The organism is Pseudomonas sp., from assembly GCF_051660785.1.
Classification (GTDB): Bacteria; Pseudomonadota; Gammaproteobacteria; order Pseudomonadales; family Pseudomonadaceae; genus Aquipseudomonas.
This window is the reverse complement of sequence record NZ_JBOFQE010000107.1, coordinates 1-43,349: the sequence shown is the minus strand read 5'-3', so window position 1 is coordinate 43,349 and position 43,349 is coordinate 1. Positions and strand designations below refer to the sequence as shown.

Here is a 43,349-nt window from a genome sequence, read left to right as displayed (position 1 = left end):
CGCTGCTGCTGGCGACGTTGCTGAGCTTCTGGACCCTCGGCATCGCTCAGGGCTTCAGCCGCGAATCGATTCTGAAATTCACCAACGAATGCCTGGCGCCGACTGCCAGCATCACCTTGCTGGTCGGCGCCGGCGGTGGTTTGAACCGGATTCTGGTGGACGCCGGCGTGACCACCCAGATCGTCAGCCTGGCCGACGAATTCCACCTGTCACCGCTGATCATGGGCTGGCTGTTTGCGGCGTTGATGCGCATCGCCACCGGCTCCGCCACCGTAGCCATGACCACCGCCTCGGGGATCGTGGCGCCGGTGGCCATCGGTCTGGGTTATCCGCATCCGGAGTTGCTGGTGCTGGCGACGGGCGCGGGGTCGGTTATCTTTTCTCACGTCAACGACGGCGGCTTCTGGTTGATCAAGGAATACTTCAACATGACCGTTGCCCAGACCTTCAAGACCTGGACCGTGCTCGAGACCATCATTTCGGTGGTGGCTTTCGCGCTGACCGTGGGTCTTTCTTACCTGATTTAACCGGAACATCCCGACCGATTTCCTCAAGGCTCATGGTCTCCATCGAGCGCGTCATCGTGCGCGCCGCTGTTGGGGGCCAGCGGCGGAGAGCAGTCGCGCCAAGCACTCAAAAAAAACAAAAAATCACCCTGGAGCACCGTATGTTCAAGCGAGCAATTCCCACCGCATTTCTGTTGGCCACAGGTTCGATGTGCGCACAGGCCGCCGACGCTACCGGTCACGGTTTTCTCGAAGACAGCAAAGCCAGCCTGTCGATGCGCACCCTGTATTTCAACAGTGACAACCGCGACGGCGCCGCAGAGCCCTCGAAGACGGAAGAGGCGGCGCAGGGTTTTGTATTGCGCTACGAGTCCGGGTTTACCCAAGGCACGGTCGGGTTCGGGATCGATGCCCAGGCGTTGCTCGGCGTTACGCTGGACAGCGGCACCGGCCGCCACAACGGCAGCGGCATGATCCCGACTGATGGCGATGGCGCGGCGGATGCGTGGAGCAGCTTCGGCCCGACCGCGAAGATGCGCGTTTCAAAAACCGAATTTCGCTACGGCACGCTGCTGCCGAAATTGCCGATCCTGATCTCGAACGATGCTCGCGTATTACCGCAATCGTTCACCGGTGCGCAGGTCACTTCGAACGACATCGATGGCCTGATGTTGACCAGCGGTGTGCTCGAACACGCAGTCGGCCGGGCCTCGACTGACCGCACCGGTTTGTCGGTGGCAGGCAGCACCCGGGACAGCAACAAGTTTTATTTCGCTGGCGGTGACTACAACGTCACCAAGGATTTGAAGGCGCAGTATTACTTCGCGCAGATGGAAGATTTCTACAACCAGAACTTCTTCGGCCTGACGCACGTCCTGCCCATCGACGGCAAAAGCTCCTTCACCACTGACCTGCGGTACTTCCGCACCACATCCACCGGTGCCAACAGCTCCGCCGCGGGCAGGGCGCAAGGGTATCGAGTGTCGGGTTACACCGAGGACAACAACGGTGAAATCGACAACAACACGTGGGTGGCGATGGTCACCTATGCCAACAGCGGTCACTCGGTGTCGCTGGGTCATCAGCGTGTGGGCGACGGCAGCAATTTCGTCCAGCCCAACCAGGGCAGCCTGATCGATAAAGGCGCGGGTGGCGGCAGTGTTTACCTGCCGACGGACCGCATGATCCAGAGCTTTGCCCGCGCGGGTGAGGAAACCAATTTCGGCCAGTACAGCTATGACTTCGCGCCCTTGGGCGTGCCGGGTTTAAAGGCTACGATCGTGTATTTGAAGGGCACAGGAATCAAGGCGCAGAACGCTGGGGATCAGTCCGAGTGGGAACGTGATATGACCCTCGATTACGTGCTGCAATCGGGATCGCTCAAAGGGCTTGGTTTCAGCGTGCGTAACGGCAAGTCGAACACCGACGCCGGGCGTAATGTGGACCAGAATCGCTTCATCATTAACTACACGCTCTCGCTGTTGTAATCACCGGAGCCCCAACAACTTCAGTGACCCAGCCAATATCGATGTTGAATGTACCGCCGCCATCGTCGGAACGCCGCCCGGAGCAGGCTCGCTCCCACAGTGGAGGTTTGTCGTTTACAAAATCTGAATCCCATGGAGGATCAAATGTGGGAGCGAGCCTGCTCGCGATGGCGGTAGGTCAGCCAAAAAAAACCGCGACCCTCCCCAGGGCCGCGGTTTTTTTATGCCTTGCGATTATTGCTGCAACACAGTTGCCCGGTTGTCAGCCCCCAACTGCTGAACAGTCGCCATCTGGGTCACGCCGCTCTGATCGACACTGGCAATGTTCCCGGTACCGCCCTGGGTCACATAAGCCACGTTCATGGTGTCCGCCTGTTTGACGGTGATCATGTTGTCGCTGCCATACAGCTGCGTGGTGAACGCCTGGTTGCCGGTGCCCGACTGGTCGAACTCGGTGGTGTTGCCGGTGCCGTTGGTGGTGCCCTGGGCCAGGTTGGTGGTGCCGCGCTGGTCGGCGATCAGGATGTTGTCGCTGCCGTTCTGGTCGAAGTACAGCTCGTTGTAGTTTTCAGCCTGGCTGACCGTGGTTTTGTTGCCGCTGCCGGTCTGGTTGGTGGTCATGATGTGGCCGACGCCATCCTGTTTGAAGCTGGCGATGTTGCCGTTGCCGGCCTGGGTGACGGTCGCGCGCTGGTTGCTGCCGAACTGGCCGCCCAGTTGCGGGCCTTTCCAGTTGCTGGCGTAGACCTTGTTTTCAGTGCCTACGGAGGTGGCGGTCAGCACATGGCTGTCGCCGCTCTGATAGGTGAAGTGCACGTTGCCGGTGCCTTGCTGGTACAACGCGAGCACCGAGCCGACGGAGTCGAACTGGTCGGCGTAGATGGCGTTGACGTCGCCGACTTGCAGGACCTGGGCGTTGTTGTTTTCGCCGAAGCTCTGGTCGACCACCGCTTCGTTGGTTTGCCCATACTGGTTGACGGTGGCCTCGCTCGCGGTTTGTGCGCCTTGCCAGACCTCACTGCCGTTGAAATCACCGAACTGGTTGATGGTGATGACGCCGCCGTTGCCGTCGCGCTGGTCGCCATAGGCGTAGTTGCCTTCGCCGGCCTGGTTGATGCCGATCTCGCCGCCCATGTGGGCGATCTGTTCGGCGGTGCCGTAGTTGGCGGTGCCGTACTGGATGATCGTCGCGTTGTTGGCGATGCCCAGTTGAATCTGTTCGATATTGGCCTCGTTGTTGTCACCGAACTGGAAGGTCTGGCCTTTGGTGGCTTCCTGGGTGTCCTGATAAACGAACGAAAAGTTGCCGCTGCCCGCCTGTTGTTGCAGCGCCTGGTTTTCGCCCATGCCGATCGACTGGCTGGCATGGCTGGTGTTGAGGCTGCCGACTTGTTGCTGGGTGATGAGGCCGCCGTTCTCGAACAATTGCTCGGCGTAACCGGCGTTGTAGTCGCCGACCTGATCCTGGGTGATGGTGCCGGTGGCGGTGTCTTGCACCGCCGCGGCATCGTTGCCCTGGCCGAGTTGCTGTTGGGTCGCGGTACTGAACGGCGCCGCGGTCTGTTTCACATCGGCAATGTTGGCGGTGCCGACCTGGGCCTGGGTGGAAACGCTGTCGTCGGCCATCGCCTGGGCACTGACAATGACCAGTATGGCGGCGGTGAGGGGCGTCAGTTTGAACATGATGAAACCTCCAAGTGGTGCAGTGCTTTAGCGATATTGTTTGACCGAAACGCTCATGCCGTTGCCCGACTGGGTCACGGCGCTTGAAAGCCCCGTACCGGCCTGGTCGATGCTGGCGTCGTTGTTGTTGCCGTTCTGGGAAATCTGCGCACGGTTATGGCTGCCGTTCTGGGTAATAGAGGCGGCGTTGCCGGAACCTTGCTGGGTGATCATTGCCATGAGGTCGCTGCCTTGTTGCAGGATGTACGCTTCCTGGTTGCTGCCCGACTGGACGATGGTGCCGAGCAACGACTGGCCGTTCTGTTGCAGCAGCGCCACGTTGGCCTGGCCGTTCTGGTCGATCAGCGCGTGCTGGCCAACCGGTGGAGGCAACTCGCCGAGGTCGGCGGCAGGTGCCAGGTCGTCGTTCTCCATCAAATCGTCGGCGCGCACGCCTGCACTGCTGCAAAGCAGAAGCAGGCAGAGCAGGGCGGCGGTCGGCGTTTTCATGGCGTTGTCCTGGGGAAGAGGCCGGCCCCACCCACCGGATCGGCGGGTGGGGCGAGGGCTCAGTTGGCGATGATGTTGACCGTACGCACGGTGCCTTGGGAGGAGCGGATGGTCGCTGTCGGGTTGGCCGAAGGGATCACCGTGGTGCTGTTGCTCACCGTCAACCTCCAGCGACCGGTTACTGGAACCGTGGTGGTGCCAAGGGTTACCAGCCCGGTCGGGGTGGTGACCTGTACGGTGATGGTGTTGCCGGTGATCACCGATGAGGTGCCCGCAAAGTCCCAGGTGAAGCGGTTATTGGAGCGGGCCGACACCGTGGCCCCGGTCACTGCGAAGGTTTCCGCAGCAGGCCGTGGCGAGACTTGCACCGTGACGGTTGCCGGTGTCGACTGGGCGCCGAAGCTGTCCCGGGCGATGTAGGTGAACGTCGTGGTGAAGGCCGTGGTGACGGTGGCCGGTGGGTTGTAGGTGATGACGGTGCCGTCGGTCGTGACGGTGCCGCGCCCGGCTGCCGGTTGGGTAAGGCTGGCGACAGCGAGCGGCACGTTGCCTTCCGGATCGGTGTCGTTGGCCAGCACGCTGATCGGTACCGATACGCCCAAGGTTGCGATGCTGTCGGCGACGGCCACCGGAGACTGGTTAGGCGCCACGGTGATGGTCACGGTCGCTGGAGCGGTCGAGGCCAGGCCTTTCACGTCTTGAGCCTTGTAGGTGAAGGTCGTTGTCAGCGGTGCAGTGACCACGGCAGGTGGGGTGTAGACCACCGAAGTCGTGCCGCTCAATGCCACGGTGCCTTGCCCGGCCGCCGGTTGGGTCAGCGCGGTGATGCTCAGCGGCGTGTCGTTGTCGGGGTCACTGTCGTTGGCCAGCAGATTGAGGGTCAGCGGCACGCCGAAGCTGGTGTTGCCGGTGTCGGCAACTGAGAGCGGCGCCTGGTTCTCGCCGGTATCCGGTGCAGCTCCGACCACCACGACAGGCTCGGTATCGCTGCCGCCAGCGGCGGATTTGACCGTGACGGAGGCCGGTGGCTGGGTCAGGTCGGCAATGGTGATTCGTTGCAGGGTGCCGGTTTTCGACAGGCGTCCGTAACCCTGAGCGACCATGTCCGGCACCGCCACTTCGTCGGACGAGGTGGCCTCGATCAGCAGGCTGTGGTTGCTCCAGCTGTAGCGAGCAGTCTGGACTTTCACTACGTCGGTGACCTTGCTTGACACTGCTGTCGGCCGGGTAGTGCCGCCCGGGTTGGTGGCCGTGACCACCACCACAGAAGGCACGGTGGAGCCCGTCAGGCGATGGCCGAAGAACTGGCCATTGTTGTCGCCGAGCATGTTGATCAGGCAGGGCGTCTGCGGTGGTCCGGGCACAAGGGCCACGGTTTCGCGGAAGCACAGGCTCGAACCGTTGGCTGATTTGCCAAACACTTCGACCCGGGTACTGCTGGCGCCCGGGCCGGAAGAGGTCCGGCGGTAAGTGGCACGGCCAATTTCCACCGGGGTTTGCGCACGGCTGTCGAGGACTTTGCCGGACACGGTAAAGAGGTTGGTCTGGATGGTCCCGGCAGGCCCCTGCACGCGCAGGAAGTTGTTATTGAACGGGCTGCCGGTGACCGCTTCGGTGAGGTTCGGATCGCCGACAAACGTCTCGATGGCGCCGGTGTCCGGGTTCACTTCGGTGTAAGGGCCGTTGACGCTGCGCAGGAATGGCCCGACCTCCCCGTTGAGGGCACCCGAGAAATTGCCCGGTGCGCCGATGCCGATGTCGCGGGTGATGTTGATCGCCCGACGGCCCGGCGTGGTGACGTTGACCGTGTCCACACCGTACGGGTGGGTGATGGTGTAAGTCCCGGCGACAGGCACGTTCACCCGCAGACGAATCCGCGCGAAGCTTGCCTGGTCGCCGTCGACAGGGTTTTCGGAGGCGAATGCCGCTTCGATCCCGGCCACGTAGGCATCCACGCCATAACCCCCGACATCGGCGATGCTGGTCTCGGCGAGGTACCAGAACGTTTCCGGTGGCCAGTTATCCGGAAACACCATCGGCAGGGTGTCGTCGTAGACCCCGGGTTCCGGATTCAGAATGCACATGTAGGAAGGCGCGCCCGGTGCACCCGGCGACCGCGAGCTGGTCGCCCGCGACTGGCAAAGTTCCAGCGACAGCAGATTGTTGTCCTGATACCACATCGGGAATTTCCCGGTGGCGAAGGTGTAAGGGCCGGGGTCGACGGCATTGAGCTGCGCGAAAGCGCTGCCGGACAGCGATAGAGTCAGTCCCAGGGCGTTGAGCGCCAGGCGTGGCAATTTGTTCATGATGCCTCCTGATGAGGATCTGGGCATGTGTGCGTTCATTGCACGATGACCACTTCTTCGATATCGCTGCCGCCATTGGATGACGTCACTCGAACCTTGGCCGGTGGAATCGGCGAGATGCCGGTCGCCAGGGATTTCACTGCGCCATCGCCACCCAGGGCGCCAATGGCGACCCCGGTGCCGGTGGTGGCGGTGAGTACCGGTGGCGAGGTTTCATCGCTGGTCGAAGCCACGACCGTGATTTGCGCGGTGCTCAAGCTGTACTGGGCGGTCTGGATCACCACGAGGTCCGTCAGTGGCATCGACAGCGTGGTCGGCGTGCTGGTGGGAATGGCCAGGTGGTTGTCGGCGGTCACTACCAGGGTGCTTGGCAACGTCGGGTTGGTGGCGGACTGGGCGTACCAGTGGCCGGACGTGTCAGCCTCGGTCAGGTTCAGCGCCGGGGTGTTGCTGTCCAGGGTCACGGTGGCGGGTGGCGGCGGAGCCATGACAAACACGTCCTGCTGCGCCACCGGTGCGCTTTCACCGGCCTTGCGCGAGTAAGTGCTGCGCTCGGTGATCATCGGGGTAGGCCGGACCACGGTCGACAACTTGCCGGAAATGGCCATGACCGTCGTGCGCAAGTCCAGGCCGTTCGGCCCTTCGATGCGGATGTAGTTGGTATTGAAAGGACTGCCGGTGAAGGCTTCTTCCAGATTCGGATCGCCAACGAATTGCTCGGCCGAACCGGTGACCGGGTTAGTCTCGGTGTAGGGACCGTTGACGCTGCGCAGGAACGGGCCGATGTCACTCTTGAGTGCGCCATCGTAGGTTTTCGGCGTGCCGATACCGATGTCGCGAGTCATGTTGATTGCGCGACGTCCGCCAGCGGGAACGTCAAAGATGTCGACGCCGTAAGGGTGAGTGATGGTGTAGACGCCGGCGGTTGGCACGTCTACCCGAATACGGATGCGGCCAAAACTGACCTGGTCGCCTTCGACCGGTTCTTCCGCGGCGAAGGCGGCTTCCACGGCGCTGACATAGGTCAGGTCGATGCCTCGTGCGGCATCGACGATCGAGCCGTCGCCGGTGAACCAGAACGACTCATCGGGAAAGTTGGTCGGGAAGACGATCGGTTGCGTGTCGTCGAACACCCCGGGGGTCGGATTCAACAGGCACATGTAGGACGGCGCACCGGGTGTGCTGGCAACCCTGGAGCTGACAGCTTTGGACAGGCACAGATCGAGAGTTCGACCATGGCTGTCCTGATACCAGGCGGCAAACGAGCCGTTGGCTGGCACATAGGGACCGGGGTCGACGGCAAACAGCGCTGCCTGGGCAACACCTTGGGCTAGCGCGCTGACGACCAGGGCGGCCGCCGTTTTGGACAGTAAAGGGTGCATGAGTATTCCCTCTATCAGAGTACCTGTCCCGTAGGGATGGGTCAGTTGAGAGGGCTTCGGCAACTTCCATACCAATCTTGCAAAACGGCCGGCGCAGGCCCGCAGCAACGGCGTTTGACGCCTGAGCGGCTTCGTTACGCCGAGCGCGCAAGCGGGCGACTGTCCCCAGCATTGGGGGTAGGTGGGGGCAGTGGGGTATGTGGGGATTGGGAGGGGGGAATATCCGAAGCGAGGTCAATGCCGGGCGCGAAATTCGCACTTGCGCCACGGGCATCGGCGCCACTTTGGAAGGTGCGCGGGCGCGGTTTAAACATCGCCGAAGGAGGCTTGTTTAAAGACGCTCGAGGTTACTTCCTGAAAGCTACAAGACCTTGCGTCGTTGCCTACGGCTACGCCAGAATCCGCCGGCTTGTGCGCCTTTGGCTCGCTCGGTAACTTGATTCCCGTCACTGCCCATCAGTGATCGGGTTTCGCAGCCCGGGTAATCTCTAGACGCACAACGTCTACCGTCCGTGAACAGACGCTTCATTGGGTCTGTCAGGTATGTCATGGCGGCTGTGCGTGGGAGGCCCTCGGGTCTGCCGGGTTCCTAGAGTCCTGGTCTGCGAACCCGCGTACAGTTGCCACCTTTATTTCGTTTCGCAGCGAAAGGTGGCTGCTCCATTTCTCTAGGAGTTCACCATGTTCAAGGTCACACCGAATCCACCGGACACCGATCCCGTCTCCCCGTACGAAACCGATTCAAAGAAACTCAACGAAGCCGCCGAGCGAGCGCTCGACTTCCACTTCCCATCGAACGCAGACATCAAAGCCACCCCGCGAACACGTAGCACGCTGTTTTCCGTAGACCCTGAGGCGACGGCCGAAACATTGGCGGTTTTTTTGGTCGAGACACTGGCCTCAGTCGATGTGATGGTTCATCAGCTGGTGGATCATCTGGAGGGGGAGTCGCGTTATGCGCTGCTGGGTATTTCGAACAGCATTATGGTGGCGGAGATTACTGCTAATCGGGTGTTGGATCAGATTGATCTGCCTAAGTAGGGTCGGCTTGCTGTGGTGAGTGGGTGACTGATGTTGGGCTGTGCGGTGTTGCCTTTTTGGGGCTGCTTCGCAGCCCAACGGGGATAAATCCCCTCGCCACGGGAGACTACACGCCATCACGTCCATATATTCGCCCCGTCGGTTCATGACTGATCGGGGCGTTTTCTTTTGCGTGTGCTGCAAACATATTGCACACGATGCCAGCCTGTTCCGGAATGCACTGCGTTTATCTCGCTTGGCTGGTGGGGGGGCGTCCCAAAAAGGGGGGGACAAAAACCCGAAGTCGGGCAAAGACCAGACAGTGGGCTATAACCCTATAGGGAGTTTTCGGGAACAACGACCATGACCAGTCAGACCACAACCCTCCAGAAAGAAGAGGGCGATATCCGCCTGAGCTCGCGCAAGCAGCCGTTCAACCTGCTGCGCTGGTTCTCGCTCATCAGTATGGCGGTGATCGGCACGGTGGCCGTGGCGCTGGGGGCGGTGTCGACGCGGTTCGTGATCACCGAAAGCGTGCAGCGCGATGCGTTGCTCACGTCCCAGTTCATTCAGGCGATTGCCTCGGCCGAGGTGCGCCATGTGTCGATACCCAACGTGCGGACCATGGGCGAGTTGCTGGACCCGCGCAAAGACCGGGACTTTCCCGACGTTGATCCGCTGGCCCGCGCCAGTGCCCGCGGCGAATTCCTCGACCATATCGAGCACCTGCCTGATGTGATTCTGGCCAACATTTATGCCCCTGACCGCATGGTGATCTGGTCCACCAACCCGGCGCTGATGGGCACCACGATCCATGCCGATGACGACCTCGATCAGGCTTTTTCTTCCAAGACGCCGGTGTCGGCGAGTTATCACAACGTCGACAAAAGCCGCATGGAGCAGAAATTCGTTACGCCGCCGGACTACATCTTCATCGAGAACTACATTCCGCTGTTCGATGCCGATGGCGATACCGTCACGGCGATGGTCGAGATCTATAAGGAACCCAAGGACCTGATCGACCGCATGGAGCGCGGGCTGGTGCTGATCTGGCTGGCCACGGCCCTGGGCGGCGGACTGATTTACCTGGGGCTGTACTGGATCGTGCGGCGTGCGGCGATCCTGTTGGCGACCCAGCAAAAGCAATTGATCACCAACGAAACCTTCGTGGCGCTCGGGGAGATGTCCTCGGCGGTTGCCCACAGCCTGCGCAATCCGTTGGCGACCATCCGCTCCAGCGCCGAACTGGCCCTGGAGTTCGACACTGGACCGGCCCACAAAAACATCAACGACATCATCGGTCAGGTGGACCGCATGTCGAAGTGGGTCAGGGAATTGCTGCAGTCGTTACGCCCGCTCAACGATGAGGCCGAGCCGGTGAACCTGGTCGCGGCTTTGCATGACAGCCTCATGGCCTTCGAACATCAGATTGCCAAGGCCGGTGTGCGGGTGGTGTTCGAGCCGCAGGAAACCCCGATGGTGCTGAGCCAGCAGGTGCAGCTCACGCAAATTCTCAACAGTTTGCTGGCCAATGCCGTCGAAGCGATGGACAGGGGCGGCACGCTGACCATCACCCTTGAGTCGACCGATACCCGGGGAATCAGCGTGGTCGTGAGCGATACCGGCAAGGGCATGAATGAAGAGCAGCGCAGGATGGCGTTCCGGCCTTTCTTCACTACCAAGCAAGGCGGATTGGGCGTCGGGCTGGTGCTGGTGAAGCGCATCATGGAGCGTTTTGGCGGCGCGGTGACCCTGGGTAGCCGCGAAGGCGAGGGCACTGCTGTCCGTCTGTCGTTCAAACGGTTTCCCTGACAATGGGTGTGAACTTTCCCCGGTAGCGGGTGTCTGGCCCCAGTCGGATTCCCCGGTCATGGCGCATTGATATTGATAAGCCATTGTTTTGTTAAGAGTTAATGCTTTTGTATAAACCTGTTACAAATCTGGCGAGCTCCTTGCAAATCCACCATCACCTCCTTCATGACTTCGAGGCGGCTGGTGATGGACAGAAAAGCGCGGCACCCCTGCAAATGGTTCAGCCTGATAACGCCTCTGAGCGTCCTGCTCACAATGACGCTGGGCACAGCGACGCTGCGTGCCAGCCCCATCGATGACGAGCGAGAGCCGGAGCCGAACGATCCTTCCCGGTATTACGACGAACCGGCTGACCCGGCGGCAGCGCTTAATGCCATCTTGACCATGCCCGAGGCCAACGAAGATTCCTTCGATTTGCCCGATGGCGTCAAAGGCAGCCGAGACACCACGCGCACGGAAAACATTCTGCCGCCGTCGGTGCAGACCAGTTTCAACTACCCCACCAATGGCAAGCCGAGCCCGCTGTTTGGCGCTCAACCGTTCACTCAGCAGTTGGTGCTGTTCGAAGAGTTCGGCCCGGAAAAACTCGACCCCACCACACCGCCGGCGCCGTTGAGCTTTCCACCGGTAGCCGTTGGACCGTTGCCCCAGCAGGACCCGACAAACGCGGCCCGCAGTGCGCCACCGAGTGCGGCACTCGACGCCTTTATGCGCCAGCCGGGGCTGACGCCGTTCCCCAGCCAGTTCGCCAACGTGGTGGACCGCAACCCGTGGCAGGCGCAGATCGAGGTGTTCCTCAACCGCCATATCGGTTCGTCGGCGGAAGGTCGTCCGCCGGGAAAGGGTTGGTCGCATCAGCGCTGGAACGAGTTCTACCCGCAAATGGCCTACAAAACCGTGCAGACCGGGGCTAGGCTCAACAGCGGCTGGCGTGACAGCCATCAGATGCACGGCTATGCGCTGGGCGAGTTCGGACCCGGCGGCCTCTATCACAACGTCGCCGGTGTACCGGCCACGGACGGCACCGCCAAAGGCGTCGATGCGCGTTTCCACCCGAACATGCCGGTGCAGAACCACAACTCGGTCTGGACCTTCGACGGCACCTTGCCGCCCAAATTGCTGATGGTGCGTTACGGCCAGCCGGTGCTGATGCGCCATTACAACGGCTTGCCGATCGATCCGGCGGCCAACATGGGTTTTGGTCTGCACACCATCAGCACCCACGAACACAACGGTCACGCACCGGCGGAAAGCGACGGCTATGCCAACGCGTTTTTCTTCCCGGGGCAGTATTACGACTATCGCTGGCCGATCCAGCTGGCCGGTTACGACAGCATCAACACCAAGGCTGAAGATCCGCGTGCGGCGTTCCCGTGCTCGCCGGGCGAAACCCTGTGGACCAATGATATGAGCCCCGGCCTCAAGACGTGCGACCACGGCACGATCAAGATCCGCGGCGACTGGCGCGAAACCATGAGCACCCACTGGTTCCACGACCACATGCTCGATTTCACCGCGCAGAACGTCTACAAGGGCAACGCGGCGATGATGAATTACTACAGCGCCCTGGACCGTGGCAACGAGTCGGTGAACGACGGCGTCAACCTGCGTTTCCCCAGCGGCAGCGCCTTGCCGTGGGGCAACCGCGACTACGACGTCAACCTGGTGTTCGCCGACAAGGCGTGGGATCAGGCCGGTCAGCTGTGGTTCAACCCGTTCAACACCGACGGCTTCCTCGGTGACCAGGTGCTGGTCAACTGGCAGTGGAAACCGACCCTGGACGTGCGCGCCCGCAGCTATCGGTTCCGCATCCTCAACGGCTCGGTGTCGCGTTACTTCAAGTTCGCGATCGTGCGTGAGGTCAAGGGCAACAGCGGTGAATTCCCCGGCCCTAAAAACTCCGGCGTGTCCTATGCCCGCGTGCCATTCCACATGATTGCCAACGACGGCAACATCATGGAGCACAGCGTGCCATTCGACGGCACCCTGGACCTCGACGCCGATGGCGATAAAAAGAATCACAACGCGATCTTGCCGACCCAGGGCATCGCCGAGCGCTTCGACATCATCGTCAACTTCGCGAAGAACGGCATCAAGCCTGGGGACAAGCTGTTCTTCGTCAACCTGTTGGTGCATGACGACGGCAAGGGGCCGAAAGAACCGGTCGAGCTGGCGGATGTGCTGTCGGAGAAATACCTGGCGGTGATCAAGCAAACCAGCAAAGGACCGCAGTGGGACAAGGGTGATCCTGGGGTGGGCAAGCTCTTGCAGCTGAACGTCAAGGCCTACTCCGGCCAGGACCTGGCCATGGACCCGGCGGCCTACGAACCGGCCAAACCGGGCAAAGCCGAAGGCCTGGTGATGATTCCGCTGAAAATCCATCGCGACAATGCGGCCGACAAGGTCCTGCTGGCCCAGGCGCGCCACCGCACCTTCACTTTCGGCCGTTCCGATGGCACCGATGCAGCGCCGTGGACAGTCAAGACCGATGGCGGCTTCGGCTTCCACATGGACCCGCGTCGCTTGAACACGGCCACCCAGTTGAAAACCGGTCCGACCGATGCCGGCGTCAGTGGTTTCGGCACCCTGGAAGTGTGGAACATCAAGGCCGGCGGCAAGGGCTGGAGCCACCCGGTGCACGTGCACTTCGAGGAGGGGATCATCCTCAGCCGCGGCGGCAAGGCGCCACCGGAATGGGAAAAATGGGCACGCAAGGACGTGTACCGCATCGGGTCGGAAAACGATGGCCTGGACAGCGTCGAGATGGCGATCAACTTCCGCGAGTTCGCCGGGACGTACATGGAGCACTGTCACAACACTCAGCACGAAGACAACTCGATGCTGCTGCGCTGGGACATTGAAAAACCCGGGCAATTCCAGTTGATGCCGACACCGTTGCCGAGCTGGGATGGCGTGCACTACGTCAACTCCGCCGCGCTGCCAACCTTCCGCAACGGCGATGGCTTCGGCCCACAAGTGGCGGTGAAAAAATGAGGCGCAGGGGAGCCGACACACCCATGCATACGCCACGTTCCCGCGCCTTGGGCATGCACCTCATTCTGGTCCTGGTCACCTGTCTGTTGGCCCTTCAAGTGCTGCTTGCTCACGAAGGGGGGCTGGCGCCGACGGAATCGGCGACACCCTGGGGCGGCGATTACTTCCCCAACACCTTGCTGACCGATCAGGACGGTCGGCAGGTACGGTTCTTCGATGACTTGATCAAGGACAAGGTGGTGGTGATCAATTTCATATTTACTTCGTGCAGCGACTCCTGCCCGCTGGAAACCGCACGCCTGCGTCAGGTGCAAAAGCTGTTGGGCGACCGGGTCGGCCAGGACATCTTCTTCTACTCCATCAGCATCGACCCGCTCAGCGACACGCCCGAGGTGCTGAAGGCTTACGCGCAACGCTTCAAGGTCGGGCCGGGCTGGAGGTTTCTGACCGGCGAATTCGAAGACGTCACCGATCTGCGCAAAAAACTCGGGCTGTTCATCGAAGGCGTCGACAACGGACGCAGCAAAGACCACAACCTGAGCCTGATCGTCGGCAACCAGAGCACCGGTCGCTGGATGAAAGCCTCGCCGTTCGAGAACCCGTGGATCCTCGCCGATCAGTTGGCCAACACCTTGCAGAACTGGAAGAAAGCCAGTGTCGAGGAAAGTTACGCCAATGCGCCCGAGATCCGCCCACCGAGCAGTGGCGAAGAACTGTTTCGCACCCGCTGCGCGTCGTGCCACAGCCTGGGGCCGCTGGACGGGCAGGGCATCGGCCTGCGCAGCATCGGCCCGGACCTGATCGGCGTCACTCGCCAACGCGACCCGGCCTGGCTCAGCCGCTGGATACGCGAACCCGACCGCATGCTCGCCGAAAAGGACCCGATCGCGATGGAGCTGTTTGAACGTTTCGACAAAATCCCGATGCCAAACCTGCGTCTGGATGAGAACGCTGCGCAGTCAATTGTGGGATTTTTGCAGGAAGAAACCGAGCGTCAGCAACCGCTGCAAGCGGCGCAGGTGCAATAGCGGCGAAATACTATCAGTGAAGCCGTCAACCACGATCAATGCCACCTACACTGATCCCAGAAACGGTGGAAAAGGCTTGATGCAAGCCTCCAGGACACTCCCATGCAGACGCTGGAACAACCAAAGATTCTTGCGCCGGACACGCCGGCAGCAGAGGGGCAGGGCCGGGGCGGCCAGTTCAATCTGCTGCGCTGGTTTTCCTTGGGCAGCTTTTTGATCATCGCCGTCGTGGCGGCAGGGCTCGGCCACATTTCCACGCGTTTCGTGGTCACCGAAAGCATCGAACGCGACTCCATGCTGACTGCGCAATTCGTGCAGGCGATTGGCGATGCGGAAATCCGCCATGCCTCGATCAGCCCGAACAGAACCATGGGTGAAATGCTCGACCCGCGCGATGACAACGCTTACCCCGACGTGACCCCGGCAACCCGTGCCTCATCGCGCGGCGAGTTTCTCGATCATGTGGAACATCTGCCGGATATTTTGTTGGCCAACGTCTATGCCCTCGATCGTACCGTGGTCTGGTCGACCAACCCGGAGCTGATCGGCCTGCGCATCGAAGACGATGAAGAGCTCGACGAATCCTTTGAAATGAAGGAGGCGGTGTCCACCAGTTATCACGAGATCGACGATGAGCGTCCCGAGCAGAAACTGCTGCGTGAGCCTGAATACCTGTTCATCGAAAATTACATCCCGATGTTCAATGCCGACAAGAGCAAAGTCATCGCCATGGTCGAGATCTACAAGGAACCGACGGATCTGGTTGAGCGCATTCAGCGGGGTTTCAAGTCGATCTGGCTGGCGACCCTGCTCGGCGGCCTGGTCATCTACCTCGGGCTGTTCTGGATTGTGCATCGTGCGTCCATGTTGCTGCAGAGCCAGCAGAAACAACTGATCACTAACGAGACCTTTGTCGCCCTGGGGGAAATGTCCTCGGCGGTCGCCCACAGCTTGCGCAATCCGCTGGCGAACATTCGCTCCAGCGCCGAACTGGCGCAGGAAATCGCCAGCCAGAATGCGCAAAAGAACATTGGCGACATCATCAGTCAGGTCGATCGCATGTCACGCTGGGTCCGCGAGTTGCTGGTGTCGTTGCGGCCCATGAACGAAGACTCCGAAACCGTCGACCTGGTGCTGGCCATCGACGACACCCTGAGCGCGTTCGACGCACTGATCCGGCGCTCGAACGTGGAAGTGCGCTTTACGCCGCAAACCTGTCCACCGGTCGTCAGCCAACAGGTGCTGCTCACGCAAATTCTCAATAGCCTGTTTGCCAACGCCCTGGAAGCCATGCCCAAGGGCGGCATGCTCAGCATCGATATTGAACAACCCCGATCCGGCCAGGTGCTCATGACCCTGAGCGATACCGGCAAAGGTATGTCCAAGCAGCAGCAACAGATGGTCTTCAAGCCGTTTTTCACCACCAAACAGGGAGGGTTGGGCGTTGGCCTGGCCCTCGTCAAACGAATAATGGAGCGTTTCGAAGGCTCGGTCGAACTGACCAGCCAGGAGCAGGAAGGAACCCGCGTCTGTCTCAATTTTAAAGTGGCAACGGGAGGGGAATATGGAGCACAGCATACTGCTGGTCGAGGATGATGAACTCCTGGCCGAGAATATTCAGACCTACCTGGAGCGCAAAGACTTCGAGGTAACGGTCTGCCACTCGGCTGAAGAGGCGTTGGATAAACTGGGTACGTTCACCCCCGATGTGGTGTTGACCGATAACTCGTTGCCGGGCATGAGCGGTCACGACCTGATCCAGAAGCTGCGCATCAGCGCGCCGGATCTGAAAGTGATCATGATGACTGGCTACGGCAACGTCGAGGATGCCGTGGTGGCGATGAAAGAGGGCGCTTTTCATTACGTCACCAAACCGGTGGCCTTGCCGGAGCTCAAGCTGCTGCTGGACAAGGCGCTGGCCACTGATCGTATGGAGCGCACGTTGTCGTTCTATCAGGAGCGCGAGGCGCAGAAGTCAGGCGTACAGGCGTTGATTGGCGAATCGGCACCGATGCAATACTTGAAGAACACCATCGCCCAGTTGCTCGACGCCGAGCGGCGCATGGCCAACACCGACCTGCCGCCGGTGCTGGTGGAGGGCGAGACCGGGACCGGCAAGGAACTGGTGGCCCGGGCGCTGCACTTCGACGGCCCGCGCGCCAAAGGCCCGTTCATTGAGTTCAACTGCGCATCGATCCCGTCCAACCTGGTGGAGTCGGAACTGTTCGGCCACGAGAAGGGCGCCTTCACTGACGCCAAGGACCGTCGTGTCGGCCTGGTGGAAGCGGCCGATGGCGGCACGCTGTTTCTCGACGAAGTGGGTGAAATGGACCTGCTGCTGCAAGCCAAACTGCTCAAGCTGCTGGAAGACCGGACCATTCGCCGGGTCGGCTCGGTGAAGGAGCGCAAGGTCGATCTGCGCGTGATCAGCGCGACCAACTGCAACCTCGAACAAATGGTTCAGCAGGGCAAGTTCCGTCGTGACCTGTTTTTCCGTTTGCGCATTATTTCGATCAAGGTGCCGCGCTTGTATGCCCGCGGCGCCGACATCTTGCTGCTGGCCCGGCATTTCCTGGCGACCCACGGCAAACGCTATGGCAAACCGAACCTGCATTTCAGCGATCAGGCTGAAGAGTTGCTGCTCAGCTACAGCTGGCCGGGCAACGTGCGCGAATTGCGCAACATGCTCGAGCAAACCGTGTTGCTGGCGCAGAGCGATACGATTGCGGCCCATCAGCTAAACGTGTGCCTAAGCCTGGTGGATGATCCGATCGTGCTGCAAGAAGCCCAGCACCACGAGCCGCGTCCGGCCTACAACGGCACCGAGTCGATGAACCTGCCGGAAGTCGAACGCGACATGGTGCGCAAGATGCTCGACAAGACCGACTGGAACGTCACCAAGTCTGCAAGGCTGCTGGGCTTGAGCCGCGACATGTTGCGTTACCGGATCGAAAAGCTCGGCCTGGCACGCCCGGACAAACGCCAGTGGTGAGGCTATGTTGCAACCATCATTGCAACGTTGCTTCCTGGCGGCTGAGGCATTCGAGCACGCACGAAGGGTCGAGGACTTCTTCGTTGACGTAGACGCCGTGTACCGGGTCGTAGGAGCGGATGAACACTCGAACGGAGGCATCCGCAACGGTCGGTAATATTGAGTCGTGGAACACATGCTGGCTGGCAATCGGGATGAAATCCCGCGGGGCTGTCGGGATGTACGACCGAGGCGGCACGGTGCTCAGGGAAGGGGGCACCGGGTGGGCGAAGGGCTGGTCGGCCCCGTAATAATTGAAGTCACTGCTGTAATCGGTGGTGGGTGTCAGCGTGTCGTCCGCCTGGGCGCCGGTGATGGCGGTCAGGCTAAGGGCGAACATCAGCGTCAGATCGGTTGTTTTCATGGCAGCACCTGCGAAATCGGTTTTCCCGCACTTCCCCAAGGCCATTAACTATAGCTGCCGTACGGGCTCGCGTTCGCGTTGCCCGGATTACAACATTCCAACAAACGCCCGGTGGGTTTTTCAGAACGCTGATCTAGACTCGTGCCGGTCAACCAAGAGCCGAATTCTGGAGTGCGCAATGGAAATGCCGACCAAAGAAAATGCCATCGCCAGCAACCGCGATGCCTGGAACGATTCCGCCCGACACCATAAAGACACCCCCGATTGGCGGGCTTTGGTGAAGGCGGTCAGTCAGCGCGATTTTTGCTGCATCGACGACACACTCCGCGGTGTGCTGGAGCAGGTCGGCGTCGATGGCAAGGACGTGGTGCAACTGGGCTGCAACAACGGGCGGGAAAGTATCTCGCTGTTTGCGCTGGGGGCGCGCAGGGTGGTGGGCGTGGATCAGTCCGAGGCATTTCTCGATCAGGCGCGAGAACTGGCTTGCCTCTCGCCGCATGAGCTTGAATTCATCGAGGCCGACATTCATCACCTGCCGACCGAACTTCATGAGCGCTTCGATGTGGCGCTGATCACCATCGGCGTATTGAACTGGATGCCCGACATCGGCGCGTTCTTGCGCCATGTCGCGCAGACTCTCAAGCCTGGCTGCGCGTTGGTGGTGTACGAAACCCATCCCTTCCTGGAAATGTTCGACCCCGAGGCTGCCGATCCTTATCGCCTGGACAGCTCTTATTTTCGCAGCGAGCCGTTCGTGCAGGACCAGCCGATCGTCTACGAAGGCAAAGTCGACCAGCAGGCCGCGTCGTCCTACTGGTTCGTCCACACCCTGGGCGCAATTTTCACAGCCGCCATCGAGGCGGGGCTGCAGATCAACCATTTCAAGGAGTACCCGCATTCCAACCGCGAGGAACTCTATGACCGGTATGAGAAGCAGACGGCGCAGTTGCCGATGTGTTTTACGTTGGTGGTGGAGAAGCGAGCAGCCTGTCAGAAGAATCTCTTAAAGAGCTGAGTGATTTACCGAATGACCCGGCTGCGCACACAGATCAATGCCGAGGGCATGGATGACCTTCAACACCGTATCAAAGCGCGGTTTTGCACCGGGCGCGAAGGCCTTGTACAGGCTTTCGCGACCCATGCCCGAATCCTTGGCAATCTGCGTCATTCCGCGTGCTTTCACCACATAGCCGATAGCACGAAGAAATTCCTCGTTATCGCCATCTGCGAGCACTTGTGAAAGGTACTCGCTTATGGCTTCGTCACTGTCCAGCAGCGCCGCCATATCGAAAGTAATCAAAGTCTGGCTCATGTTTAAACCTCCTTTGCCAATTTTTTCGCCCGCCTGATATCGGCGGCTTGCGAAGATTTGTCACCACCAGCCAAAAGCACAATGACGACACTGTTTCGCAAAGTGAAGTAGCCCGATAGCCGGCACCGACGTCCACGCGCATTTCGGAAACGCCATCGCCCACCGGTTTGATATCGCCCAGATTACCTGCAGAGGCACGATCAATGCGGCGAGCGATAGCTACCTTCGCCCGCAAGTCACGGACTGAGGCATGCCATGCCACGAAGATCATAGTTTGTTGAATAATATAATTCATTGCTCAAATGTATCCATATGGATACGAATGAGCAGTCAGGCGGTTCCTTGGCTATGGGTGTTTTTTCCCAGAGGTATGTAGGACACATCACGCGCTCGCGAGCGAATACCGCCCTGACTTACATTTGATCGTCGTCGAACACAAAATCTGTTTGCGCTGAAGATCTACTGTGGGAGCGAGTTTGCTCGCGATAGCCATCTGTCAGTCACATCAAAACTGAATGAGCCGCCGCCATCGCGACCAAGCTAACTCCCACATTTGAATCTCGCCGAGCACAAATGCTGCGTGCGCTGGAGATCCACTGTGGGAGCTAGCCTGCTAGCGATAGCTATCTGTCACTCACATCAATGCCGAATGTGCCGCCGCCATCGCTAGCAGGCTAGCTCCCACATTTGAATCCCGTCGAGCACAAATGCTGTATGCGCTGAAGATCCACTGTGGGAGCGGGCTTGCCCGCGAAGGCCGCGACTCGGTCTCTGATCCAGCAATCAGGCGTTCGCCGCCCCCGTCACTACCGGCCGTCCCGGTTTGCGCAGCGGGTCCAGGCGCGAGCCGGTGTAGCGGGTTTCGCGGTAGAAGCGCAAGCGGCCGAACAGGCCGTAGACGTGGGTGACGCGCCCTTGTTCGTGGTAGCCCATGCGGATGTGCAGCTTCAACGCCGGGATGTTGTGGGTTTCGCAGACGTCCACCACCTTGTTGCAGCCTTGGGCCGCCATTGCCGCCCAAAGGTCTACCTGAGCATCCACCGACAGGCTGGTGCCGAAGTAGGGACGGGTCATTTCGCCGCCGAACTCGAAGAACTCACCCGGTTTGACCGGGAACCAGCAGCCGTAATAGTGACGGTCGTGGTAGTCGCGGATGCTGCCCCAGATGAACGCAACAGCGTGGCCTTCTTCGTCCAGATACATGTGCCCGGTGTGACCCTCGGTGGCGAGTTCGGCCATGGTCTCGACGCGGTCACCAAAATGCTTGCCGAAAGCGATAGCGTTTTCCGGGGTGATGTTCACCATGCGCAGACCCGAATAGGGACGCAGTTTGTGCGGCTGTACCGGGCTGATCAGGTCACGTTCCATCCATAAAAGCTCCCAGTGGAAAAACACGTAGCGTTTCCACAGCGTGTTGAACGTGCGGCTCAGGCCCTTTTGTTTTATGCGTTCGCGAAGCTTTTCGATGATGCTCATGCTGCTCTCCTTAGCCTAAGCCAGGGTGTGGTTGGAAACGCTTTTGATGGGTATAGATCAAGGCTGCTGGTTCATGTCAAAGCGCCAGTTTTGAATATGTTGCAACTTATGTAATTCATTCGAGCGCGGCTACAACTGTCATCGAATGGGTGTTCACAGCGCCATAGGAAACCCGTGGAACACCTTTAAGGCGCCGCTCTAGCACGCGGGTTAGCGACTCTTCCGGGAGTAAATAGGCATCACCGAAATCAGCCCCGAGCTGCGTCGGATGAGCGACGATTTCCAGCACACCGTCGGTCGGCATTGCGTCGTTGCGCAGGTCCACCGGCGTGCAAACATAATCCGCTGTCACACCGGCCAGGGTTTGCAAACGGCTGTTGAGCAACGTCTTGAACACGCGCTTGGGCAAACTCAGGTTTTGCCCCAGATTGCGCGCAAGGCGCACGGCCACACCCTGGCTGGCGGCGAAGCGTGCAACGATTTCGCCGATGGGCCAGATGTTGTGCACGTGTTGATGGGAATCGATGTGGCTGGGCCGCACGCCGTTGTCCAGGCAGCGTTGCCATTGCGCTTGAAGCTCCTCCAGCACCGCGTCGCGGTCCCGGCGACTGAGCCAGAGGCGGTGGCGGGGCAGGTTGAGATCGAACACACCGTTGCTGTCGCAGAAATTCGTTCGACCCAGTATCGACTGACTCAAAGGGCGCCCGTACGTGAGGTTGAAATGCAGGCCTATCCGGTCCTTGAGCAACGGGTGCTGGGCCATCACGCACGCCGCTTCGAAGGCTGGCATATTGGCCATAGCCGTGGCGGAGCTGATCACCCCGGCCTGGAAGGCACCCAGGATCACCGCGTTTTCGCACGGGCTGAGACCGAAATCGTCAGCGTTGACTATGACTTGTCGAGGCATGTTCGCCCTCCCTGTTGTTGTCGGTTGGCTTCGCGGCCTTGACCACCGCGGCGACTGGGGCCGGAGTTGCGGTGACGGCGTCTGCCGCACGTTTGGCTCGCCGTTTCTGTAATACGGGCTTGAGCCACTGCCAAAGTCTCAGGGCCAGGCCCAACGCGATGCCGCTGGGGCGCCAGGAGTAAAAACTCCAGCGCCAGTGTTCCAGTTGCCCGGTCATGCGTTCGTGAAGTTGATGGCTGGAGTTTTCCAGGCTCACCCGCGAGGCGTCGATCCAGCGCCAGTGCTCGTCCAGTCCCCAGCGAATCCACTCTTCAAGCAGCACCCGACCGCTGCCCAGGTCGGCGTATTGCGGCAGGAACGCCAGGTTGTAATCGTACAGCCGGCCTTGCTCCAGCAACCCGAGGCGGTAGCTGATGCAGCGCCCGTCCAGTTCCAGCACCACGACCCGCACCAGCCCCTGTTCGGCGAGGGCGGTGAAGGCACGGTCCATCCATTGTCGGTGGCGTTCGTCGGCGAAAATTCCGACGCCTTCATCACCTTTCCAACTGACCGCTTCCACTTCACTGATGGCCTGCAGCAACGGGCCCATGGTCGAAGCATCGGGCGTGATCCGCCGAACGATAGCACCACAGGCGGCGATGCGTTTGCGTGCGCGGCGCAGTTTGTAGCGCGGGTCGCCAGAGACTTCCTGATGGTCCGTATCGCTGATCACGTGCACCGGCACCCGACAACTGAGGCGTCGTTCACCGGTCGAACTGTGGGTCATCCACTCGGTCAGCGCGCTTTCCTCGCCGACAGGTTCCGACAACTCGTTGAGTTGCAGCAGGGCGTGGGGAAGTTGTCGACGGATCTCGATCAGCGCCTTGCGGATATTCTCCGAGTCGGTTCTGGCGAGTAGCGCGAGGCGGTCGGCGAGGGGATAGCCAAGGTGATGCAACACGCGAAATGGCAGACCGGCGAAACGCTCGTCGGCTGCCACCAACGGTAGGCACAAGACCAGTTCCTGACCTTGCCAGCCGAGCAACACATGCAAGCGTTGCCCGGCGGTCAGTGCCTGTTCGGACGCGCGCATCCAGGCCAGGGTGTTGAACGGCGTGTGGTCCGTCACTCGCAGACGCAACGCTTCATAAGCCGTTGCCGGGAAGTCAGCGGCGCACAGTGAAGTGCGCCATTCGAATCGTGCTGCCATAGGGTCAGGTCACCGCTGCCGGGGCTGATTCACGAGCCGGTTTGCGCAAGGCATCCAGGCGTGATCCGCTGTAATGGGTTTCGCGGTAGAAGCGCCAACGACCAAACAGCTCGTAGACGTTCATGATCCGCCCTTGCTCTTGATACCCCATGCGAATGTGCAGCTTGAGGGCCGGGATATTGTGGAACTCGCAGACATCCACCACTTTGTTGCAGCCTTTCGCCTGCATGGCTTTCCAAAGGTTCAGCTGAAAGTCCAGTGACAACAGCGTCCCCCAGTAGGCCCGTATCTGCTCGCCGCCGAACTCGAAGAACTCGCCTTCCTTCACCGGGAACCAGCAGCCGTAGTAATGACGGTCGTGATAGTTGCGCGCGCTGCCCCAAATGAACGCCACGGTGTCGCCATTGTCGTCCAGATACATGTGCCCCGTGTGACCCTCGCGGGCCAGTTCGGCCATGGTTTCCACCCGATCGCCAAAGTGACGAGTGAACGCCACCGCGTTTTGCTCGGTGATGGTTTCCAGGCGCAGTGGCGGGTAGGGCCGCAGTTTGTGCGGCGGTACCGGAGTGACCAGGTCACGTTCCATCCACAGCAGTTCTTCGTGGGAAAACACGTAGTGTTTCCAGATTTTTTTGAGGGTGGCGCGCAAGCCTTTTTGTTTGATGTGGCGGCTGAGTTTCTGCAAAACGCTCATGGTATTGACTCCTGACGGTCTGGGCCGTGAGTGGAGTGATGCGAGGTGCGGCCAGTGGCCGGGGTCGCAATGCAATAGTGGGCAATTCATGAGGCGCTCCAGCTTAGATTAAACAGGGTCCGTCCTGGCAGCTCGAAGCTGACGCGACCATTCTTGCAGTCGAATGGCGCGTCGCGGGCACGGTTGTCCGCGCCGAAGTAGCGTAATGAACCATTGGCCATCGGGCACTGGGCGCCGGTCAGGGCCACACGCTGCAAACGCGTGCCTTTGTTGACCCCCAGCAGGCTGCGCTTGAGGTCCTCGGCCATGGCCAGCACGTCGACCTCGAAAGCGTCATTTTCCAGGCTCATCACGTTGTGCAGCCAATGTTCACGGATGAACTGCTGGGCCAGGCCCACGGGCTTGAGCTCGAAGGAATTCTCGCCGAGCACGCGCAACATGCCTTTGGGGTAGTTCGGCTCGTCAGCGGCCTGGAACCAGCCGAGCATCTCCAGCAAGCCGTCCTGTGACGAGTTGATGACGACCGACGCCCACCACAACGAGGCGAAGTGGGTTTCCTGATCGTACGGGCTGAGGCTGGAACCGCTGGACATGTTGGTCTGGTCCAGCAGCAACGCCTTGCGCGGCCGGCCCTGAGCGTCGAGGCCGACCAGATCGGCGGCGCGGCGCACGCTGTCACGGTAGACCCGGGTCGCCAGCAGGTCGCGAATCATCCATTCGTGCCAGGCCAGGGCATCGATGTTGTCGCCGGATTCCGCCAGCAAGCGTTTGGCCCAATCGATACCGCGCTTGTCGGCGGCGTTGTCGGCAAACGGGCCGTTGACCAGCCGCGAACTGGCCGGCATGGCAATGCGCACGCCGGCCTTGGCGTTGGCGGGATCGCTGCGCACTTGCCGGGCCATGCTGTTGAAGATGCTTTGGTAGTTGGCGTAGTCCGGGTAGTTGAGGTTCGGCTCGTCGGCAAAACCGATGTAGTGCGTGCCTTTGCCGCCCAGGGCTCGGGTCGCGGCGAGCCAGGCGTCGAGCCCGGCGTTGCTCATGGTGTCGGCGCGTAGATCCGCCTGGCGCTGGCTCCCGGCCAACAGCGTGATGTCCTGGGTGATACCGAAGCGGTCCTGATACAGCCGACGGAATTCATCTTCGTAGTGCGGTTTCTTCGCCGTGATGTCGACGAAACTGTAATAAGTCCCTGCCTGTGGCTTGAGCGCGTCGAGCACGGCATAACTCGATTCCGGCACCTTGACGTAGGGCAGGGCAATGCCGAGGTACGGGGTCGGCCCCAGCTCTTTGTTGTGCAAGGTCAACCGGACCTGGCCATCGTCCTCGCGCAGGGGCTTGAGCTGCTGCGGGTTCTGGGCGAAAAGGTTGGCGGTGCCATCGAGCCAGAACGCCACTTTGCCGCTGCCTTGCAGGCGCAGGCGCCAGACTTGTGGCTCGGTGGCGACGGGCAACTCGACCTTGTCGAACTGCCAATAACCCCGATACGGTTTCAGCGTGAGTGCCAGTTGTTTGCCGTCGCCCACGCGCTGCGCTTGCAGGGCGCTGACGCCACCGTGGAACTTGCCGGCCAGCACCGCGTGTTCACCCGGCGCAACCTTGAAATACAGCTCGTCGTTATTGTGGGTTTCGGCGCTGAAATGCACCTTGGCCGGGGCGAACAGCGCCACCGTGCTGTCGTCGTGTTCCACCCGGTAGCGACGGAAGCTGTAGCCCGGAATTTCCAGTTGATAGCTGGAGGCACTTGGCGCCAACGGCCAGCTCTGACTGCCGCGCGATTCACTGGCGGCGATCAGGCGTTCGCCCTGCAGTTTGCCTTGGCCATCGAGCAGGTACAGGCGTTCTTCGTTGGCATCCGCCTGCCACGCCGGCGCCCAGCGAATGGTCAGGGTGTCGGGGCGATCCGGTTGCAGGTACAGGCTGCCATCACGAATGTCGGCCCAACGCATGGGCGCCGCCTGGGCGCTCAGCGCGAGGCCCAGACTCAACAACAGGGCCAGGCGTTTCATGCCGACTTCCTTTGCAGCATGTGCAGCATCGGCGCGACATCGCTGGGCAAAATGATCAGGGTTTGCCAGACCGGCACACCGCTCAACCGGCAGTACATCACCAGCAGCGCGAGGGTCACCGCGACGTAGGCGATGGACGATGCCGCCGCCGCGCCGACGATCCCGTAGGCCGGAATCAATACAAGGTTCAGCGCCAGGTTGAGCAGGGCGCTAAGGCCCATTAACAGCGAAATCGTGCCGGGACGGTTCTTGCCCAGCAGGTCCAGGCGCAGGATGCTTGCATAGCACAGGCCCAACAGGCCCGGCAGCAACGCCAACAAGGCGGGATAGGCGGGCTGATAGGCCGCGCCGAACAGCGTCACGATCAGCCACTCGCCGATGACGGCCATGGTGATACAGGCACCGAGCATCACTGTGGCGGTCAGGCGCAGGGCCAGCGGCGTGACTTTGTCGATGCCTTCTTCCTGTTGCAGCAGGCGTTTCATCAAGGGCGTGGTCACCGCCTCCGGGACGATCAGCAGCAATTCGGCGGCGGCGCTGGCCATGGCGTAATGACCGAGTGCAGTGCTGCCGAGCAGGGCGCCGATGAACAGATAATCGGAGCGCAGGATCACTTGCTGGAACAGCAGGTCCGGATGACTGCGGGCGCTGTAGCGCAGCAGCTCGTTCTGACTGGCGCGGTCCCATTGCAATTTCAGCGGCTGATCGCGCTTGAGCCAGAACCAGCCCGCCAGCACCACCAGGCTGATGCCGGACAGCCAACTGATCAGCGCCGCTTCCAGCGCCGAGTCTTTCCACATCCAGAACAAGGCGAGAAACAGCAGCAGCGGCACCAGCGATTCCAGCAGGCGCAACGCATTGAACGCCACCACGCCGCCGGATGCGTTGTGCAGCGTCAGCAGTCCGCTTTTGAGCACGGTCAGCGGCACCGCCAGCAGCAACAGCCAGGCGAGCAGGCCCAATTGCGTAGTGATGTCGAGTTCATTGCCGAACTCGCGCACCAGGGCGACCACCAGCAAGGTCAACAGACCCGCCAGCAGGCAACCGAACACCAGCACCTGACTCAGCAGCAAACCCATGGGCCGCTGCTTGGCTGCCTGAAAACCCACCGCCGAATTCAGCCCGCCACTGGTGGCAGCGCTGATCAGGTCGGGCAGGGTGCTGAGCAGCGCAAACAAGCCGCGTTCGCTCGGCCCGAGTATCCGCGCCAGCAATACGTTGCGCATCAGCCGCAAACCGATCATCGCCAGTTTGGTGCCCATGCTCAGGGCCAGATGCTTGAGATAACGGCTGCGGCTCATGCGCGTGCCCCGCGATACAGGCGCCAGGACAGCAGCTGCGGATTGCGCGCCACCCGTTGGCTGACGCCGAAGCGTGGCAGGTTCAAGGGGTCGTCGGTGCCCCGATAAATCCCGGTGCCCGTGCCCAGGGCGAACGGGAAGTCATGGTCGGCGACCTGTTCGCGCACCCGCGCATCGTTGTCGCCGTTGGGGTAGCAGTAAACCGGCAGCGGCCGGTTGCAGCCGTTGTGCAAGGCGTCGCGACTGCGGCTCAGCTCCTCGTGCAAACGCTGATCATCCAGGCCGGTGAGAATCGCATGGCTGGCGCCGTGCGGGCCGAACCGCACGAGCCCCGAGGCTTCCAGTGCGCGTACCTGATGCCAGTCCAGCGCCTGGGGCAATGACTCGTCCGGGCACTCATCGGTCAGTCGATTCAGGTCAGCAGGGCTCAGGGTTTTGAGACTGTGCAGAAAATGCACCAAGGCCAGGCTGCGACGCTCCGGATCCAGCTCATCGAAGGGCACCGGCAACGGCCGACCGACCTGTTGCAGGCAATCGATCAATTGCTTGCGGGCCCGTTCACCGTGGCTGCCCCAGAGGGTTTCACCGATGCTTTCCCACCAGAACCGCTGGCGGCTGCCAATGAAATCGGTGGAGAGAAAAATGCTCGCCGGCACCTGGTATTTTTGCAGCAGCGGGAAGGCGTTCACCGCGTTGTCGCGCCAGCCGTCGTCGAACGTCAGGGTGATTTTCGGCCGGTCCGATCTCACCTTTCCGGGTTGCAGGATGTCCATCAACGACACGCAGTCGAAGTGTTTTTTCAGCCACACCAGCAAGTGTTCGAAGGCTTTCGGCCCGACGCACAGCTCATTGCGGTGGGGCAGGTCGGCCGCCTGGTCGCTGGCCAGCACCCGATGCAGCATCAGGATCACGCCGGCACCTTGCAGTTGAGTGCGCCCCACCGACGAGTTGAGGTAAAGCCAGCCACTGGTGCGTTTTAATAATTGTTTGATCGCCATGGCACAGTCCTTTCAACGATTTTGCTCGGGGTTCCACTGGGCGTACCGCTGCCCGCGCAGGAACTGCCACAGTCCGATACTCATCCCGGCCAGGGTCACCAGAAGGAACGCGGCGAGGCGGAAAGGTTTGGGCAAACGGTGTTGCGAATCCAGCAGGCCGGCGATGGCCACGGCGTAACCGAGTAACTGCGCGACCAGGCTCAGGCGATAGAAACCGTGTTCTTCCCATAGCCAGAAGTTGCTCAGCAACAGCGGCAGCAACAGGACCGGCGCCAGTCGACGAATCAGCTTGTGGCTGATCAAGGCAATCGAATACAGACCATGTTTCAGCGGATTGAGCAGCTCGCTGCGCTGGGCCAGGCTTTGCAAGCCACCGACGGTGACCCGCTGACGACGGCGGAACTGTTTGTCCGCCTCATCGACGCCCTGGTCGATCACCTGCGCCTCGGGCACATAGACAATTCGCTTGAACGCCACGGGCGCGCAGGTGCTGATGAAGAAGTCATCGTTGACCTCGGCCGGCACGTTCTGGAACAACTCGCGGCGCAGGGCGAGCAGGGCGCCGTCGGCGGAGACCATGCAGCCGGTGCGATTTTCCACTTTGCGCAGCCAGCCTTCGTAATGCCGGTAGAGGCTGTCGCCGATGCTCAGGCCCCCGCCGGTGACCGGGATCACCATGTGCCCGGCGCAGGCGCCGACTTGCGGGTCGCACAGGGGCGCGAGCAGGTGACCGAGGGTGTCGTGGGACCATTGGTTGTCGGCGTCGGTGAACACCAGAATATCGCAGGTGCTCACCGCCACGCCGGCATTCAGGGTCGCTGCCTTGCCTTGGCGAGGCAGGTCGAGAACAGTGATGCGCGGGTCAATGACCTTGCGCGCACAGGCAACGGTGTCGTCAGTCGAACCGTCACTGGCCAGAATGATCTGCAGCGAGGCCGGCTGATAATCCTGCGCGAGCAGGGTCCGCAGCTTGTGTTCGATGTGCCGCGCTTCGTTGTGCGCGGCAATCACGATGCTGATGTTCATCGGTTCCGGCGGCGCATGACGCCGTGAAGCAAACAACGGCGCCAACAGCGTCAACAGCAGCGGATAACCGATATAGGCGTAAACCGGCAGCAGCAGGCACAACCAGAAAATGAATTCAGCCACGGGCGGGCCTCCTGGCATTCCAATGACAAAGACTGAGGATGAACGCGGCACCGGCCAGTTGCAGACGCACCCAATGCAGGCCCCAGAGTTGCAGCGTCAGGCCCAGGTCACGGTGTTTGACGCTCTGGCGCATGCTCAGGGCGAGCGCGGGCAAACTGGTCACCAGCAACAGGAACAGCATCAGGTGGACCTGGCCATTGAGCAGGGCAAAAAGAGCCGCAATATCCAGCACCCAGGCGGCTATCGACAGCATCGGGAACCGCAGCAGACGCAGGCTCATGCCGTTGCTGCGCAGTAACTGCAGGTGACTGCCCTGACGCCAGAATTCCTTGCCCATCCATTCCCGCCAGCTGGCCTCATAACCCCAATGCAGGGCGACGCTCTGATTGACCGACAGCAGGCGCGCACCCGCGTGGGACAGGCGCATGGTGAAGTCCTTGTCCTCGCCGGTCCGCAGGCTTTCATTGAAGCCCCCGACCTTGTCGAACCAATGGCGGCGCATCAGCAGGTTGGCGCTGGGCAGCCAGCGCACGGTTTGCACCGTTTCCGCGCTGGGACGCAACAGGCGGCGTTGCCACGCATCGGCGTACCAGGGCGCTTGCGCCGGGGTGTGCAAATCCAGTCCGAGGACGTCGACCTGCACCGCAGGCTCGATTCTCAACAACAGCGTGAGCCAGTCTTCGGGCACTTCGATATCGGCATCGATGAAGGCCAGCCATTTACCGGTGGCGACGGCGGCGCCGCGATTGCGCAAGGCGCCGATCAGCAAGCCCGGCAGCACCAGCACTTGCGCGCCCATTTGCCGGGCAATGTGCGGGCCCTGATCCTCGGAGCCGTTGTCGGCCACGATCAGCTCGCATTCCACTCCGGCGGCGATGGCGGCGCGTTGCGCAGCCAGCAGGGTCCGGGCGATGTGATGGGCTTCGTTGTACATCGGAATGACAATGCTGATGCGGGTCATGCCTTGGCCTCCACGAGTGGTGTTTCTTCGGCTTTCAATCGCAGCACGCTGGTCAGGGCGAGCATGATCCACACGTACTTCTGGTTGGGTGCGCTGAGGAACATCAGAAACAGGGTCAGCGACAGAAAACTCATGCTCAGGTGCGTCAGCAAATCCGCTTGTTCGCGGTTGCGTCGCTGCATCCATGCCCGACGGGCGCGGACCAGGTTGTATAAGCCGAGGCCGAGCATGCCGACGAACAACAGGCCGGCGGGAATCCCCAGTTCACTGAAGATTTCCAGGTAGGTGTTGTGGGCGCGGCGGTACAGGTCGCCGATTTTGCGGTTGGCCGAAAACGCCTTGGCGTAACCGGTGGTGGCGTAGTGCAGCGGGAACGTCCCGGGGCCGGTGCCCAGCAGCGGGTTCTCGCGGATCATCTGGCTGCCGACCACAATGTACGAGGCGCGACGGCCCAGGGATTGATCCTGGCTCTTGGCGCCGGCGCTCAAAATACTCAAGGACTGAATGCGCTCGATGTAACCCTTGGGCATCGCATAAATGGCCAGCGGAATCACGATCACCAGGCCCAGCATCGCGAACCCAAGATGCCGTGGACGGATGCGTTTGAGCTCGGCGCGGTAGTGCCAGGCACCGATCATCAGGCTGAGGAACAGCACCACCAGCCCCGAACGGGATTCGGTCTTGGTCATGCCGCCCAGCAGCAAAATGCAGCACCCGACCCAGAACACCCGATGCAGAAAGTGCGGGCTGCGCACCACCAGCAGCAAGGCGAGCGGCACGGCAAAAGCGATCAGCATCGCAAAGGCGTTCGGGTCTTCCAGCAGGCCGGCAGCGCGACCCTGGTCCTGATATTTACTGGAGAACATCGCCAGCACGCAGGTCGCCGTGACACTGAGGGTGACCAGTTTGGCGAACAGGTCCATGTTCAGCTCGCGGCCGATCAGCAGGGTGATCACAAACAACACCAGGCCGACACTCAGTTCCCGCAGATGCCCCATCGACATGGCCATGTTGTCGGTGTTGATCACGCTGAGCATGTACAAGACCATGAACCAGATCAGGTAGCGCCAGATGTTGCTGCGCAGGCGTTCCGACGGAATCTGATGGATGGCCAGTTGCAGCATCAGGATCACGGCCAGTGACGCGCCGAGGAACTTGGTGCCCGACAGCGAACTGTCCTTGAAGAAACCTTCGAATGGCACCAGTGCCGCGATCCCGAGCAAGCCCCAGGTGGGTTTGCGGTAAAGCAGAGCGACACCGACCAGGCCCAGCACCGCTCCCGGCGCCAGAAAAGGATAAGGGCTGGCCAGCAAACCGAGGCAGACCAGGCCGAACAAACTGACGATCGAGAGCGGAAAGATCACGCGCGTGCCTCCCGTGCAGTACGGAGATAAAGTTGCGACCAGCGTTCGGCCAGGGCCTTGAGGTCGTAACGGTCCAATTGCGTACGTTTTGCGTTGTCGATCAGTTCGCGAGCCAAGCCCGGTTCAGTCAGCAACGAACCGATCTGGCGGGCGAGGGCGGCGCTGTCGGCGGGTGTCGCCAGCAGGCCGTTGTGCCGGTCTTGCAGCACATCGGGAATCCCGCCGACGCCAAACGCCACCACCGGCACGCCGGCTTGCATTGCTTCGAGCAGAATCATCGGTGTGCCTTCGGTGCGCGAGCTGATCACCAGCGCATCGAGTTGCTGCCACCACTTACCCATGTCGGTCTGATAACCCGGCAGGGTGATGCGCTCCTGCAAACCGGCGTCGTTGATGCGCGCCAGCAGCGTCTCCCGTTCCGGGCCGTCGCCGAGCATCACGGCGTCCAGTTGCGGGTGTTGCTGACAGAGCGGAATCAGCGCATCGAGAAAATAGTCGGGGCCTTTTTCACTGCTCAGCCGTCCGACGTAACCCGCCAGCCAACGCTGACGGTCGACGCTGGGCGGCAGCAGGCCGGTGGCTGCCGGCAAACCATTGGGAATCACTTGCAGCTTTTCCGCCCTGACACTGGCCTTGCGGCACAACACGGCGATGCTTTCGGCGACGCAGACCACCCGATTTACCGACGCGGTGCGACACAGTTGCAGGCTCAGCCAGGTGTAGAACTTCTGCTTGCGGCTGCGCGGTGTAAAACCGTGCTGCGTAATCACCAGCGGCAGGCGCAACAGCGTTGCGCCCACCCAGCCAAACAACAGGCCCTTGAAGTTGTGCGTATTGATCAACGGCCGTTCCGCCCGGCGCTGGCGCAAATGCGCGAGCAATGCCCCCAGCCCCGCGCAACCCCGGCAGTCGACCCCCGCCTGGCGAAACCGCGCGATCAACTCTGGCGGCGCATCGAGAAACAGCACCTGGTGCTGCCCCGGCGTCGCCAGGCAATGGTCCAGCAGCATCCGCTCAGCCCCGTAGAAGCCGCCGCTGCTGAGCAAATGAATGATCGGCAGGGAAGGGTTGAGCGGCGCGTTCAATTGCGCACCCAATGCACGAGTCCAGGTACGGACCAGTTGCTGTGCGGATTGGTCCGTTCCACGTTTTGGTCGTTGATCACCAACAGCACCGGCAAGCCCAGTTCGTGGGTGATTTGCGCTGGGTGTTTGAAACGGTGATCGAAGAACTCACGCACATAGACCAGGGCAATCGCCAGCAAGAGACCGGTGAACAACCCGAAAGGAATAATCAGCATCGGTTTCGGGAACGCAGCTTCGGTAGGCTCGTACGGCGGGCTGAGCACCCGTGCGTTGGACAGGTCGTTGTCCAGCGAGCGAGAGGTGCTGCTTTCGGCGAAGCGCTGGGCGTACGTCGAGAACGCCGCGTGCAAGCCGTTGATCTCGGTGTCCATCTGCCGCAGCTTGCTCTGGGTTTGCTGCAACTGGTGGATGCGTTCCTTGTACTCGGCAATGCGCGCGGTTTTCTGGTTGATTACCGAGCTGACAATCGCCAGGTCGTTGGTGCGCTCCTGAATCCGGTTGCTGACCACTTTCAGAAACTGCTGACGGGTGCGGGCGATTTGCTCGCGGGTCAGCAACATCGGTTCGCTGCCTGGCTGGAAGATCGCCAGATCGTTCATGTAGCGACTGACCTGAGTGGTCAGGGCTTCACCCATCTGTTTGATCTCACGGTCCTCGAACGCCACGTTGTCCACGGTAGTGGTGAAGGTGTAGGGGAAGGTGTAGTCATTCAGCTTGGAGTTGCTGGCAGCGGCCAGGCTGGTTTTCAGGTAGTCGAGCCAGCGTTGGCTTTGCAGCAGGCGATCGCGGTACAGGTTGAGCGCTTGCTCCTCGGTGTTGATGGCGTTGAGGCGGAAGGTGATTTCTTCCTTCGGATCGGACGAGCCGACGCCTTCAAGCAAGGCCAGTCGAGTGCCTTCCAGGCCATCGAGCCGAACCTGGTACTGCTTCTTTTTGGTTTCGTAGAACGATTGTGGCAAGTCGATGGATTGCAGTTCCTGACGGCTGGTCAGGTAGTTCTGCAGCAAGGTTGCGACAAACCTGGTGCCTTGGGTCGGATTGTCAAAGCTGTAGATGACGGAGATCACGTTGGAGCCTGGCAGCGTCTCGATTTTCAGACTGTCCATCGCCTCTTGGGTCAGTGCATCCAGCGCCGTGTCGCGCACCGGATCGGTTTCCAGGCCCAGAGTGGCTTTCAGCGGGTTGATCACGTGTTCGCGCAGCGGCGTGGTCACGTACTGCTTGAACGGCTGGGTCACCAGTTTGTTGAAGACGCCAGGGGTGGGCGTGTACTCACCCTTGTCGCGCAACTCGCTGATGGTCTGCCGGATCAACGCCGGCGAGCGCAGGATATTGCTCTCGGTTTCCATGTCCGCCAGGGACGGTGGAATGAACGAGGCGTTCTCCTGGTTGAGGGATGTCGTGGCGTCTCCCTGAGAGAGTTTTTTGGACTGCACGATCACCTGGGCGGTGATATCGAAGCTCTGTTTGAGCATCAGCGGCAAGACCAGGGCGATCACTGCAAAGACCAGGAAGACTCGCTTCACCAACTGTTTGTTGGCGAAGAAGATCCTGAAGAACTCGTGCAGGTAGTTTTCCTTTGGATTCATGGTCGGTCACCTGAGAGTTAGTTACTGTCACTGTCTTTGTTGTCGACGCGGTAGCCGAAGCTGAAGCCCACGCCCTGGAACAACACCACGTCTGCCAGTTGCCGCGCGAGCTCACCGGCGCTGGCCAGCTTGGTCTTCGGCACATAAAGCATGTCGTCCGGTTGCAGGTACGCAATCTGCGACGCATCGCCGGCCAACGCTTTTTCAACGTCGTAGCGTACGGCCTGCACCTGGTTGCCATTGCGGCGCATGATCATCACCGAATCGAGCCGTGCCTTGGTGTTGCTGCCACGGGCCAGGGTCAGCGCTTCGAGCACCGAGACCGGCCGGCGGATCGGGTAGGAACCCGGTTGACCGACTTCACCCAGCACAAAGATTTCATTGCCGGCGGTGGACTTGAGCAACACGTCGACGGTCATCCGTCCTGGCAGCTTCGCGTAGCGTTGATTGAGGAAGGTTTCCAGTTGATTGACGGTCATGCCTTGCAGCGGCACGGAGCCGATTTCCGGAAAGCTTGCGTAGCCGTCGGTGCCCACGGTGATCTCCCGGCTCATGCCGGTACCCGGGTGGTTCAGGGCACTTTTGAGGTTCGCCTCGTTGCTCAGCGGGCTGATGACCTGCACGGACAGCTGGTTGCGGTTAGGCTGGAACAGCTGTTTGCGCTGGTAGGCCCGCTGGATTTCCTCCCGCGCCTGTTCGGACGTCAGCCCGGCGATTTTCACCGAGGTGTTGGCGCCCGGCAGTTCAATGGTGCCGTCGGGCAGCACCAGTTGGCTGCCGTTGAGCTGGCTGGCGGCGGTGAAGTTCAGTCCGATCTGGTCACCAGACTGGATGCGGTAGGCGTCCGAGCCGCTGGTGCTGATGCGGAAGATTACGTCCAGCACATCCTGTGGCCGCAGGGTCTGTTCGACCTTGGGCATATCGGTGGCCTGGGCGTTCGCCGGTGAGGCCGTGAGGATATTCACCGGCATGTGCTGGGTTTCGGAAGTGCTGGAGCAACCTGCAAGCGGCAGCAACAGCAGGACAAGCATTTTGGCATTCATGTCGTCATCCCTTTCTGATTGCTTACAGGTTTTTGTACAGCCACTTCGGCATGTAGTACTTGCGTCGGTTGAAGACGCTGCCGACCAGTTTCGCGCCGGCCTGGGTCAAGCGCTGAACGGCCGCCTGGGCCACCTCCCAGCGAGTGTCCTCGGAGCGCACGACCATGATCACGCCGTCCACCTGGGTGCTGATGATCATGGTGTCGGCGGCGGAATACACCGCGTCGCCGTCGATCACCACAAAGCGGTACTGACTGCCGAGCTGGTCGAGCAACGGTCCCAGGCGTTCGGGTGTCAGGCGTTCGGTGCCGCGCACATACCGGCCATTGGGCAGGATGTGGAACGGCAGGCTGGAAACGTTCACCACGCAGTCCTGCAACAGTGGCGTGCTCTGGGTGTTAAACAGCAGGTCGCGAAAACCGCGCTCCTTGGTCAGCCCCAGTTGATGCGTGAGGTTGGTCGCCGACTGGCTGGCATCGACCAGCAGCACTTCGCCGCTGCTCATTTGCGCCAGTTGACTGGCCAGTGCCAAAGCACTGGTAGTGGTGCCTGCCCCGGGGTTGGCGGAGGTCAGGAATAGGATCCGCAGATCTTGATCGAGCACGGTCGAGGTCAGGTTGGACTCGCTCGGGTTGGCAATGCTTAGGCTTTTGGCTGATGAACCGTCCATTTAACTCGCTCCGTGGCCGCTGAACACTTTGAAGGGGGTTTTCAACAGGATCTTCAGATCAAGCAACAGGCTCTGCTCGGCGATATAGCTGAGGTCCAACTCAACGCGCTGGTCGAAGTCGATATTGCTGCGCCCGGAGATCTGCCACAGGCCGGTCATGCCGGGGTAGATACTCAGGCGTGCAAGGTGATTGTCCTTGTAGCGGTAGGCGTTGAACGAGGTTGGGCGCGGGCCCACCAGGCGCATGTCGCCCAATACCACATTGATCAGGTTTGGCAGCTCGTCCAGGCTGCTGCGCCGCAGGAAGCCACCGATGCCGGTGATGCGCGGATCCTTGTCGATCTTGAAATCGATGGCGTCGGCGCCGTGCTTGTTCAGGTGGCGCAGGGACTCTTTGAGCTCCTCTGCGTTGGCCACCATGGTGCGGAACTTGTACATGCCGAACTTGCGGCCGCGGTAGCCCGTACGTTTCTGCACGAACATCACCGGTCCCGGGCTGCTGAATTTGATCGCCAGTGCCAGGCCCAGCAGGACGGGCGAGATCAGCAGCAGAATCACCAGCGCACCGAAGCAGGCGACAACACGGTTGGTGCGTGACAACGTCCAGGGCCGGCCGCCATCACGGCCGGTCATCCAGCCGCGACCCTGCATATGGATCGCAGTGTCGAGGCGCATTCGATGCTCCGGGTCCAGGCGCTTGTCTCTGCGCATCTGGTTGATCGGTACACCTTTTTCAAGTCCAGTCATAGAATCCTCCGCTGAAGTTCAGCCGCGAGCGGCGCATGGGCGATAGGCAGTGGGTAGTAAGCGCGGAACCAGGCGGTGAAGCGCCTGAGTCCTTCATCCAGCTCGATACAAGGCTGAAATCCGGTTGCCCGAGCCAGGTCACTGGCATCGGCGCAGGTGTTGAGCACGTCGCCCGGCTGCAGAGGCAGCAACTCGACGAGGGCTTTTTGACCGAGGTGCTTTTCCAGCAGCGCCAGGTAGTCCTTGAGTTCCACCGGGTGCTGGCCGCCGATGTTGAAGATCCGCCACGGCGCCATGCTGCTGGCCGGGTCCGGTTGTTCACGGTCCCATTCGGCGTTGGCGTGCGGTGGACGCTCGATCAGGCGTGCGATGCTTTCGATGATGTCGTCGATGTAGGTGAAGTCGCGTTGGTGCTCGCCGTAGTTGAACAACTTCAACGGTTGACCTTCGGCAATCGCCCGGGCGAACTGGATCGGTGACATGTCTGGCCGACCCCAGGGCCCGTACACGGTGAAGAACCGCAGGCCGGTGCAAGGAATGCCGAACAGATGGCTGTAGCTGTGGGCCATCAGCTCGTTGGCTTTCTTGGTCGCGGCGTACAACGACAGCGGATGGTTGACGCCATCCTTTAACGAATAAGGCGTGTGCTGGTTGGCGCCGTACACCGAACTGGACGAGGCGTAGATCAGGTGCCTGACCGGGTGATTGCGGCAGCTTTCGAGGATGTTGAGAAACCCGCTCAAATTACTGTCGAGGTACGCCCGAGGGTTTTCCAGCGAGTAACGCACCCCGGCCTGGGCTGCGAGGTGGATCACCACCTCGGGTTGTTCACGGGCAAACAGGGCCTCGATGGCCGGACCGTCGGCCAGGTCAACCGTTGCGAGCTGGAAAGTGCCGACCTGCTCCTGCACCCAATCCACGCGATCGTGTTTGAGTTGCGGGTCGTAGTAGTCGTTGAAATTGTCCAGCCCGAACACCTCGTGCCCGTCGCGGATCAACCGCAACACGCAGTGGGCACCAATGAAACCGGCCGCTCCGGTGACGAGAATCTTCATGGTCGCGGCGCCTCGGGAACGATGTGCCGCAGGCCGATGCCGCTGTAGTGCAAACCAGCCGCAGCCACTTGCTCCGGGTTGTAGAGGTTGCGACCGTCGACGATCACCCGGGAGCGCAGTTTGCTCGCCAGCAGGTCGAAGTCGACCACGCGAAAGTTCTTCCACTCGGTGCAGATCACCAGGGCGTCGGCATCTTCCAGGGTGTCGTCGCGGGTGGCGCACAGGTGCAGGTTATTGCGGTAGCCGTAGATGCGCCGGCATTCGGACATGGCTTCCGGGTCATACGCCTGAACGCTCGCGCCCTCGGCCCACAGCGCTTCCATCAGGTAACGGCTGGGGGCTTCGCGCATGTCATCGGTGTTGGGCTTGAACGCCAGGCCCCAGATTGCGATGGATTTGCCGGCCAGCCCGTTGGGGAATTGTGCTTTCAGTTTGCTGAACAGGATGTGGCGCTGGCTGTCGTTGACGTCAGTGACACTGCGCAGCAGACGCAACGGCATGCCGTTGTGTTCGGCGGTGTGCAGCAGGGCGCGCAGGTCCTTGGGGAAGCACGAGCCACCGAATCCGCAACCCGGATAGATGAAGTGGTAACCGATGCGCGGGTCCGAACCGATGCCTTTGCGCACCGCTTCGATGTCGGCCCCGAGCAGCTCGGTGAGGTTGGCCAGTTCGTTCATGAAACTGATGCGTGTGGCGAGCATCGCGTTGGCCGCGTACTTGGTCAGCTCGGCGCTGCGGTTGTCCATGAACATGAGCTTTTCGCGGTTGCGGCAGAACGGTGCGTAGAGCTCGCTCAACTGGTTGCGGGCTTCGTCATCGTCGGTGCCGACGATGATCCGGTCCGGGCGCATGCAGTCGGCGAGGGCGCTGCCTTCCTTGAGAAACTCGGGGTTGGACACCACCCGAACATTCAGGGCGCTCTTGCCACGACGATGCAGTTCTTCGTTGGCGGTGGCGGCCACCTGGTCCGCGGTGCCGACCGGTACGGTGGACTTGATGATCAGTGTACGATCGGCCTCCATGTAACTGGCGATCTGGCGGGCCACATTCAGGACGTGGCTGAGGTCGGCCGAACCGTCTTCATCGGCAGGCGTGCCGACGGCGATGAAAATCAGCTCGGCGTGTTCGACCGCATCGCTGGCCTGGGTCGTGAACAGCAACCGGCCGGCCTTGATGTTCTCTTCCAGCGTGCCGGACAACCCCGGTTCGCTGATCGGCGGAACGGCTTGTTGCAGTTGTTTGATCTTGTTTGGATCGATGTCGACACACAAGACACGATGTCCGACATCGGCCAGTGCCGCTGCTTGTATCAGGCCGACGTAGCCCGTACCAAATACGCTCACGTCCATATTGGCGTGCCTCGTAAGACGGTTGAAAGAACTTAAATAAGACTGTCAAAAGGGGTATAGCCCAGCGCTGGGAAAACGTGTCAGCAAAATGACATGTTAAGTGGCTATAACAGGCTCATTTTTGGGGCGTTTTGCCATCAAGTGCTTGCCGCAGCTGGATTTGCCGCGGTTTTGACGGGTTTTTCACATTCGGAAGAAAACGATAAACGGTCGTAGGGCTTGAAACACAAGGGTTACAGGCGGTCGGGTGTGTCAGATTTGAGTCAACGTTTTTTTGACGCTTTGCGGAAAAAACCGACATTTCTTGCGCTTTGATGGCCCGGTGCTAGTGTCAAAAAATGGCCGACAATCTATTGGCCAACGGACGGCCGCGAGCATCGGAAAAACTATGATTCGATACCTCAAAGAACTGCTCTTAGTTCTCTATTTAGTTAAGAACTACGACTATTACCTGGAACGCCTGAGCGCAATGGGCATCGGTTTTCCGGTGCTGCTGTTTGGCGCGATGTTTATTGCGCTGACAGTGGCGCTGTTCATGACCGCCTACATTCGCCAGACGCTGATCCGGCATGTGTTCGCCTTGACGATGTTTGCGTCAGCGGTGTTTTTCGATGTCTACACGCGCGTCACGGCCGATTACCTGACTTACAGCAGTTTCGTGTCACTGGTGTACTCCGGCGGGTTCATTCAAGAGGCGGCGTATCAATACCGCGATGCGATCATCAGCGGGGTGGTCGGCGGATTGCTGCTGCTGTTCGGCATCGGGCTCAAGCCGCGTCGGCGCATGCCGCTACCCGGTGTGTTACTGGTGGCGGCACCGGTGCTGGGGGTGCTGTTGCTTAGCGCAGTGTTGTTCATGCGAGCCGGCGAGGGCGCCCGTGGCCTGCCGATCATGTACACGCCGCTGGCCTATCTGAACCTGTTTACCTATGAAGCGCTGCACAACACCGTCGGCCCGCGCGAGTCGGTGAGCCTGGCGCGCAACGATTCATCGCCGGGGCACGACATCGTGCTGATCATCGATGAGAGCATTTCCGGCAACTACCTGGACATCAACGCGCCGTTCGGTGTGCACAGCAACCTCAAGGAACCGCGCCCGGGCGTTGCGATCTTCAATTACGGTTACGCCGCGTCCATCGCCAACTGCAGCGCCGACACCAACATCACCCTGCGCTACGGCGGCACCCGCGCCGACTACATGCGCATCAACAGCACGATGCCGTCGATCTGGCAGTACGCGAAGAAGGCCGGCCTGCGCACCGTCTACATTGATGCCCAGCGCACCGGCGGCAACTTGCAGAACCTGATGAATGAGGCCGAGAAAAAGGACATCGACGAGTTTGTCCAATTCGACCAGACCAGCGTGCGCGATCGTGACATGGCGGCCGCGGCGAAGCTGATCGAGTTGCTCAACGATGGCAAGCCCGAGCTGGTGGTGATCAACAAGGTCGGCGCGCATTTCCCGGTACACGACAAATACCCGGATGCGTTCATGGCCTATCGTCCGACCTTGCCTCGGGGCCAGTTTGTCGAGATCGCGGACACGGGCACGCGGGATGGTTTCAACGGTCAGCCGGATGATTGGGTGCTGTACCGCAACGCTTACAAAAACACGTTGTTGTGGAACGTCGGGGAGTTTTTCTCACGGGTTTTCGCCCAGGCGGACATGAGCAATGCACTACTGATTTACACCTCGGACCATGGGCAGGATCTGCACGAGCGCGGCAACCCCGGGTTGAATACCCACTGTGGCGGTGATCCGGTCGAAGAGGAAGGATTGGTGCCGCTGGTGGTGATTCAAGGGGATCAGTTGCGCTCACTGGATTGGCAGAAGGCGCTGAGCGCAAACAAGGATCGGTCGAGTCACTACAACATCTTCCCGACGCTGTTGCAGTTGATGGGGTATGACCTGGCGGGGATCGAGTCGGTGTATGGCAAGCCGTTGAGCGTGCCGACCGCGGACGACTTTACGTTCAACTATCGATTCAATGCGCGGCTGGGGGCCAAGCCTGAGTGGAAGTACATTGACCTGAAGAGCATTGTGACGCCAGGGCAGGCGGCGACGAGTGTGGCGGTGGGGCAGTGAGGTTTTGGGTTGGCTTATCCGGCCTCATCGTCGGATCGCCGCCCGGAGCCGGCTCGCTCCCACAAGGGTTTTGTGAACGACACAGATCCAATGTGGGAGCGAGCCTGCTCGCGATGGCGTCAGTCGATTCAATCGAGATTCAAGGCTGCTGCCACCGCGTCCGATACACCCCCGGCGCACACCCCAACCACCGCAAACACGCACGGTTGAAACTCTGAACATCGCTGTACCCCAACCGATCCGAGATCTCTACCAACTCCAGATCCGCTGACTGCAACAGATCCTCGGCCAGGCAACGGCGATACTCATCCTGCAACTCGGAAAAACTCCAGCCCAATGCCTTCAAGCGCCGGGCAGCGGTGCGTTCCAGCCAGTGATGGTCGGCACAAAACTGCTGCCAGTTTGCACCGGCAAGGTCCGCGATCAGATGATCGCTGACCTGCTCCAGCAACGTCGGTTCGCTGTTGCGCCGAGTCTGCTCCAGCAGGTCCAACAGTGTCTGTTCGAGCTCATGGTTGCCCGGTGTCAACGCGGTCACGAACATCTGCGGATCGAGGCGGATCGAATGATGCGGTTGTGCCCACTGCACCGGTACACGGAACGCCTGTTCATGCGCCTGCGGGTTGGCAGTACGCGGCCATGCCAGGCCGATCTCGATAATCGGATCACGCTCCAGTCCGCTGGCGAGGAATTTGCGACGCAGCATGCTGCACAGGCTGATCACGATGTAATCGGTCGTCGAAGCAGTGGCTTTCAGGCTGCCGCAGTCCAGTAGCCGCAATTCGACGCCGTCATCGTCAGGAACGATCTGCGCCCGGAAGTGCCCGTTGAAGAACGGAAAGAATCGCTCGAAATAATCACAGGCGCTTTCCAGCGACGCCGCAACGTCAAACAGGTAGGTCAGGCCGTTGGTGGCGGTGGAGACAAAGCGTCGACCCGCCACCAGACCGATCAACGGATCGCCGGTCTGCTCCAGCGCAAAGGCCCAGAAGCGCCGCGAAAGGAACAACGGAACGCGCATGAACGGCGTACGAAGTTCGAACAGGCTGCGGCGAAACAGGCCTTCGAGGGTTTCACGGGCAACGCCTCGGGCGAGCAGTTCTTCGATGGCTGGCAGCAAGGTCGGCGCATAAAACGCGTTGGGCAATGGTTGATGGAGCAGTGGCTGATCACTTTTTGTCATGTAGGGCTCACAGCTTGTTCCGGGACACTGGTTAGGCTGCCCGACGTTAAGCGATTTGCCGGAGCAAGACCATGCTTGATTTACGCCAGCTCGACCTGAACCTGCTGCTCGCCTTCGATGCGATTTACCAGCAACGCAGCGTCACCCGCGCCGCCGAGGTGATGTGCCTGTCGCAACCGGCCATGAGCAACGCACTGCGGCGCTTGCGCGAATTGTGCGGCGATCCGCTGTTCATCAAAAGCCGTCTCGGCGTGACGCCGACGCTGGTGGCGCATCGGTTGGCTGACTATGTGCGCGCCGCCCTGGAATCGTTGCGCGACGGTTTGCGCATGATTCCGGCCGCGCGGCAGAACAACCCGCTGCTGCGCATCAGTTGCCTGGACTGCCTGCAACCGGTGCTGCTCGACGCCTTGCTCGAAGCGCCGCACGCCGACTGGCAGGTGCGTTACTTCCAGCCACGCCGTCGCGATGCCTTGCAGGAACTGGCGAGCGGCAAGCTCGACATCCTGATCGACCTCGATCAACCGCTGGCCGGCCTCGCCGGTCTGCACAAGCAGGTGTTGCCCGCCGACCATTACGTGTTTGCCTACGGCGCGGCGCTAAAGGAACCGCCGCGCACGTTGCAAGCGTATCTGCAGCAGCCACAGATTCAGATTTCCAGCCGTCGCGATGGCCTCAGCCCGGTGGATTTGCACCTCGGTCTGAAAAGCCTGCGCCGAACGGTGGCGGTGAATACCCAAAGCACACTGGCGGCCAAACTGATTGCCGATCGTCAGCCTTTTGGCATGAGCCTGCCGAGCCGGGTCGCCACCGTGTTGGGGTTGCAGCAGGTGCCGTTGCCGCTGGATGAACCGGTGGAGTTGAAACTGGCGTTGTACATCGAATCGCGCTACCGCTTCGAGCGCAGCCGCGAAGAAGCGATGCATTGTTTGCTGCGTGCGCTGGGCGCGCCGCGAGCGGTGCCGTCGCTCGCACGTCGCGCCTAGTCGAAAACCACACAGAATCCCTGTGGGAGCGAGCCTGCTCGCGATAGCGGTGTGTCAGCTAACGCTGAGGGCACTGACACACCGCAATCGCGAGCAG

General features: G+C 60.8%; 35 protein-coding genes and 1 pseudogene. 11 read left to right on the top strand and 25 right to left on the bottom strand.

Translation table 11 applies throughout. From position 1 onward, the window contains the following. Both ACRC4F_RS29870 and ACRC4F_RS29865 read left to right on the top strand, forming a co-directional pair. Nucleotides 1–527 (top strand): GntT/GntP/DsdX family permease (locus tag ACRC4F_RS29870; RefSeq protein WP_438657993.1); only part of this gene is annotated, 527 nt, incomplete at its 5' end. Nucleotides 528–667: 140 nt separating this feature from the next. Then, on the top strand, nt 668–1,993 hold the full coding sequence (locus ACRC4F_RS29865; RefSeq protein WP_438662534.1) for an OprD family porin: 1,326 nt from the start codon (nt 668–670) through the stop codon (nt 1,991–1,993). 234 nt (nt 1,994–2,227) lie between these two features. Here the strand turns inward: ACRC4F_RS29865 and ACRC4F_RS29860 are convergent, their stop codons facing one another. The 4 genes from ACRC4F_RS29860 to ACRC4F_RS29845 are packed head-to-tail and all read right to left on the bottom strand — an operon-like array spanning nt 2,228 to nt 7,853. After that, nucleotides 2,228–3,676, bottom strand: coding sequence for a curlin (locus ACRC4F_RS29860; protein WP_438662533.1), 1,449 nt, complete (start codon nt 3,674–3,676; stop codon nt 2,228–2,230). A gap of 27 nt (nt 3,677–3,703) precedes the next feature. Continuing rightward, complete coding sequence (locus ACRC4F_RS29855) at nt 3,704–4,165, bottom strand: curlin (RefSeq protein ID WP_438662532.1); 462 nt, start codon at nt 4,163–4,165, stop codon at nt 3,704–3,706. A 59-nt stretch (nt 4,166–4,224) separates the two neighbouring features. Further along, the gene (locus ACRC4F_RS29850; RefSeq protein ID WP_438662531.1) at nt 4,225–6,471 is read right to left on the bottom strand and encodes an Ig-like domain-containing protein; all 2,247 of its coding nucleotides are present in this window, start codon (nt 6,469–6,471) and stop codon (nt 4,225–4,227) included. Nucleotides 6,472–6,506: 35 nt separating this feature from the next. Further along, the gene (locus tag ACRC4F_RS29845) at nt 6,507–7,853 is read right to left on the bottom strand and encodes a hypothetical protein (RefSeq protein WP_438662530.1); all 1,347 of its coding nucleotides are present in this window, start codon (nt 7,851–7,853) and stop codon (nt 6,507–6,509) included. Between the two features lie 681 nt (nt 7,854–8,534). Between ACRC4F_RS29845 and ACRC4F_RS29840 the strand changes: the two genes are divergently transcribed. The 6 genes from ACRC4F_RS29840 to ACRC4F_RS29815 all read left to right on the top strand — a co-directional run bounded on the left by ACRC4F_RS29840 (nt 8,535) and on the right by ACRC4F_RS29815 (nt 17,699). Next, nucleotides 8,535–8,894: a DUF6124 family protein gene (locus ACRC4F_RS29840; protein ID WP_438662529.1), complete on the top strand. Its 360-nt coding sequence runs from the start codon at nt 8,535–8,537 to the stop codon at nt 8,892–8,894. Between the two features lie 342 nt (nt 8,895–9,236). After that, on the top strand, nt 9,237–10,685 hold the full coding sequence (locus tag ACRC4F_RS29835; RefSeq protein WP_438662528.1) for a sensor histidine kinase: 1,449 nt from the start codon (nt 9,237–9,239) through the stop codon (nt 10,683–10,685). Nucleotides 10,686–10,871: 186 nt separating this feature from the next. Next, nucleotides 10,872–13,679 carry a multicopper oxidase domain-containing protein gene (locus tag ACRC4F_RS29830; RefSeq protein WP_438662527.1) on the top strand — a complete coding sequence of 936 codons (2,808 nt, stop codon included), beginning with the start codon at nt 10,872–10,874 and terminating at the stop codon, nt 13,677–13,679. Further along, nucleotides 13,676–14,707: an SCO family protein gene (locus tag ACRC4F_RS29825; RefSeq protein ID WP_438662526.1), complete on the top strand. Its 1,032-nt coding sequence runs from the start codon at nt 13,676–13,678 to the stop codon at nt 14,705–14,707. Before ACRC4F_RS29830 ends, ACRC4F_RS29825 begins: the two co-directional genes overlap by 4 nt. A 102-nt stretch (nt 14,708–14,809) precedes the next feature. Then, complete coding sequence (locus ACRC4F_RS29820) at nt 14,810–16,303, top strand: sensor histidine kinase (protein WP_438662525.1); 1,494 nt, start codon at nt 14,810–14,812, stop codon at nt 16,301–16,303. After that, nucleotides 16,272–17,699: a sigma-54-dependent transcriptional regulator gene (locus ACRC4F_RS29815; RefSeq protein WP_438662524.1), complete on the top strand. Its 1,428-nt coding sequence runs from the start codon at nt 16,272–16,274 to the stop codon at nt 17,697–17,699. The genes ACRC4F_RS29820 and ACRC4F_RS29815 overlap by 32 nt, the downstream gene beginning before the upstream one ends. Nucleotides 17,700–17,715: 16 nt before the next feature. Here ACRC4F_RS29815 and ACRC4F_RS29810 read toward each other — a convergent pair whose 3' ends face one another. Beyond that, a complete protein-coding gene (locus ACRC4F_RS29810; RefSeq protein WP_438662523.1) occupies nt 17,716–18,102 on the bottom strand; it encodes a hypothetical protein in 387 nt (128 codons plus the stop codon). Between the two features lie 178 nt (nt 18,103–18,280). Between ACRC4F_RS29810 and ACRC4F_RS29805 the strand changes: the two genes are divergently transcribed. Continuing rightward, the gene (locus ACRC4F_RS29805) at nt 18,281–19,117 is read left to right on the top strand and encodes a class I SAM-dependent methyltransferase (protein ID WP_438662522.1); all 837 of its coding nucleotides are present in this window, start codon (nt 18,281–18,283) and stop codon (nt 19,115–19,117) included. On the opposite strand, the gene ACRC4F_RS29800 is transcribed toward ACRC4F_RS29805, so the two are convergent. The 19 genes and pseudogenes from ACRC4F_RS29800 to ACRC4F_RS29710 form a co-directional block, all read right to left on the bottom strand. After that, nucleotides 19,106–19,414 carry an addiction module antidote protein gene (locus ACRC4F_RS29800; RefSeq protein WP_438662521.1) on the bottom strand — a complete coding sequence of 103 codons (309 nt, stop codon included), beginning with the start codon at nt 19,412–19,414 and terminating at the stop codon, nt 19,106–19,108. The genes ACRC4F_RS29805 and ACRC4F_RS29800 overlap by 12 nt on opposite strands. Nucleotides 19,415–19,416: 2 nt before the next feature. Continuing rightward, nucleotides 19,417–19,709 (bottom strand): annotated as a pseudogene (locus tag ACRC4F_RS29795) (type II toxin-antitoxin system RelE/ParE family toxin). A gap of 488 nt (nt 19,710–20,197) precedes the next feature. After that, nucleotides 20,198–20,890 carry an N-acetyltransferase gene (locus ACRC4F_RS29790; protein WP_438662520.1) on the bottom strand — a complete coding sequence of 231 codons (693 nt, stop codon included), beginning with the start codon at nt 20,888–20,890 and terminating at the stop codon, nt 20,198–20,200. A 115-nt stretch (nt 20,891–21,005) separates the two neighbouring features. Continuing rightward, nucleotides 21,006–21,797, bottom strand: coding sequence for a ChbG/HpnK family deacetylase (locus tag ACRC4F_RS29785; RefSeq protein ID WP_438662519.1), 792 nt, complete (start codon nt 21,795–21,797; stop codon nt 21,006–21,008). Beyond that, complete coding sequence (locus ACRC4F_RS29780; RefSeq protein WP_438662518.1) at nt 21,769–22,986, bottom strand: GNAT family N-acetyltransferase; 1,218 nt, start codon at nt 22,984–22,986, stop codon at nt 21,769–21,771. Before ACRC4F_RS29780 ends, ACRC4F_RS29785 begins: the two co-directional genes overlap by 29 nt. Before the next feature lie 4 nt (nt 22,987–22,990). Further along, nucleotides 22,991–23,680: an N-acetyltransferase gene (locus ACRC4F_RS29775; RefSeq protein ID WP_438662517.1), complete on the bottom strand. Its 690-nt coding sequence runs from the start codon at nt 23,678–23,680 to the stop codon at nt 22,991–22,993. Nucleotides 23,681–23,766: 86 nt separating this feature from the next. Continuing rightward, nucleotides 23,767–25,686: a hypothetical protein gene (locus ACRC4F_RS29770; protein WP_438662516.1), complete on the bottom strand. Its 1,920-nt coding sequence runs from the start codon at nt 25,684–25,686 to the stop codon at nt 23,767–23,769. Next, nucleotides 25,683–26,987, bottom strand: coding sequence for a lipopolysaccharide biosynthesis protein (locus ACRC4F_RS29765; RefSeq protein ID WP_438662515.1), 1,305 nt, complete (start codon nt 26,985–26,987; stop codon nt 25,683–25,685). Before ACRC4F_RS29765 ends, ACRC4F_RS29770 begins: the two co-directional genes overlap by 4 nt. Next, entirely contained in the window at nt 26,984–27,985 is a 1,002-nt protein-coding gene (locus ACRC4F_RS29760; protein WP_438662514.1) for a polysaccharide deacetylase family protein, read from the bottom strand. Before ACRC4F_RS29760 ends, ACRC4F_RS29765 begins: the two co-directional genes overlap by 4 nt. Before the next feature lie 12 nt (nt 27,986–27,997). Then, nucleotides 27,998–29,134, bottom strand: a complete 1,137-nt coding sequence (locus tag ACRC4F_RS29755) for a glycosyltransferase (protein ID WP_438662513.1) — start codon at nt 29,132–29,134, stop codon at nt 27,998–28,000. Further along, nucleotides 29,127–30,095, bottom strand: a complete 969-nt coding sequence (locus ACRC4F_RS29750) for a glycosyltransferase family 2 protein (RefSeq protein WP_438662512.1) — start codon at nt 30,093–30,095, stop codon at nt 29,127–29,129. Before ACRC4F_RS29750 ends, ACRC4F_RS29755 begins: the two co-directional genes overlap by 8 nt. Further along, nucleotides 30,092–31,459 carry an O-antigen ligase family protein gene (locus ACRC4F_RS29745; protein WP_438662511.1) on the bottom strand — a complete coding sequence of 456 codons (1,368 nt, stop codon included), beginning with the start codon at nt 31,457–31,459 and terminating at the stop codon, nt 30,092–30,094. The genes ACRC4F_RS29750 and ACRC4F_RS29745 overlap by 4 nt, the downstream gene beginning before the upstream one ends. Beyond that, entirely contained in the window at nt 31,456–32,556 is a 1,101-nt protein-coding gene (locus ACRC4F_RS29740) for a glycosyltransferase family 4 protein (RefSeq protein WP_438662510.1), read from the bottom strand. Before ACRC4F_RS29740 ends, ACRC4F_RS29745 begins: the two co-directional genes overlap by 4 nt. Further along, nucleotides 32,541–34,133: a GumC family protein gene (locus ACRC4F_RS29735; protein ID WP_438662509.1), complete on the bottom strand. Its 1,593-nt coding sequence runs from the start codon at nt 34,131–34,133 to the stop codon at nt 32,541–32,543. The genes ACRC4F_RS29740 and ACRC4F_RS29735 overlap by 16 nt, the downstream gene beginning before the upstream one ends. A 17-nt stretch (nt 34,134–34,150) precedes the next feature. Further along, nucleotides 34,151–35,176 (bottom strand): polysaccharide biosynthesis/export family protein, encoded by a 1,026-nt coding sequence (locus ACRC4F_RS29730; RefSeq protein ID WP_438662508.1) that lies wholly within the window; start codon nt 35,174–35,176, stop codon nt 34,151–34,153. Nucleotides 35,177–35,198: 22 nt separating this feature from the next. Then, nucleotides 35,199–35,846, bottom strand: coding sequence for a CpsD/CapB family tyrosine-protein kinase (locus ACRC4F_RS29725; protein ID WP_438662507.1), 648 nt, complete (start codon nt 35,844–35,846; stop codon nt 35,199–35,201). Next, nucleotides 35,847–36,593, bottom strand: coding sequence for a sugar transferase (locus ACRC4F_RS29720; protein WP_438662506.1), 747 nt, complete (start codon nt 36,591–36,593; stop codon nt 35,847–35,849). After that, the gene (locus tag ACRC4F_RS29715; RefSeq protein ID WP_438662505.1) at nt 36,590–37,648 is read right to left on the bottom strand and encodes an NAD-dependent epimerase; all 1,059 of its coding nucleotides are present in this window, start codon (nt 37,646–37,648) and stop codon (nt 36,590–36,592) included. The genes ACRC4F_RS29720 and ACRC4F_RS29715 overlap by 4 nt, the downstream gene beginning before the upstream one ends. Next, entirely contained in the window at nt 37,645–38,997 is a 1,353-nt protein-coding gene (locus ACRC4F_RS29710; RefSeq protein ID WP_438662504.1) for a UDP-glucose dehydrogenase family protein, read from the bottom strand. Before ACRC4F_RS29710 ends, ACRC4F_RS29715 begins: the two co-directional genes overlap by 4 nt. A 388-nt stretch (nt 38,998–39,385) precedes the next feature. Between ACRC4F_RS29710 and ACRC4F_RS29705 the strand changes: the two genes are divergently transcribed. Continuing rightward, nucleotides 39,386–41,083 (top strand): sulfatase-like hydrolase/transferase, encoded by a 1,698-nt coding sequence (locus ACRC4F_RS29705; RefSeq protein WP_438662503.1) that lies wholly within the window; start codon nt 39,386–39,388, stop codon nt 41,081–41,083. Between the two features lie 139 nt (nt 41,084–41,222). Here the strand turns inward: ACRC4F_RS29705 and ACRC4F_RS29700 are convergent, their stop codons facing one another. Next, nucleotides 41,223–42,266: a helix-turn-helix domain-containing protein gene (locus ACRC4F_RS29700; RefSeq protein ID WP_438662502.1), complete on the bottom strand. Its 1,044-nt coding sequence runs from the start codon at nt 42,264–42,266 to the stop codon at nt 41,223–41,225. 71 nt (nt 42,267–42,337) lie between these two features. Here ACRC4F_RS29700 and ACRC4F_RS29695 point away from each other — a divergent pair, with 71 nt between their 5' ends. Then, nucleotides 42,338–43,252, top strand: coding sequence for a LysR family transcriptional regulator (locus tag ACRC4F_RS29695; protein WP_438662501.1), 915 nt, complete (start codon nt 42,338–42,340; stop codon nt 43,250–43,252). Nucleotides 43,253–43,349: the final 97 nt, after the last annotated feature.

Bases quoted from the DNA above. Each gene is read 5' to 3' on its own strand.
- ACRC4F_RS29865 (WP_438662534.1), top strand. From the start codon at position 668: ATGTTCAAGCGAGCAATTCCCACCGCATTTCTGTTGGCCACAGGTTCG.
- ACRC4F_RS29860 (WP_438662533.1), bottom strand. From the start codon at position 3,676: ATGTTCAAACTGACGCCCCTCACCGCCGCCATACTGGTCATTGTCAGT.
- ACRC4F_RS29855 (WP_438662532.1), bottom strand. From the start codon at position 4,165: ATGAAAACGCCGACCGCCGCCCTGCTCTGCCTGCTTCTGCTTTGCAGC.
- ACRC4F_RS29850 (WP_438662531.1), bottom strand. From the start codon at position 6,471: ATGAACAAATTGCCACGCCTGGCGCTCAACGCCCTGGGACTGACTCTA.
- ACRC4F_RS29845 (WP_438662530.1), bottom strand. From the start codon at position 7,853: ATGCACCCTTTACTGTCCAAAACGGCGGCCGCCCTGGTCGTCAGCGCG.
- ACRC4F_RS29840 (WP_438662529.1), top strand. From the start codon at position 8,535: ATGTTCAAGGTCACACCGAATCCACCGGACACCGATCCCGTCTCCCCG.
- ACRC4F_RS29835 (WP_438662528.1), top strand. From the start codon at position 9,237: ATGACCAGTCAGACCACAACCCTCCAGAAAGAAGAGGGCGATATCCGC.
- ACRC4F_RS29830 (WP_438662527.1), top strand. From the start codon at position 10,872: ATGGACAGAAAAGCGCGGCACCCCTGCAAATGGTTCAGCCTGATAACG.
- ACRC4F_RS29825 (WP_438662526.1), top strand. From the start codon at position 13,676: ATGAGGCGCAGGGGAGCCGACACACCCATGCATACGCCACGTTCCCGC.
- ACRC4F_RS29820 (WP_438662525.1), top strand. From the start codon at position 14,810: ATGCAGACGCTGGAACAACCAAAGATTCTTGCGCCGGACACGCCGGCA.
- ACRC4F_RS29815 (WP_438662524.1), top strand. From the start codon at position 16,272: ATGGAGCACAGCATACTGCTGGTCGAGGATGATGAACTCCTGGCCGAG.
- ACRC4F_RS29810 (WP_438662523.1), bottom strand. From the start codon at position 18,102: ATGAAAACAACCGATCTGACGCTGATGTTCGCCCTTAGCCTGACCGCC.
- ACRC4F_RS29805 (WP_438662522.1), top strand. From the start codon at position 18,281: ATGGAAATGCCGACCAAAGAAAATGCCATCGCCAGCAACCGCGATGCC.
- ACRC4F_RS29800 (WP_438662521.1), bottom strand. From the start codon at position 19,414: ATGAGCCAGACTTTGATTACTTTCGATATGGCGGCGCTGCTGGACAGT.
- ACRC4F_RS29790 (WP_438662520.1), bottom strand. From the start codon at position 20,890: ATGAGCATCATCGAAAAGCTTCGCGAACGCATAAAACAAAAGGGCCTG.
- ACRC4F_RS29785 (WP_438662519.1), bottom strand. From the start codon at position 21,797: ATGCCTCGACAAGTCATAGTCAACGCTGACGATTTCGGTCTCAGCCCG.
- ACRC4F_RS29780 (WP_438662518.1), bottom strand. From the start codon at position 22,986: ATGGCAGCACGATTCGAATGGCGCACTTCACTGTGCGCCGCTGACTTC.
- ACRC4F_RS29775 (WP_438662517.1), bottom strand. From the start codon at position 23,680: ATGAGCGTTTTGCAGAAACTCAGCCGCCACATCAAACAAAAAGGCTTG.
- ACRC4F_RS29770 (WP_438662516.1), bottom strand. From the start codon at position 25,686: ATGAAACGCCTGGCCCTGTTGTTGAGTCTGGGCCTCGCGCTGAGCGCC.
- ACRC4F_RS29765 (WP_438662515.1), bottom strand. From the start codon at position 26,987: ATGAGCCGCAGCCGTTATCTCAAGCATCTGGCCCTGAGCATGGGCACC.
- ACRC4F_RS29760 (WP_438662514.1), bottom strand. From the start codon at position 27,985: ATGGCGATCAAACAATTATTAAAACGCACCAGTGGCTGGCTTTACCTC.
- ACRC4F_RS29750 (WP_438662512.1), bottom strand. From the start codon at position 30,095: ATGACCCGCATCAGCATTGTCATTCCGATGTACAACGAAGCCCATCAC.
- ACRC4F_RS29735 (WP_438662509.1), bottom strand. From the start codon at position 34,133: ATGAATCCAAAGGAAAACTACCTGCACGAGTTCTTCAGGATCTTCTTC.
- ACRC4F_RS29730 (WP_438662508.1), bottom strand. From the start codon at position 35,176: ATGAATGCCAAAATGCTTGTCCTGCTGTTGCTGCCGCTTGCAGGTTGC.
- ACRC4F_RS29725 (WP_438662507.1), bottom strand. From the start codon at position 35,846: ATGGACGGTTCATCAGCCAAAAGCCTAAGCATTGCCAACCCGAGCGAG.
- ACRC4F_RS29720 (WP_438662506.1), bottom strand. From the start codon at position 36,593: ATGACTGGACTTGAAAAAGGTGTACCGATCAACCAGATGCGCAGAGAC.
- ACRC4F_RS29715 (WP_438662505.1), bottom strand. From the start codon at position 37,648: ATGAAGATTCTCGTCACCGGAGCGGCCGGTTTCATTGGTGCCCACTGC.
- ACRC4F_RS29710 (WP_438662504.1), bottom strand. From the start codon at position 38,997: ATGGACGTGAGCGTATTTGGTACGGGCTACGTCGGCCTGATACAAGCA.
- ACRC4F_RS29705 (WP_438662503.1), top strand. From the start codon at position 39,386: ATGATTCGATACCTCAAAGAACTGCTCTTAGTTCTCTATTTAGTTAAG.
- ACRC4F_RS29700 (WP_438662502.1), bottom strand. From the start codon at position 42,266: ATGACAAAAAGTGATCAGCCACTGCTCCATCAACCATTGCCCAACGCG.
- ACRC4F_RS29695 (WP_438662501.1), top strand. From the start codon at position 42,338: ATGCTTGATTTACGCCAGCTCGACCTGAACCTGCTGCTCGCCTTCGAT.